General features: G+C 45.8%; 50 protein-coding genes (1 of these 50 running past the window's edge). 19 read left to right on the top strand and 31 right to left on the bottom strand.

The genetic code is table 11. The annotated features are described in order from the left end of the window. The first annotated feature begins 34 nt into the window (after positions 1–34). Entirely contained in the window at positions 35–1,090 is a 1,056-nt protein-coding gene (locus EL210_RS08665; RefSeq protein WP_018919168.1) for an asparaginase, read from the top strand. 47 nt (positions 1,091–1,137) lie between these two features. Beyond that, complete coding sequence (locus EL210_RS08670) at positions 1,138–2,409, top strand: O-acetylhomoserine aminocarboxypropyltransferase/cysteine synthase family protein (RefSeq protein ID WP_018919169.1); 1,272 nt, start codon at positions 1,138–1,140, stop codon at positions 2,407–2,409. A gap of 96 nt (positions 2,410–2,505) precedes the next feature. On the opposite strand, the gene EL210_RS08675 is transcribed toward EL210_RS08670, so the two are convergent. Next, complete coding sequence (locus EL210_RS08675; RefSeq protein ID WP_025879648.1) at positions 2,506–5,433, bottom strand: TonB-dependent receptor; 2,928 nt, start codon at positions 5,431–5,433, stop codon at positions 2,506–2,508. Between the two features lie 1,050 nt (positions 5,434–6,483). Here EL210_RS08675 and EL210_RS08680 point away from each other — a divergent pair. From EL210_RS08680 to EL210_RS08705, 6 genes are all read left to right on the top strand, one after another. Continuing rightward, a complete protein-coding gene (locus tag EL210_RS08680; RefSeq protein WP_018919171.1) occupies positions 6,484–7,008 on the top strand; it encodes a DUF4494 domain-containing protein in 525 nt (174 codons plus the stop codon). Between the two features lie 6 nt (positions 7,009–7,014). After that, positions 7,015–7,689: a YggS family pyridoxal phosphate-dependent enzyme gene (locus EL210_RS08685; protein ID WP_018919172.1), complete on the top strand. Its 675-nt coding sequence runs from the start codon at positions 7,015–7,017 to the stop codon at positions 7,687–7,689. A gap of 95 nt (positions 7,690–7,784) precedes the next feature. After that, complete coding sequence (locus EL210_RS08690) at positions 7,785–8,993, top strand: pyridoxal phosphate-dependent aminotransferase (RefSeq protein WP_025879481.1); 1,209 nt, start codon at positions 7,785–7,787, stop codon at positions 8,991–8,993. Positions 8,994–9,002: 9 nt separating this feature from the next. Next, positions 9,003–10,250 (top strand): ABC transporter permease, encoded by a 1,248-nt coding sequence (locus tag EL210_RS08695; protein WP_018919174.1) that lies wholly within the window; start codon positions 9,003–9,005, stop codon positions 10,248–10,250. A gap of 93 nt (positions 10,251–10,343) precedes the next feature. Beyond that, positions 10,344–12,011: an AMP-binding protein gene (locus tag EL210_RS08700; protein ID WP_018919175.1), complete on the top strand. Its 1,668-nt coding sequence runs from the start codon at positions 10,344–10,346 to the stop codon at positions 12,009–12,011. A gap of 51 nt (positions 12,012–12,062) precedes the next feature. Further along, positions 12,063–13,727: an AMP-binding protein gene (locus EL210_RS08705; protein ID WP_018919176.1), complete on the top strand. Its 1,665-nt coding sequence runs from the start codon at positions 12,063–12,065 to the stop codon at positions 13,725–13,727. A 466-nt stretch (positions 13,728–14,193) separates the two neighbouring features. Here the strand turns inward: EL210_RS08705 and EL210_RS08710 are convergent, their stop codons facing one another. After that, on the bottom strand, positions 14,194–14,601 hold the full coding sequence (locus EL210_RS08710) for a DUF3127 domain-containing protein (protein ID WP_004372634.1): 408 nt from the start codon (positions 14,599–14,601) through the stop codon (positions 14,194–14,196). 201 nt (positions 14,602–14,802) lie between these two features. On the opposite strand from EL210_RS08710, the gene dnaN reads away from it, so the two are divergent. The 6 genes from dnaN to EL210_RS08740 are packed head-to-tail and all read left to right on the top strand — an operon-like array spanning position 14,803 to position 22,245. Then, complete coding sequence (gene dnaN / locus EL210_RS08715; protein WP_004376538.1) at positions 14,803–15,924, top strand: DNA polymerase III subunit beta; 1,122 nt, start codon at positions 14,803–14,805, stop codon at positions 15,922–15,924. A gap of 26 nt (positions 15,925–15,950) precedes the next feature. Further along, positions 15,951–16,811, top strand: a complete 861-nt coding sequence (locus tag EL210_RS08720) for a 3'-5' exonuclease (RefSeq protein WP_018919178.1) — start codon at positions 15,951–15,953, stop codon at positions 16,809–16,811. After that, complete coding sequence (gene coaBC, locus EL210_RS08725) at positions 16,805–17,995, top strand: bifunctional phosphopantothenoylcysteine decarboxylase/phosphopantothenate--cysteine ligase CoaBC (RefSeq protein WP_018919179.1); 1,191 nt, start codon at positions 16,805–16,807, stop codon at positions 17,993–17,995. The genes EL210_RS08720 and coaBC overlap by 7 nt, the downstream gene beginning before the upstream one ends. Then, positions 17,952–18,857, top strand: coding sequence for a type IX secretion system protein PorD (gene porD / locus EL210_RS08730; RefSeq protein WP_018919180.1), 906 nt, complete (start codon positions 17,952–17,954; stop codon positions 18,855–18,857). The genes coaBC and porD overlap by 44 nt, the downstream gene beginning before the upstream one ends. Before the next feature lie 10 nt (positions 18,858–18,867). Then, the gene (gene recN / locus EL210_RS08735) at positions 18,868–20,529 is read left to right on the top strand and encodes a DNA repair protein RecN (RefSeq protein ID WP_018919181.1); all 1,662 of its coding nucleotides are present in this window, start codon (positions 18,868–18,870) and stop codon (positions 20,527–20,529) included. Between the two features lie 60 nt (positions 20,530–20,589). Beyond that, positions 20,590–22,245, top strand: coding sequence for a tetratricopeptide repeat protein (locus EL210_RS08740; protein ID WP_026285853.1), 1,656 nt, complete (start codon positions 20,590–20,592; stop codon positions 22,243–22,245). 78 nt (positions 22,246–22,323) lie between these two features. Here EL210_RS08740 and EL210_RS08745 read toward each other — a convergent pair whose 3' ends face one another. The 8 genes from EL210_RS08745 to EL210_RS13820 all read right to left on the bottom strand — a co-directional run bounded on the left by EL210_RS08745 (position 22,324) and on the right by EL210_RS13820 (position 29,486). After that, entirely contained in the window at positions 22,324–22,755 is a 432-nt protein-coding gene (locus EL210_RS08745) for a DUF5675 family protein (protein WP_018919184.1), read from the bottom strand. Positions 22,756–23,071: 316 nt separating this feature from the next. Beyond that, the gene (locus EL210_RS08750; protein ID WP_018919185.1) at positions 23,072–25,309 is read right to left on the bottom strand and encodes a BT4734/BF3469 family protein; all 2,238 of its coding nucleotides are present in this window, start codon (positions 25,307–25,309) and stop codon (positions 23,072–23,074) included. A gap of 145 nt (positions 25,310–25,454) precedes the next feature. Then, a complete protein-coding gene (locus EL210_RS08755) occupies positions 25,455–25,766 on the bottom strand; it encodes a hypothetical protein (RefSeq protein ID WP_004372625.1) in 312 nt (103 codons plus the stop codon). 15 nt (positions 25,767–25,781) lie between these two features. Beyond that, positions 25,782–26,063 carry a hypothetical protein gene (locus EL210_RS08760; RefSeq protein ID WP_004372624.1) on the bottom strand — a complete coding sequence of 94 codons (282 nt, stop codon included), beginning with the start codon at positions 26,061–26,063 and terminating at the stop codon, positions 25,782–25,784. Between the two features lie 174 nt (positions 26,064–26,237). Next, positions 26,238–26,699, bottom strand: a complete 462-nt coding sequence (locus EL210_RS08765) for a hypothetical protein (protein WP_232000305.1) — start codon at positions 26,697–26,699, stop codon at positions 26,238–26,240. A 10-nt stretch (positions 26,700–26,709) separates the two neighbouring features. Beyond that, positions 26,710–27,447: an RloB family protein gene (locus tag EL210_RS08770; protein ID WP_018919187.1), complete on the bottom strand. Its 738-nt coding sequence runs from the start codon at positions 27,445–27,447 to the stop codon at positions 26,710–26,712. A gap of 14 nt (positions 27,448–27,461) precedes the next feature. Beyond that, positions 27,462–28,709, bottom strand: coding sequence for an AAA family ATPase (locus tag EL210_RS08775; protein ID WP_018919188.1), 1,248 nt, complete (start codon positions 28,707–28,709; stop codon positions 27,462–27,464). A 123-nt stretch (positions 28,710–28,832) separates the two neighbouring features. Next, positions 28,833–29,486 (bottom strand): hypothetical protein, encoded by a 654-nt coding sequence (locus EL210_RS13820; protein ID WP_232000306.1) that lies wholly within the window; start codon positions 29,484–29,486, stop codon positions 28,833–28,835. A gap of 324 nt (positions 29,487–29,810) precedes the next feature. On the opposite strand from EL210_RS13820, the gene EL210_RS13825 reads away from it, so the two are divergent. The 3 genes from EL210_RS13825 to EL210_RS13595 all read left to right on the top strand — a co-directional run bounded on the left by EL210_RS13825 (position 29,811) and on the right by EL210_RS13595 (position 31,455). Continuing rightward, a complete protein-coding gene (locus EL210_RS13825; RefSeq protein ID WP_232000307.1) occupies positions 29,811–30,080 on the top strand; it encodes a hypothetical protein in 270 nt (89 codons plus the stop codon). A gap of 678 nt (positions 30,081–30,758) precedes the next feature. Further along, positions 30,759–31,202 carry an HU family DNA-binding protein gene (locus EL210_RS08785; RefSeq protein WP_018919190.1) on the top strand — a complete coding sequence of 148 codons (444 nt, stop codon included), beginning with the start codon at positions 30,759–30,761 and terminating at the stop codon, positions 31,200–31,202. 160 nt (positions 31,203–31,362) lie between these two features. Then, the gene (locus tag EL210_RS13595) at positions 31,363–31,455 is read left to right on the top strand and encodes a smalltalk protein (RefSeq protein ID WP_154649968.1); all 93 of its coding nucleotides are present in this window, start codon (positions 31,363–31,365) and stop codon (positions 31,453–31,455) included. A gap of 159 nt (positions 31,456–31,614) precedes the next feature. On the opposite strand, the gene EL210_RS08790 is transcribed toward EL210_RS13595, so the two are convergent. From EL210_RS08790 to ileS, 6 genes are all read right to left on the bottom strand, one after another. After that, entirely contained in the window at positions 31,615–33,255 is a 1,641-nt protein-coding gene (locus EL210_RS08790; protein ID WP_018919191.1) for a dipeptidase, read from the bottom strand. A gap of 177 nt (positions 33,256–33,432) precedes the next feature. Continuing rightward, positions 33,433–33,633 (bottom strand): hypothetical protein, encoded by a 201-nt coding sequence (locus EL210_RS08795; RefSeq protein WP_018919192.1) that lies wholly within the window; start codon positions 33,631–33,633, stop codon positions 33,433–33,435. Between the two features lie 3 nt (positions 33,634–33,636). After that, positions 33,637–34,542 carry a DUF4296 domain-containing protein gene (locus EL210_RS08800; protein WP_018919193.1) on the bottom strand — a complete coding sequence of 302 codons (906 nt, stop codon included), beginning with the start codon at positions 34,540–34,542 and terminating at the stop codon, positions 33,637–33,639. 4 nt (positions 34,543–34,546) lie between these two features. Continuing rightward, a complete protein-coding gene (locus EL210_RS08805) occupies positions 34,547–35,194 on the bottom strand; it encodes a lipoprotein signal peptidase (RefSeq protein WP_018919194.1) in 648 nt (215 codons plus the stop codon). Beyond that, the gene (locus EL210_RS08810; RefSeq protein ID WP_004372613.1) at positions 35,191–35,574 is read right to left on the bottom strand and encodes a TraR/DksA family transcriptional regulator; all 384 of its coding nucleotides are present in this window, start codon (positions 35,572–35,574) and stop codon (positions 35,191–35,193) included. The genes EL210_RS08805 and EL210_RS08810 overlap by 4 nt, the downstream gene beginning before the upstream one ends. A gap of 84 nt (positions 35,575–35,658) precedes the next feature. Continuing rightward, a complete protein-coding gene (gene ileS / locus EL210_RS08815; protein WP_018919195.1) occupies positions 35,659–39,294 on the bottom strand; it encodes an isoleucine--tRNA ligase in 3,636 nt (1,211 codons plus the stop codon). Positions 39,295–39,485: 191 nt separating this feature from the next. Between ileS and EL210_RS08820 the strand changes: the two genes are divergently transcribed. After that, positions 39,486–41,180 (top strand): putative transporter, encoded by a 1,695-nt coding sequence (locus EL210_RS08820; protein WP_018919196.1) that lies wholly within the window; start codon positions 39,486–39,488, stop codon positions 41,178–41,180. A 117-nt stretch (positions 41,181–41,297) separates the two neighbouring features. Here EL210_RS08820 and EL210_RS08825 read toward each other — a convergent pair whose 3' ends face one another. The 15 genes from EL210_RS08825 to rbr form a co-directional block, all read right to left on the bottom strand. Beyond that, complete coding sequence (locus EL210_RS08825) at positions 41,298–42,599, bottom strand: alpha-L-fucosidase (protein ID WP_018919197.1); 1,302 nt, start codon at positions 42,597–42,599, stop codon at positions 41,298–41,300. A gap of 501 nt (positions 42,600–43,100) precedes the next feature. Continuing rightward, positions 43,101–43,895 (bottom strand): class I SAM-dependent methyltransferase, encoded by a 795-nt coding sequence (locus EL210_RS08830; RefSeq protein ID WP_025879480.1) that lies wholly within the window; start codon positions 43,893–43,895, stop codon positions 43,101–43,103. Positions 43,896–44,059: 164 nt separating this feature from the next. Continuing rightward, positions 44,060–44,224: a rubredoxin gene (gene rd / locus EL210_RS08835; RefSeq protein ID WP_004372607.1), complete on the bottom strand. Its 165-nt coding sequence runs from the start codon at positions 44,222–44,224 to the stop codon at positions 44,060–44,062. Between the two features lie 28 nt (positions 44,225–44,252). Then, a complete protein-coding gene (locus EL210_RS08840) occupies positions 44,253–45,443 on the bottom strand; it encodes an anaerobic nitric oxide reductase flavorubredoxin (protein ID WP_018919199.1) in 1,191 nt (396 codons plus the stop codon). Positions 45,444–45,668: 225 nt separating this feature from the next. Continuing rightward, the gene (locus tag EL210_RS08845) at positions 45,669–47,165 is read right to left on the bottom strand and encodes an NADH-quinone oxidoreductase subunit N (RefSeq protein ID WP_081620275.1); all 1,497 of its coding nucleotides are present in this window, start codon (positions 47,163–47,165) and stop codon (positions 45,669–45,671) included. Positions 47,166–47,200: 35 nt separating this feature from the next. Further along, on the bottom strand, positions 47,201–48,703 hold the full coding sequence (locus tag EL210_RS08850) for a complex I subunit 4 family protein (RefSeq protein ID WP_025879479.1): 1,503 nt from the start codon (positions 48,701–48,703) through the stop codon (positions 47,201–47,203). A 33-nt stretch (positions 48,704–48,736) separates the two neighbouring features. After that, positions 48,737–50,719 (bottom strand): NADH-quinone oxidoreductase subunit L, encoded by a 1,983-nt coding sequence (gene nuoL, locus EL210_RS08855; RefSeq protein WP_004372603.1) that lies wholly within the window; start codon positions 50,717–50,719, stop codon positions 48,737–48,739. A 5-nt stretch (positions 50,720–50,724) separates the two neighbouring features. After that, positions 50,725–51,036, bottom strand: a complete 312-nt coding sequence (gene nuoK, locus EL210_RS08860; protein ID WP_004372602.1) for an NADH-quinone oxidoreductase subunit NuoK — start codon at positions 51,034–51,036, stop codon at positions 50,725–50,727. Then, positions 51,033–51,554, bottom strand: coding sequence for an NADH-quinone oxidoreductase subunit J family protein (locus EL210_RS08865; protein WP_004372601.1), 522 nt, complete (start codon positions 51,552–51,554; stop codon positions 51,033–51,035). Before EL210_RS08865 ends, nuoK begins: the two co-directional genes overlap by 4 nt. 6 nt (positions 51,555–51,560) lie before the next feature. Continuing rightward, complete coding sequence (locus EL210_RS08870) at positions 51,561–52,094, bottom strand: NuoI/complex I 23 kDa subunit family protein (protein ID WP_018919203.1); 534 nt, start codon at positions 52,092–52,094, stop codon at positions 51,561–51,563. Positions 52,095–52,129: 35 nt separating this feature from the next. Then, positions 52,130–53,200: an NADH-quinone oxidoreductase subunit NuoH gene (nuoH, locus tag EL210_RS08875; RefSeq protein WP_004376589.1), complete on the bottom strand. Its 1,071-nt coding sequence runs from the start codon at positions 53,198–53,200 to the stop codon at positions 52,130–52,132. Positions 53,201–53,202: 2 nt separating this feature from the next. Then, the gene (locus EL210_RS08880; RefSeq protein ID WP_025879478.1) at positions 53,203–54,774 is read right to left on the bottom strand and encodes an NADH-quinone oxidoreductase subunit D-related protein; all 1,572 of its coding nucleotides are present in this window, start codon (positions 54,772–54,774) and stop codon (positions 53,203–53,205) included. 14 nt (positions 54,775–54,788) lie between these two features. Then, positions 54,789–55,511, bottom strand: a complete 723-nt coding sequence (locus tag EL210_RS08885) for an NADH-quinone oxidoreductase subunit B (RefSeq protein WP_018919205.1) — start codon at positions 55,509–55,511, stop codon at positions 54,789–54,791. After that, positions 55,502–55,852 carry an NADH-quinone oxidoreductase subunit A gene (locus EL210_RS08890; protein WP_004376595.1) on the bottom strand — a complete coding sequence of 117 codons (351 nt, stop codon included), beginning with the start codon at positions 55,850–55,852 and terminating at the stop codon, positions 55,502–55,504. Before EL210_RS08890 ends, EL210_RS08885 begins: the two co-directional genes overlap by 10 nt. A gap of 461 nt (positions 55,853–56,313) precedes the next feature. Further along, the gene (gene rbr / locus EL210_RS08895; RefSeq protein ID WP_004372594.1) at positions 56,314–56,967 is read right to left on the bottom strand and encodes a rubrerythrin; all 654 of its coding nucleotides are present in this window, start codon (positions 56,965–56,967) and stop codon (positions 56,314–56,316) included. A gap of 258 nt (positions 56,968–57,225) precedes the next feature. On the opposite strand from rbr, the gene EL210_RS08900 reads away from it, so the two are divergent. Then, positions 57,226–57,671: the beginning of a hydrogen peroxide-inducible genes activator gene (locus EL210_RS08900; RefSeq protein ID WP_018919207.1), read on the top strand. 481 nt of this gene lie beyond the right edge of the window; only the first 446 of its 927 coding nucleotides appear in the window; the start codon lies at positions 57,226–57,228; its stop codon lies off the right edge, out of view.

Raw genomic sequence — 57,671 nt, forward strand, 5'->3', positions numbered from 1 at the left:
GCAATGTTTTTTACGTAAACGATGACGTACACGCATGGATAATCAGAGAACTATAAACCCTACAGGCAGAGTGCTGCTCATCTATACAGGCGGCACCATTGGCATGGGAATCAATCATCAGACCAATGCTCTGGAACCTTTGGATTTCAATCATTTGGTGAGCAACCTGCCCGAAATGAAATATCTTACGACAGGTATTGATGTGTTTCAGTTTGACCATCCCATCGACTCCAGCGACATGGCGCCCGAGCTTTGGGCCAGTCTCGTCAGGATTATTGCCGAAAAATACGAGGCGTATGATGGTTTTGTCATTCTCCATGGCACCGACACCATGGCTTATACGGCATCAGCTCTCTCCTTCATGCTTGAGAATCTTACCAAGCCTGTAATCCTTACAGGAAGCCAATTACCCATCGAACACCTCCGCACTGATGCCAAGGAAAACCTCATTACGAGTATCGAGTTGGCCTCGGCTCAGCATGAAGACGGCACTCCTTTCGTTCCCGAAGTCTGCATCTACTTTAGTGGCAGACTGTTGAGAGGCAATCGTTCAACCAAGCAAAATGCTGACGGTTTCAACGCTTTCGACTCTTTCAACTATCCACACCTGTGTGAAGCAGGAGTCAGATTTCAATTCTCTACGCATCATATTCTGAAACCTGACTATACAAAGCCTATGGTTCCACACTTCGAGTTGAACCCCAACATCATGGTTTTGTCATTATTTCCAGGCATTCAGGCTAGCATTTTCAAGCATGCGCTCGATGCCCCCGAACTGAAAGGGGTGGTCATGAGAAGCTTTGGAAGCGGCAATGCGCCTCAGCAACCATGGTTAATGGAAATTCTAAAGAAAGCCTCACAGCGAGGTGTCACCATTGTCAACATCAGCCAATGTGTGACAGGCTTTGTTGAAATGGGGCGCTATGACACAGGCTATCAGCTAAAAGACACAGGAGTTATCAGCGGACAAGACAGCACGGTGGAGGCCGCCGTCACCAAACTGATGTATCTCTACGGACGCTATGGAGATGACACCAAGACCATACGCCAAATGCTATCCTGCTCTTTAGCCGGCGAACTTCACGTCTAAATGGATTAACTTTGCCAACAGATATCAAACAAATTAACAGACACAATATGAAAAAAAGCCTTGAAACTATCTGCATTCATGGCGGATGGAAACCAACAAAAGGGGAGCCTCAGCAGCTGCCGATTTATCAGAGTACAACATTCAAATATGACACCAGCGAACAAATGGCACGCTTGTTTGACTTGGAGGACAGTGGCTATTTCTACACACGTTTGGCCAATCCCACCAATGATGCAGTAGCCAAGAAGATTGCAGCCCTTGAAGGAGGCATCGGAGCCGTGCTCACCTCTTCAGGCCAGGCAGCCAATTTCTATGCTGTGTTCAACATTTGTGAAGCAGGAGATCACATCGTTACTTCCAACGCCATTTATGGTGGAACGTTCAATCTTTTCGGCGTTACGCTGAAGAAAATGGGCATTGAATGCACGTTCATCGACCCGGAATGGGATGACGAAAAAATAGAGGCCGCGTTCAAACCAAATACAAAATGCTTCTTCGGCGAAACAATATCCAATCCGGGAGGCAACGTGTTTGATATCGAACGTTTTGCTAAAATAGCCCACAAGCATGGAGTTCCACTGATTGTGGATAACACATTTGCCACGCCTATCAACTGCCGTCCTTTTGAATGGGGCTGTGACATTGTTACCCACTCTACGACAAAATATATGGACGGACACGCCACACAGGTGGGAGGCGTAGTCGTAGACTCCGGCAACTTTGATTGGGAAGCCTATGGTGAAAAGTTCCATGGGTTAACTACTCCCGATGAAAGTTATCATGGTCTGACCTACACTAAAACCTTTGGAAAAATGGCATACCTCACCAAACTCATCAGTCAATTGATGAGGGATTTGGGAAGTATTCCAGCACCACAAAACTCATTCCTGCTCAATATAGGACTCGAAACTTTACACCTCCGCATGAAACAACACTGTTCCAATGCACAAAAGGTGGCTGAATGGTTGGAAAAGAACGAGAAAGTGGCTTGGGTAAACTATTGCGGTCTGCCCTCAAATAAATATTACAGGCTGGGGCAAAAATATCTTCCCAAGGGCTCATGTGGTGTCATTGCATTTGGCTTAAAGGGCTCACGAGAGGATGCTATCCAATTTATGGACCGCCTTGATTTCATTTCTATCGTAACCCATGTGGCTGACGCCCGCACCTGTGTGCTACACCCAGCCAGCCACACTCACCGTCAGCTGACCGACGAACAACTCCAAGAAGCAGGTGTTGCCCCTGATTTAATCCGCCTCTCTGTGGGCATTGAGAATGTGGATGACATCATTGCCGACATCGAACAGGCTTTGAAGTAAATCTGCAATAAGAATATAAAAAGGCACTCAATGATTGAGTGCCTTTTTCGTAACTTTATAAAACCACCGCACTAAACCAAACGGAACCATTGATTATTACATCGGCCGTCTGACGAAACCACCTGGGACTCCTCTTCTCCCGGGTCTTTCCATCGGCAGACCAGGCATTCCCTTAGGTGCAGCCTTTCCTCCAAACAGGTTCAGACGATAGACCACATGGAGCATGGCATAGCTGTAAATGCTATTATACTCTGTATCACTACGCATGAGCGCATTGACCACACGACTGAAATTACTTTGCTGATGAAGAATATCATAGAACTGCAAACTTATCGTCAGAGGCTTTCCTTTCATCAATCCTTGAGAAAACTGTGCATTCCATATCAGTTCGTTGGTATTCATAGAGGCATCACTGTAACCTCGACGTGAATTGTTATGCAGGTCTGTTGCCACCGACATTCCCCATGGAAACGTGACATTCAACGAACCTCCATAGGCAAATTGCCATGTGTCAAGATTGCTTCTTTGCTGAAGCTGATTGCGACTGTGTGTATAGTTCAGTGAGCCATCAAGAGCAAATTCAAGCCAACTGTTACGCAGGCTGGCCTCTATCCGTTCACCCAAAGACGTGGAACGGGTTGTATTCTTTACAGAGGACGAACCGGCATTCTGAGCTGCATAGGCCACATAATTATTATAGTTCACATTTGTAAAGGTGTTGATATTGAAATACCCTGTAGAGTCAATAGCCGTGTTGAACATGAAAGCTCCCATCACATTCCAGTTTCCATTGATGTTTTCGGGCTGAATGGTCCGCCCACCCGTCTTCTCATCATAGGTCACCTTGTCACTGATGCTGTTATGTGTGTTGCTATAGTTCACAAAAGTCATGATAGCCCGTTGCCTGTTTTCTATATAATTATTGTAAAACAACCTAAAGTTGTTGGTAAACGAAGGCTTCAGGCCAGGATTACCTTTTGAGACATTCAGAGGGTCACTGTCGTCAGTGATATCCAGAAGCTGTGATATGCCGGGCTGAGCAGTAGTACCGCGATAGCTGATGCGGAAATTGCTCACCTTGCTGAAACGATAACGGAAATCGAGTGTAGGCGAGAAGTTGGTCACCGTGCGCACAGTGTCAACATGAACACCCTGATAATCCTGCCTGTATTCCGATTTCTGTGGCTGAAGCATCACGCCGACATTCAAATTATACTTCTTACGGATAACGCGCAACATCAACTGAAAATCATGAATATAATTACGATACTCCGAAAAACGACTCAAATTACTGTCATAATAACTTTCAAGCGGATTTGTCAGACGCGCGAGATAATGATTCCATGCACCATATTCCAGTGGTAGCCCACTGAAAAATGTTTCTCCCAGATTACTGAAATCATAGGTTGAGCGGTCGCTCTTGCTGTACTTATACTGGAACTCATAAGTGAATTGCAGAAACATCGCCCGCAGGATTGGTTCACTATAAGCAAAGCACAGGCTGTAACCATAGTTCGTTGTTGGCATAAGTTTCCAACGGTTTTTCTGATAGGTAGAGTCAAGCCCCATGGCATTCATCACCTGATAAAGATGAACATTGCTCAACGACAGATTACGGTTGTCGCGCATTCCATAGTTACCACCGACACGCAATGTGACATTACGCCCCCGACTTCCAAACTTACGATTAAACTGGAGCACACCCTTTATGCTCTTATTCTCATTATTACTGATGCCACTGTTCTCACGCTTATTGACCATTAGCCCCTCTGCATCGAGTTTTTCAATAGACTCGGCAGCCAGCGGATTGACCACATAGAGATAAGGGTCGGCATTGAATGAGGCCGAGAGATTACTTGTGAGATTATCACTATTGGTATAACTGAACTGTGGCCGAAACATAATATTCGTCATCGTATCGGGCTTCCATTCCAGACGCAGACGCCCCTCCCACGAATCACTGCGCGACAAAGTGAACTTATTGCTGTTGGAAAAAGCACCAACCTTACTGACAAAATTCTCAACAGAGCCAATTGCATTCACATCTCCGTCAGAATGATTCCAACGCAGGGATGCATCGAGTTGCAGTTTGTCCTTCAATTCAAAGTTATAGTTCACACCAAGCATCTTTGAAGCATTAAGCCCCTGTAATTCACTACCGAAGCCACGAAAGCCTCCGCCAGGAAACCCCTTGTCATTGATGTTATTGGCATTTGCAAACACCATGAAACGATTCTTATCATTGAAATAACTGCCCATGGCTTTCTCCGCATAACGATGATCAGTGCCAATGCCCAAATCAACATTGCCAAACACTCCCTTGTTCATACCTGGTTTCATGCCGAAATCAAGCACAGCTTCTTCTTCGCCATCATCTATGCCGGTGACTTTTGCCATATCACTCTTCTGATCATAGGCCTTGATTTTATTGATAACTGAGACAGGAATGTTCTTCAAAGCAGTCTTCGTGTCACCTGCCATGAATTCTTTTCCTTCAACAAGAATCTTCTTAACCTCCCTGCCATTAATCGTAATCTTTCCGTCATCACTGACCTGTGCACCCGGCAAGCGCTTCACCAACTCTTCTATCGTAGACCCTTCAGGAGTTCTGAATGCCGATGCATTATAGATGAAAGTATCTTCTTTCAGCGACACTTTAGTGGCCTGTCCCGTAATGGTTGCCCCTTTCAGCATCACGGCATCAGCACTGACAAGTATCGTTCCAAAATCCACATCTTTCCCACCTCTGATATCTGCATGCTTGACAACGGTTTTATAACCCACGCTCGTAATCCTAACAAGGAAGTTCCCATCGCCAGGCGCTTTCACTGAAAACCTACCATTATTGTCAGAAATGGCACCCGCCACAAATGAACTGTCCTTAACCCGAAGCAGCTGAACAGTCGTCTGCGCCAATGCTTCCTTGGTGTCTTTATCTGAAAGCGTCCCACTTATCTGGCGACTTTGTGCAAGACAGACCGTCCATGTGATTGTCAAAAACAAGACTGCAATTATCCTTCTCATTTCGTTTATTCTAATATAAAAGTCTGATAGGTTAGACGCCTAAAACCAAAAACCGTTTAATCAGAGTGCATATTTCTTCATAAAACACGTCCAACATCACCACCCCACATTTGCCATTTTCGCTTCATACACTCACCCCCAAAAGCAACCTATATTTCCAAGAGAGAGAGTTAAATTATAACAATATTAATCAACAGATTTACCATGAGTCGCTTTACCTTTTCTTCAATGAATAAGGAGAAACATTTTAACAGGTATCTTTTACAAAGATAAAACATCATATGAAGAAAACCATAAAAAAGAGGTTTCCGCGAGAGTTAACAGAAGTTAAAGAGAATAAGGCGCCTGTTTGCACCCACAAAAGAGACCATTTACAAAGAACATGTGCAAGAAAAAGAACACTATAAACGCACACAAAAACTCATTCTGCTCGGGATAAGACAAAATGAGGTTTCATCACATGGCGTTTCAACTTACATTGAATCACCTCGCAATTCAAGTCATTCTACGGCCTGATTTGATTCAGAAAGCAATGTAATCTATCTCAAATTGCCATGTAAACTGATATGAATTAAACTCACTGATGAAAAAACTTTGCCCAAGATTCTCTAAAATATTACATATTACATATTACATGTAACATTTAGGTCGATACACTGTTTTGAGGATTAGGAGAGAGAGATAGTTTATTATAATATATAAATTATTATATATTATAATAATATAATAATACTAATAATTATTATATATAATCTCTATAAAGCTATCAATCTGTAAGCATCCAGCCTCTCTTATGCATCATGCGCAATTATGCATTATGAATTGTGAATTAACATATGGTGCTAAATGTTACATGTAATATGTAATATGTAATATTTTGAAAGTTCACAACTCTCTCCTACTCTACGCCTAAAAAATTTTATCTCACACTCTCACAACAAGTTAACTAAACATTAACAGCTCGACAGGCATGGGTAAGCTCCAAAAATTTGCATAATTCAGATTCTTTTTATAACTTTGCTCAACAAATAAAACATAATAAAAGAAAAGATGAGAAGCAGAACCGCAGTTTGGTTTGAAACCAAAATACGTTACGAAAAAACAATGGAAGACGGCATGCAGAAAAAAGTGTCTGAAAGCTATGTCGTAGATGCCTTGAGCTTTACCGAGGCCGAGAACACCATTATTGAAGAGATGCGCGTTTATATCAGTGGAGAATTCAAAGTGACCGACTTGAAGCAAGCAGCTTACGGAGAGATATTCTTCAGCGATGCCGATGCTGACGACAAATGGTATAAGAGCAGACTGCAATTCATTACCATTGACGAGAAAACCGAAAAGGAGAAGCGCTCAACAGTGACTTACTTAGTACAGGCAGGAAGCGTTCCGGCGGCCGTGAAGCATATAGAGGAAGTCATGGGAGGAACACTGATTGACTATGTCATCGTGAGCATTCAGGAAACCCAGATCATGGATGTATTCGAGCACAATGGCCCCAAGAAGAACCCAGGCGGAGGCAATGACGTTCCGGAATATGAGGCCCCTGAAAAATCAGAAGAACCGACAGTTGAATAAAGGCGTATGAATGTTGATGTAGCAAAGAATTTGCATGAGGTGCTGGGCAATCTGCCTAAAGACGTCAGATTGGTTGCTATCAGCAAATATCATCCCTACGAATATATCGAGGCGGCATATGCTGAAGGCCAGCGCATCTTTGGGGAAAGCCATGAGCAGGAACTCAAACTGAAGGTTGAGAAACTTCCCAAAGACATCCAATGGCACTTCATCGGACACCTGCAGACCAACAAAGTGAAATATATCGCACCTTATATTTCAATGATTGAGGCTGTGGACAGCATGAAACTGTTGAAAGAAATCAACAAGCATGCCAACAAGCACAACCGCATCATCAAAGTGCTTTTAGAGCTACACATAGCCGAAGAGGAAACAAAATATGGACTGACACCCGACGCCTGTCGGGAACTGTTGGCTGACGGAGAATGGCGCACGCTCGACCACGTGCAGATATGCGGCTTGATGATGATGGCCAGCAACACCGACAATCAAGACCAGATTGCCAGCGAGTTTGAAACGGCCGCACGTTTCTTCGACGAGATAAAAACCCACTACTTCGCCGACGATGATGCCTTCAAGGAACGCTCATGGGGCATGAGCCACGACTACAAGACAGCTATCTGTCATGGTTCGACAATGGTTCGCGTAGGAACAACGATTTTCGGCCCACGTGTTTATTAAACCTGCAAAGAAGATATCGTTTCAAAAAAATTACTACCTTTGCAAACAAAACGAAGAATGATGGTCTGAAAAGCCATTTCAAAAAGAACAATTTTATGCCAGAAATATCAGTACGCGGATTAGAAATGCCAGAGTCGCCCATTAGAAAATTGGCTCCTCTCGCGGCAGCAGCAAAGAAACGTGGCACGAAGGTATATCATCTCAACATCGGTCAGCCCGACCTTCCAACTCCCCAGTGCGGACTCGATGCATTGAAGAAAATCGACCGCAAACTGCTGGAATACTCTCCAAGCCAGGGCAATCTGAGCTATCGGGAAAAGTTGACAGGCTACTACAGAAAATACAACATCAACGTTGAAGCCGACGACATCATCATCACTTCGGGTGGTAGCGAGGCTGTGTTGTTTGCTTTCATGAGCTGTCTGAATCCCGGAGACGAGATTATCATTCCAGAGCCAGCCTATGCCAACTACATGGCATTTGCTATCAGTGCCGGAGCCACTATCCGCACGATAGCAACGACTATCGATGAGGGTTTCTCCCTGCCAAAAGTTGAAAAGTTTGAGGAATTGATCAATGAGCACACTCGTGCCATTATGATTTGCAACCCCAACAACCCTACCGGATACCTCTACACACGACGCGAGATGAACCAAATCCGCGATCTTGTGAAGAAATATGACCTCTATCTGTTCTCTGATGAAGTCTACCGGGAATACATCTATACAGGTTCGCCCTATATCAGCGCCTGCCATTTGGAAGGCATCGAGGAAAATGTCATCTTGATTGACTCTGTTTCAAAACGATATTCTGAATGCGGTATTCGCGTAGGTGCATTGATAACAAAGAATACCGAAGTGAGAAAGGCCGTGATGAAATTCTGCCAGGCCCGACTCTCTCCACCCCTCATCGGACAGATTGTTGCCGAGGCCTCTCTGGATGCGCCCGAGGAATACTATCGTGATGTCTACGATGAATATGTGGAGCGCAGAAAATGCCTTATTGACGGTTTGAACCGCATACCCGGTGTTTATTCGCCAATACCAATGGGAGCTTTCTATACCGTGGCAAAACTTCCGGTTGACAACAGCGAGAAGTTCTGCCGTTGGTGTCTTGAAGAATTCAACTATGAGGGCGAAACCGTAATGATGGCACCAGCCTCTGGTTTCTACACCACACCAGGTGCAGGCATCAATCAAGTGCGCATTGCCTATGTCTTGAAAAAGCCCGATTTGGAGCGTGCCTTGATAGTATTGAAGAAAGCCCTTGAAACCTATCCAGGGCGCGTTGTCGACGAAGAATAACAGCCAACCTTGAACCTACCTCTTTTCATAGCAAGGAAAATCTATGGTGGCAAGACCGAGGGAAAACAAGTATCTCGCCCTGCCATACGAATAGCTACGGCAGGCGTGGCTATCGGTCTTGCCGTGATGTTGATATCGGTGAGTGTCGTGTTGGGCTTCAAACATACTATCCGCGACAAGGTTATCGGATTTGGAAGCCACATTCAGGTGGGTAGCTTCATGACTTTGCAAACAGGTGACTTCTACCCCATTCAAATGGATGACTCGATGCTGACCGTTCTGAAAACGATTCCGGGAGTGAAGCATGTTCAGCGCTATGCTATGAAACAAGGCATTCTCAAAACCGACCACGACTTTTTGGGAGTGATATTCAAAGGAATAGGGGCTGAATATGACACAACTTTCCTGCATCAAAACATGCGCCAAGGCCATATTCCGCGCTTCACGGACAATGCCTCAAGCAACAAGATTCTCATTTCACAAAGCATTGCCGACAAATTGGGGGTGAAGGCCAATGACAAGATTTACAGTTACTTCATCGACAAAAACGGTGTGCGCACCCGACGTTTTACCATAGAAGGAGTCTATCAGACCAATCTCTCACAATATGATGACATCACCTGCTTTACCGACCTCTATACGGCCGTAAGACTCAATGGGTGGGAAGACGACCAGACAACAGGGGCAGAGCTGACCGTCAAGGATTTCAGCCAGTTAGACGATGTAGAAAACCTTGTGGTGAAAAAAGTGAACCGCACACTCGACCACTATGGTGAAACCTATTCTTCGAAAACCATTCGCGAACTGTGTCCCCAAATCTTCTCGTGGCTCGACCTGCTCGACCTCAATGTATGGATTATTTTGGCATTGATGATTGCCGTGGCTGGCGTAACGATGATTTCCGGTTTGCTCATTATCATTCTTGAACGAACCGTGATGATAGGTATTCTGAAAGCATTGGGCGCCCGAAATAAAACCATTCGCCATACCTTCATGTGGTTTGCCGCCTTCATCATTGGCAAAGGAATGCTGATCGGCAATATTGTCGGACTTGGACTGATTTCCCTTCAACAGTTTACAGGCCTTGTCAAGCTCAATCCACAGACCTATTATGTCAACACAGTCCCTGTGGAATACAACATTCCATTGTTCATCATTCTGAACGTAGCCACCCTACTGATTTGTCTTTTTGTGCTCATAGCCCCAAGCTATCTGATTTCTCATATACATCCCGCTAAATCCATGCGGTACGAGTAATCAAAAACAACTGCTGACAATAAATAATGCACATAAAGTTTTGAGATGTGCAGATAATACCTTATCTTTGCACAAAATTTTTGATATTGTGCAATGAATTCATTACCAAATTTCAATAGCTACATAGAACAAAGCATCATCAACAATTGGGAGAAGGATGCCCTGACCGATTATAAAGGAGCCACCCTCCAATTCCATGATGTAGCAAGGAAGATAGAAAAGCTACACATTCTTTTTGAAAACAGCGGTCTTCAGAAAGGCGATAAGATTGCACTATGTGGCAGAAACAGTTCGCATTGGGCCGTGGCCTTTCTCGCCACACTGACCTATGGTGCCGTTGCCGTACCCGTACAAAACGAATTCAAAGCCGAACAAATACACAACATTGTCAATCATAGCGAGTCAAAACTGCTATTCGTAGGTGATGTCGTGGCTACCGAGATTAACGCTGATGAAATGCCTTCGTTGGAAGGTGTAATTTATATTCCCGACTTTTCAGTCATGCTTTCACGTTCTGAAAAGCTGACATACGCTCGCGAACATCTGAACGAAATCTTCGGACATAAATACCCCAAATATTTCCGAAAAGAGCATATCCACTATCATGTGGACCAGTCTGAGGAACTGGCATTAATCAATTACACCAGTGGAACAACGGGCTTTTCCAAGGGGGTGATGCTTCCCTACCGTGCACTCACAAGCAACTATGATTTCCTTGCAGAAGCCATTGGAACCAAACTTCCCAAGCACTGCGATGTGCTGGCAATCCTTCCGATGGGCCACATGTATGGTATGGTGTGTGAGTTCATTTTGGAATTCTGTTTAGGCAATCATACTTATTTCCTCACAAGACTACCGAGTCCGACGATTATCCAACAGGCATTTACTGAAATTCGTCCGGCTATCATCGTTGCCGTGCCTTTGGTTGTCGAAAAGATTATCCGGAAAAACGTATTCCCAAAGATACAGACCAACGTGTATAAACTGCTGATGAACATGCCTGTCATCAGCAAGAAGGTCAAGGAACGCATTCTCGATATTGTCCGCACAGAGTTTGGTGGCAATATGTATGAGGTCATTGTGGGTGGTGCCGGACTGAACAAGGAAATTGAAGACTTCCTCGTAAACATCGGTTTCCCTATCACTATGGGCTATGGAACCACGGAGACGGCTCCTCTGATTACCTATACAGACTGGCATGATTTCCAAGCAAGAAGCTGTGGCACTCCCGTCAAGAACATGGAAGTGAAGATTGCAAGTAACGACCCGGAAAACATTCCAGGAGAGATTATCACGCGTGGACTAAACGTGATGTTGGGCTATTATAAAAACGAAGAGGCCACAAAAGCCGTTATGGATAACGAGGGCTGGTATCACACGGGAGACCTCGCTACCATGTCGGCTGACGGACATGTGTTTATCCGCGGACGCATCAAGAATATGCTTCTCGGTGCAAACGGACAGAATGTCTATCCCGAAGAAATTGAAAACAAGCTGAACTCAATGACCTTGGTAAGTGAATGCCTTGTCCTGCAAAAGGAGGAAAAACTCATAGCATTGGTTCACCCCGACTATGAAGAGGCCGAAGCCATGGGCTTCAGCGGAGAAGACTTGCAGAGCATTATGGAGCAAAATCGTGGAAATCTTAACGATATGTTGCCAAGCTTTTCAAAGATTTCCGCTATCCAACTCCATGAAGAAGAATTTGCAAAAACTCCAAAAAAGAGCATCAAACGCTATCTGTATCAGGATGCAATCTAAAAAATGAAAACTATATCTAAAGCAAAACAGTAAACCAGAAAAAATAACATTATGGAACAAACACCAAGTTTCAATAGTCTGATACAACAGTCTATCATCGACAATTGGGATAAGGATGCACTCACAGACTTTAAGGGTGCAACGCTGCAGTATCATGATGTAGCACGTAAGATTGAGAAACTTCACATCATGTTTGAAAGTAGTGGTGTGGTTAAAGGCAACAAGATTGCACTGGCCGGACGCAACAGTGCCAACTGGGCTGTGGCTTTTCTGGCTACGCTCACCTATGGTTGTGTGGCCGTTCCTATCCTTCATGAATTCACACCCGACCAGATGCACAACATCGTTAACCACAGTGAGGCCCGCCTTCTCTTTGTTGGAGATGTTGTAGCCACACAGATTGACGCAACGAAAATGCCCGGACTTGAAGGCATCATCTATATCCCCGACTACTCGCTTGTGCTCTCACGCACAGACAAACTGACCTATGCGCGCGAGCATCTGAACGAGATGTTTGGCAAGAAGTATCCTAAATACTTCAGAAAAGAACATGTCAATTACTATATTGACACTGATCCCGAAGAGTTGGCACTCATCAACTACACCAGTGGAACGACAGGATTTTCCAAGGGCGTGATGATTCCTTATCGTGCATTATGGAGCAACACCTACTTTGCCAACCAAGTATTGGGCAAACAGATTAAATGTGGAGACAATATCATCAGTATTCTTCCCATGGCTCATATGTATGGCATGTCGTTTGAATTCATCTTCGAGTTCATCAAAGGTTGTCATATCTTCTACCTTACCCGGGTGCCAAGTCCGGCCATTATCGCCCAGGCTTTCAGTGAAGTAAAGCCCAAGGTTATCATCAGCGTGCCATTGGTCATCGAGAAGATTATCCGCAAGAAAGTGTTCCCGAAAATACAGAACAACCGCATGCGCATGCTCCTTCACATGCCTGTTGTGGCTAAGAAAGTGCGCGAAAAGATATGCGAACAGGTTACCAATGCCTTCGGTGGTGAATTCTATGAAGTCATTATCGGTGGTGCCGCCTTTAATCAAGAGATTGAACGCTTCGTACATCGTATTGGTTTTAAATACACAGTAGGATATGGTGCCACGGAATGTGCCCCTATCATTTGTTATTCAGATTATAAAGACTTTGTGCCGGGAAGCTGTGGCCGGGCTGTTGTCAACATGAAAGTGAAGATTGACAGTCCAGACCCAGAGAATGTACCAGGAGAAATTCTTGCAAAGGGACTCAACGTAATGTTGGGCTATTATAAGAACGAAGAAGCCACGCGTCAGACCATTGATGCCGACGGCTGGTATCACACGGGCGACCTCGGAACAATGGATGCCGACGGGAATGTCTTCATCAAAGGACGTTCCAAAAACATGCTCTTGGGTGCAAGTGGACAGAATATCTACCCTGAAGAGATTGAAGACCGCCTGAACTCAATGCCTATGGTCAATGAGAGTGTAGTGATTCAGGAAGGTGACAAACTCATTGGATTGGTTTATCCTGATTATGAAGAGGCCAAGAACATGGGCTTCTCCAACCAAGACTTGGAAACCATCATGGAGCAGAACCGCAACGAACTTAACCAGACGCAACCCGCCTACTGCAAACTCACGGCTATCCGTATCCATGAAGAAGAGTTCGAGAAAACACCGAAAAAGAGCATCAAGAGATACCTCTATCAAAAGTAAAAAAGCAAAAAAACAAGAAAACAGAAAAGAGGACAGAGAGGGTAAAAAAGTAAATGAGACTATTGAATGGAACGATAAGGAAATCATTCCCGACCAAACAATTTCCAAATCTTTTTACTCTTTTGTCCTCTTACTTCATGTTTCCTTTACTTTTTACTTTCTAAAAGCATTGTAATCTGCATCAAATCATAAGCTAATCTGCATCAAGTTACATCGTAATCTGCATCAAGTTATACGATAACTTGCATCAAGTTACAACGCATTCTGCATCAAGTTACAAGCAAAGATCAGCGAAGAAAAACTATCATACCGCTTTTATCATCATTTCACCGATAAATACCACTTTGCAGAAAGATAAATAAAAGGAAAACGGTATGCAGAGGAAGAACAAAAGAAGAATTATGAAGAAAGGTGCATTGTCAACGGGCAATGCACCTTTCTTCTGCTTTAGTAAAATCTGTTTTCCTTAGAATGGCAGATCATCTGCACTTTCACCTTCAGCATTCTGCTGTGGAGGGAATGGAGCCTGAGCACCTGCAACAGGAGCCTGTCCAGCCGGAGCAGCACCAAAAGCCTCTGGAGGAACAGCTGCGCCAATCGTTGCCGGATCAATCTGACGGACATCAAATGCACGGATACTGTTGAACCAACGACCGTTATACTCATGGGCATCAATATCGAAAGAAACGTTCACTTCCTGGCCAATCTGAATATTGAAACGCTGCAGACGCTCTTCACCGAAAACGCTGAAAACCATCTTATGAGGATAATTCTCATGAGTCTCGATAACAAAATCCTGCGCTTTCCATTCGCCACGTGCAGAGGTACCCGAACGTGCGGGAAGTGCTGCAATAACCTTACCTTGTAAATCCATAATCGTATTTTATATTATTTTTTCAAGTTTCAAAATGCAAAAAAGAAGTTTTTGTTTTTACACTTTATTCTGCGAAATTACTAAAATAGTTCTAATAAATGAAACATTTTGTACCTTTTTTTTGTTTTACACAGGGGTTTTTACTATTTTTGTATGTACAAAAAACATAAATGGAATAATAACTAATAAACAACGATACTAATGAGATTTACATTATCCAGCAGCGCACTGAATGCACGCCTGCAATCACTTGCCAAGGTTATCAACAGTAAGAACTCACTGCCTATCCTCGACAGTTTCCTTTTTGAAGTCAGCAACAGCGGACTCAAGATTACGGCATCAGACAGTGAGAACGTTATGACTTCGCTCGTGGCGCTTAGCGAATGTGATGGTGAAGGAAGCTTCGCTGTGCCCAACCGAACAATCCTTGACGCTGTCAAAGAACTGCCCGAGCAACCACTTTCGTTCGATGTTGACATTGAAGCGCTCACTATCAAAATTCTCTATCAGAACGGTATGTACAATTTCACGGCACAGAATGCCGATGAATATCCTCATACACAGGCAGTGCCCGACGGTGCAAACGTTATCACCATGACTTCAGCTTCATTGGTGAGCAACATCACCCGCTCGCTCTTTGCAACGGCTACCGATGAACTTCGCCCTGTAATGAACGGCATCTACTTCGACTTGACAACCGACTATTTAGCCATTGTTGCCACAGACGGTCATAAGTTGGTGCGCAACCAAGACTATACGGTCAAGAGCGAAAACGCGGCATCATTTATTCTTCCCAAGAAGCCTGCTACGCTCTTGAAGAATGTTCTGAGCAAAGACGACAATGAAGTAGTCATCAGATTTGATGACCGCAGCACTGAAATCCGCTTTGCCGAGGGTCAACTCACCTGTCGCCTTATCGAAGGAAACTATCCTAACTACAATAGCGTTATCCCACAGAACCCCCACAACATGAACATCGACCGCAAGAGCCTTATCGGTGCACTGCGTCGTGTGCTGCCGTTTGCAAGCGAGAGCAGTCAGCTTGTTCGGTTCCGCATTGAGGCTGGCAAGTTGGAGGTTTCGTCAGAAGACATTGACTTCGCTACCAGTGCCAAGGAGCAGATTATCTGTGACTACAACGGTCCGCAAATGAGTATTGGCTTCAAGGGAAGTTCATTGCAGGATATCCTTAACAATCTTGACGGTGATGAAGTCATCTTCCAATTGGCAGATCCAAGCCGTGCAGGGGTCATTGTTCCTGCTCAACAGCCTGAGAATGCCAACATTCTGATGTTGATTATGCCCATGCTTCTCAACGATTAACCGCTTGCTCACGCTTAATATTGACAATGAAATTAAATCTGAAAAAGCCCCTCGTAGTCTTTGACCTTGAGACTACGGGGCTTGATATTGTAAACGACCGCATCATTCAGCTGTCGTTTATCAAGGTTTGTCCGGATGGAACTGAAGAGCGCGGAGATCATCTTATCAATCCGGGAAAGCATATTCCCGACATGGTGTCAGCCCTTACGGGTATTGACGATGAAAAAGTGAAGGATGCTCCAAGCTTCAAACAACTGTCTGCAACACTGGCCGAGAAGTTCAAAGGCTGTGACTTTGCAGGATTCAATTCCAACCGCTTTGATGTTCCAATGCTGGCCGAGGAATTCCTTCGGGCAGGTATAGATTTTGACTTTTCAAAGTGCAGGCTCATTGATGCGCAGACCATTTTCCACAAAATGGAAAAGCGAAATCTGGCTGCTGCCTACGAATTCTATTGTGGACGAAAAATGGATGAAGACTTCGAAGCACACCGTGCCGACCAAGATACCGAGGCCACCTATCGCGTGCTGTTGGGACAGCTCGACATGTATTCGGCAGACAAGCAGAGTGAAGCCGAGCGCATATTGCCCAACGACATGGATTATCTGGCTGATTTCTCCAAGCAGAATGACAATGTTGACTTTGCAGGACGCATTGTCTGGGGGCCTGTAAAGGATAAAGACGGCAATCCTTTGCTGGATAAAGACGGTCAACCACAGGTGCAAGAGGTGTTCAACTTCGGCAAATACAAGGACATGCCAGTGGCAGAAGTCTTGAAGAAAGACCCTGGATATTATTCCTGGATGTTGGCGGCAGAGTTCTCAAACAACACCAAACAGGTGCTCACACGCATCAGACTACGAGAATTCAACAAGCGCTCATGCTGAAAGGAAAGAAGATTGTACTTGGAATTACAGGCTCTATAGCAGCCTATAAATCGTGCCTCATCATTCGTGCTCTTATCAAACACGGTGCTGAGGTACAAGTTGTTATTACCCCATCGGGCAAAGAGTTCATTACGCCGATAACGCTTTCTGCACTCACCCATAAGCCTGTAATCAGCGAGTTTTTCTCTCAACGTGACGGCACATGGCACTCCCATATAGACCTTGGATTGTGGGCCGATGCCATGCTCATAGCCCCTTGCACGGCAAGCACACTCGGAAAAATGGCACATGGTGTGGCTGACAACATGCTTATCACCACCTATCTCAGCATGAAAGCCCCTGTGTTTATTGCTCCGGCAATGGACCTCGACATGTTTCAACATCCTTCTACGCAGGCCAATCTCCAGCAACTGAAATCCTATGGCAACCATATCATAGAACCCGCAAGCGGCTTTCTGGCCAGTGGACTTGAGGGAAAAGGGCGAATGGAAGAACCGGAAAGAATTGTTGAACAACTCGACAAATTCTTCAACTCGACTGCTGACCTGCAGGGAAAGAATATCATGATTACGGCTGGTCCTACATACGAGAAGATTGATCCCGTGCGTTTCATCGGCAATTATTCAAGCGGAAAAATGGGATATGCACTGGCCGAAGAATGCTATCGCCGTGGAGCTGAGGTCACATTGATAAGTGGCCCCGTGAGTCTTAGTTGCTCGGAGGGCATCAGAAGGATAGACGTGGAGAGTTGCGAAGAGATGTATGAGCAGGCAACAAAGGCCTTTCCACAACAACATGCAGCCATTCTGTGTGCGGCAGTGGCCGATTTCAAACCCGAAAACGTGGCAGAAACGAAGATTAAACGTGAGAAAGACGACTTGCTTCTCCGTCTCAAACCCACGCAGGATATTGCTTCTACGCTCGGAAAGATGAAGACCTCAGATCAGCGTATCATCGCTTTCGCACTCGAAACCAATGACGAAGAGCAGAATGCCAAGCAAAAATTAGAGAAGAAGAATGCCGATTTCATCGTGATGAACTCTACCCGAAATCCAGGAACGACATTCCAGAGCGATGAGAACCAGATAACGATTATCCATAAAGAAGGAAAGAAAGAATATGCCAAGAAGCCGAAAACAGATGTTGCCAAAGATATTGTTGACGAGCTGGCTACTCTTTTGTAGTGGCTCACTGCTGGCACAGGAACTGCAGGCTACCGTCAATATCAATCATGCACAGATACAAGGCACTGACAATTCGATATTCGATAATCTGCAAACTACCCTCATGCAATTTCTGAACGACCGCAAATGGACGGCTTTACAGTTTCAGAAAAATGAGCGTATACCCTGTAGTTTCAATATCACGGTGAACAAATACGACCGCAAGACCAACACTTTCAGCTGTAAGGCAATCGTTCAGGCTAACCGCCCGGTATTCAATTCTTCATACACCACCACCTTATATAATAATATTGATAACAACTTCGACTTTGAGTTTGCTGAATTCAGCCAGCTCGATTTCAACGAGGAACATATTGACAACCAACTGACGGCTCTCTGTGCCTACTATGCCTATCTCATCATCGGCATGAACCTTGACAGTTTCTCGCCCATGGGAGGAACTGACATTCTACAACAATGCCTCAACGTGGCCAATAATGCTCAAGGCTTGAACTTCACGGGTTGGAAGAGTTTTGACGATGACCGAAACCGATATGCCTTTATCAATGGCTATATGGACGAGGCTTTGAAACCTTTCAGAATGCTTCAGTATGATTACTATCGGACAGGACTTGACGAGATGGCCAATAATGTAGAAAAGGCACGTGTGAACATCACTACGGCACTCGAGAACGACCTCCAGAAAGCCCATGAGAACCGTCCTTTGAGTATGTTGCCACAGATATGGACCGACTATAAAAAGGATGAGCTTGCCAATATCTATCAAGGCAAAGGCACGCAGAAGGAGAAAGAAAGCGTCTACGAAATTCTTTTCAGACTCAATGCCAGCCTGAATGAGGCATGGGATAAAATCAAACGATAAAACATAGACAATGCTGAAACAATTATATATCAAGAACTTCACGCTGATCGACGAACTGAACATAGCATTCAACAGCGGTTTCTCTGTGATTACCGGAGAAACAGGTGCAGGAAAAAGCATCATTCTCGGTGCTATCAACCTGCTTCTGGGTCAGCGTGCCGACACGAAAGTCATAAAGGCAGACAGGGATAAATGCGTGATTGAGGCTCACTTCAATCTCTCGAAATATGGCATGGACCAGTTCTTCGCCGATAATGACATCGACTATGATTCAGAAGACTGCATCATCCGTCGGGAAATCAACAAGAATGGCAAGAGCCGTGCATTTGTCAACGACATGCCCGTACAGCTTACACTCATGCGAGAGTTAGGCGAGATGCTTGTAGATATTCACAGCCAGCATCAGAACCTCCTTCTGCAAAAAGAAAACTTCCAACTCAATGTGGTTGACATCATTGCCCACGACGAACAAGAACGCAAGAACTATCAGGAGAGTTTCAAAGCCTATCGGAAAGCTCATGCCGACCTGAAACAATTGGAGGAAAATATAGCACAAGGCAAAGAGAATGAGGAGTTTATGCGCTTCCAGTTCAATGAAATTGAAAAGGCAAACTTGAAAGCCGATGAACAGGAAAACATAGAACAGGAAACCGAACAACTCTCGCATTCAGAAGAAATCAAGGAGGCGCTTTTCGAGGGTGACGGCCTGCTTATAGGCGAAGAGCGGGGAGCCGTGGAACAAGTGAAACGAGCTGCCAACCGACTGCATGCCATCGAGCAGGTGTACCCCAATGCCAAGGAATTGGCCGAACGACTCGACAACTGCCACATCGAACTTAAAGATATAGCCCAGGAAATCAGTCGTGATACTGACCATATAGAATTCGACCCAGCCCGACTTGACCAACTCAATGAGCGCCTCGATACCATCTATTCCCTTCAACAGAAATTCCATGTGTCGACCATTGCCGAACTCCTGCAAATCAAGGAAGAACTCGGGAAGCAGTTGGGCAACATCGACAACTCGGAAGAACTGCTTGAAGAAACCCGCCAACGCGTGAACCAACTCGAACAACTCTGCCATGAGAAGGCCGAGATGCTCACACGGAAACGTGAGAAAGCGGCCTTGTTGGTAGAGAAAGAAATGGCCAACCGACTTGTACCTTTAGGGATTCCCAATGTGAGATTTCAAATTCAACTCACTGTCAAAGAACTCTCTGAAGACGGTCGCGACAAGATAGCTTTCCTCTTCAGTGCCAACCGAAGTACGCCGCTCCAGCCTGTCAGTCAGGTGGCTTCGGGCGGTGAGATAGCCCGTGTCATGCTCTCTCTGAAAGCCATGATCAGCGGTGCTGTTCAGCTTCCGACAATCATCTTCGACGAGATAGACACCGGGGTCAGCGGACGAGTGGCCGAGATGATGGCACAAATCATGCAGGAAATGGGCCAGCACGACCGACAGGTAATCAGCATCACCCACCTTCCACAGATTGCTGCACTCGGCACCACCCATTATAAAGTGTCGAAAGAAGAAACCAATGAGGGCACGGTCAGCCACATGCGACTACTCACCGACGATGAACGCATACAAGAGATTGCCCAGATGCTCAGCGGAAGTAATATCTCGGCCGAAGCTATCAGCAATGCCAAGGCCCTGCTCAAGAAAGCATGAGACACCGTCTGGAAATATCCACCATATCACATTACGAAACAAGATAACCCTATATCAACAATGAAAAAATCAATCATCATCATCTTAACCTTCGCATTCTCCCTGGGGATGTTCGCCCAATCGGCCTCCATGCAGAAGACTGCCAAATCCGTATTCACACTCACAACTTTCAATAAAGACGGCAGCCTGCGTGCCTCAAGCCATGGCGTCTTCGTGTCTTCCGACGGACAGGCTATCAGCACATGGGCACCCTTTGCCGGCGCTGATCATGCTATTGTCATTGATGCCAACGGCAAGCAACACAACGTAGAGACCATCATTGGCGCCAACGAGCTCTATGACGTCTGCAAGTTCACCGTCAGCGGAACCACTCTCCCCGCTCCCATTGCCAGTTCTCAAGCCAATGGAAAGGCTTATCTCATAGGCTATTCAGTGGCTAAAGCCGACGTGAAGCCCTTCAAGATAGGCAGTGTGGAAAAGTTCATGAACAAATATAACTACTATATTTTCACCCAAGATACCGCCGAAAACATGGCCAGCTGTCCGTTTGTCAACGACCGTGCACAGGTTATCGGACTCCTCCAGCATGGCAAGAATGGCGAAGTATATGCCACCGATGCCCAATTGGCCAACGACATCAAGGCAAATGCTTTCTCTGTCAACGACCCCGTATTGCGCACCTGCGCTATCCGCACGGCACTGCCCGAGAAACAGGAAGAAGCCTTGCTCACCATGATGATGACAGGCGAGACGGTAGACTCTCTGAAACGACAAGCCTACATCGACGACTTCATCAAACGTTTCCCCACAGCCACTGAAGGCTACACCAACAAAGCCATAAGCTATGTGGATGCAGGCAAATATGCAGAAGCCGACAAGATGATGCAGACTGCCATTGAACGTGCCACCAAGAAAGACGAGGCACACTCTGAATACGCCAAGGTCATCCTGCAAAAGCAAATCTATCATGCCGACAGTCCCTATCCTGCATGGACACTCGACAAAGCCCTTGAAGAGGCACGAAAAGCCGAGGCCCTCAATCCGCTCGACGTCTATCGGCATCAACAGGCACAGATTATCTATTCACAAGGACAATATCAGCAAGCCTACGACCGTTTTATGGCACTCACCAAAAGCCCTATCCGCAATGGCGAGTTCTTCTATGAGGCCGCCCAATGCAAGACCATGCTCAAGGCTCCGCAAACCGAAATCATGGCCCTGCTCGACAGTGCGGTAGCTGCCTGTCCCCAACCGCTCACATCCGTGGCTGCCCCCTATGTGCTGGCACGCGGCATGGCCCTTGATGCCCAGGAAAACTACCGACTTGCCCTGAAAGACTACAATCTCTACGACTCACTCATGCAGGGACGCCCACTTGCCTCCAACTTCTATTACATGCGCTATAAGTGCGAGACCAAGACCCGCCAGTATCTTCAAGCTCTCAACGACATCGCCCGCGCTATCATCATGACCCCCGACGAGCCAACCTACTATGCAGAAATGGCATCGCTCAGTCTTCGGGTAAAGCGCCTTGAAGATGCCGAGAAAGCCGCACAACGCTGTACAGAGCTTGCCCCCGAATATGCCGACGGCCACCTGCTTCTCGGCATTTCCCAACTCGAACTTGGCAAGAAAGAAACAGCCCGTTTATCATTGCTGAAGGCCAAAGAATTGGGTGACAAACGGGCCGATGAGTATCTTAAACGAATCAAATAGAGGGCCTCAAACAAAGAGCATAAAACAGGAAAGTATCAAATAGCATGCAAGCCCGCCTCCTTCCATGGAGGTGGTTTTTCATTCTATCTCCACCTCCACACGCTCCCCTCTTCCCAAAGCCTCCGTCATCTTTTGCATCAGCAAATGCAGGGCAGTTCGAGAGTTCATCAATTCTCCCACCCTGCGGTTCCACCCCACAAGAATGCAACCTGAGGTGTCAGCGGGCCTATTTCCTGCATGAATGCGGATACCCTTAAATCCACGCACACCATAGACCAGTGGAAGCCAGCAACCAAAACGCGGGCTCTTGGTGATCAGCACCCGATAGCATCCCATGGGGATAGCCACCCTGCCACGTGCTTTTGCCAACTGAATATCACGGAGCGGTGTTTCCTTGGTCAATCCGCAATCAGCAGGTTCCAGCGTGTCACAAAAATATTGTCCGCCGACATAGAGATGTCCGATAGTATAATCCGTTTTTCGCGCTATACGTTTAATATTGATTTTCATAAGTACTTTTTTTAATGAATAATGCACAATTCATAATGCATAATTCATGAATCATGATTCCTCGTGCCACATTGCGCATTACGCATTATAAATTATGAATCATGAATTATGAATTATGAATTAACATATCGGGCCTAATGTTACATGTAATAATGTAATATGTAATATTTTACCTTACCCCCGCCCCCTCTCCCAAAGAGAGAGGAGAGGTCTAATTTGAGTGGACTTACTCACCTTCCTCAAACAATATTCTCCAGCTCGCACTCCCCTCTCCTTGGGAGAGGGGTCGGGGGGAGGTGTCTGGGGAGAAGTTATCTTATATCTTCTTCCACATTCCTTTTCCAACACGTTCAATCCAGCCACTCGCTTTCCAACGATGAATGACAACCCGAAGCGTACTCGCATGCTGATGTTTCAACACCTCAAGGTCGTGGAGGGTGAAAGTCGTTGGAAGTTCATCGAAAATCGTTGTATCTCTCCTCTTCCGACCGACAGAGGAAACTGACTCCGCCTGTTCCAACAGCACCTCACCAAATAGCCTGCTCTGCTCGCGAAGTACATAATCTGCCATCATTACGGCAAATTTCAAACATTCATTCGACTCTTTCCCATAGAGCAACCGATAGACCACACCACAACGAAAACCAATGACAGCAGCCCGCTTGCGATAGGTGTCCATCACTGTGTCGGCGCTCTTCATGGCCTCCAACCGCCGTGCCTCAACCCAGTTGGCCATAGCCCTGCGCAACCGAGGGGTATCCACAAATCCCTTAGCCTCTCTCAATCGGGTGACACACTCACTGATAGCCTGCCGGTGCGCATCATTCATGCCCTTGAAGTGAGGCATCGGGGCAAACGAATTATCAGGCATCTCGGCAAGCATCAGACGGGAGGAAAGTCCGTTTTCCACATTATCCGTCTTAAAACACTTGCGCAATGCTCCATACGTGCCAAGAATTGTCCAATTATAAGCCACCTCAACAACTCCACTCTCTGCCTGGTCGGAATTATAATCCTGGCCCCAACGTCCGTTGTCGAAAGCCAATCGGTAGATGTCATATTTCGTAGACCACGAGCCAGCTCCATTGGTCTTATACAACGTATCGAGTTCTTCGCCGAAAGAATAAAGCGTGTGTCCATGTGCATTCTTCATTCGCTTTAGAAGCGTGGAACAGGAAATCGTGACAGGCACATTCCTAATCATCACTTCTGGGTCTCGAGGGGCTTTCTCATTGGCTTTCCTGCACTTTCGGGCCTGCTTCCATTCGTCCTCCTTATGTCGGGCAAGGGCATCCTCCTCGTCCATCTGCTTGAGCCACACGTCAATAGCTTCCTTACACGCACTCTTTCCCGAGGCCTGCGGACCAACGATGACGCTCATCAGTCCCAACCTCATGCGCTTGCCATCACAATACTCCACCTCAACTCCGTCGGCATAACTTGCCGCCAAGGGCAACACGGCACAGAGCACAGCCATTTGCATAGGCTCAGGCACACCGAAGATTGACTCTCTCAATCCACGACACAACACCGAACTGAGCGCCTTTTCTTCTGTTTCCTGTAAAGGTTCAGACATTTCATCGCCCTTTGCCTCGCGTTCCAGATCGGCAATAATAGTCTTCAGCAGCCTTGAAATTCCCTTGGGCTGCTCCTTGCAAGCCGACTCAAGCACACTTTTCATTTCCTGCTCCGGCAACCCCATGCGAGGCATCACGCGCATGAGCTTCCCTACATTATTGTCACAGATTGCTCTGAGATTGACTGCCAACTGATGAAGTTTCACATTGCGCTCTCCTTCCTGAGGCTCACCGCCCATCTTCTCCCACCAGCGAGAAATAATCGTGTCATAAGGAATCCCACGAAAGGTAGCAGCAACCTCACCCTGTGCTTTCTCCTGACCAGCGGCAGGGGCAGGCAGAGGTTGTCGTGAGGCTTCCTGATTTCCAGACTCCTTCAACGCCGACAAGCATGCAGGCGTTTCAGAAATTGTTGGAGGTTCCGGCACGGCAAACAGCTTCTCGCTCTCATACAAGATATACGGCTCGGGAACAGCAAACGAACAGCGCGCATAATCCTTGACACTCTCATCATAGACGCTCATGCCCAACTGACTTGCCATCCACTTCTGCCCCTCAGCCAAAGCCATGCCTTGAGGAAGCACGAAAACCAGACGCAACCCCTCCAACGATGGCGAAACATGGGCAAGCACTATGCCCAACGTTTCTGCCCGCGGGGCAATCTCTCTCCATGTTTCGCGCGGAGCAGGAATATGGTCGATATCAAAAATACTCAATCCTGTTGGAACGGCTTCGGCATTCGCCCTGCGCCCCTTGGGAAACGTGGCATGAAAAAGAAACACTGGCAGACGGCGTTTACATTCCGACTTGCGATGTTCGAAATCTTCCTGGCTCATCTCACCCCGAAGTTTCATCTCGCGGGCATCGGCTATCTCTGCACACAACCTACCGACTTTCTCTGACCGCACCACCTGGCGGAACAATTCGGGGGTACAATCTACTACCCCCCTGCTTATACTTGAACTATAACCAAACATATGTTTTCAATGTTTAATGTGAAATGTGAAATGTTTAATGTGGAATGTGGAATGAGGAATTAGAAATGAGGAATGTTTAATTATGAATTATGCATTATAAATTATGAATTAAATCAACTCCACATTACACACTCCTCACTCCTCACTATAAATTATGAATTGCAAAATACATGAAGTCTGATGCTTCCTGACTTTCACGGTCAATCACCTCATAAGGACTTTCAATCTCTGTCCGTTCAACAGAGAGTGTCAGTCGGGCACGCTCCTTGCTGACGGTTGCTTTTCCATGTGCCAGCCGAATGGTCTTCGTTCCCGGCTCACTCTCCTGCACTGGCTGTTTCCATGCATTGAAATTTCCCTCCTTGGGGTTCACCAATCCGATAGACCCTCTGACTCTGTTTCCACTTGCAATGAGCGACTGATACACCTTGTCGGCAATCTGAAGTTTGATTTCCATGATGCTATCCTTTCTTTAGATGAGTTTTGTGATATAGATTTGATTCTCATGACGCTCCATGCCGTTCTTGTCGGTGAAAGGGCGCTGCTTGATATAGCCCTGCATGCGGTGCATCATGGTGCGGTCGTAAGGTTGGCAGTCGCGTGCCATGTCGCCCGTCATTTCAGCATAGAATTCATCGATGCCGTCACTCAGAATAAATCCCATCGTGTGGAAAGTCTTCTGCGTTCCGTCCTGGGCTGTATACTGGCGCGAAGTGTGCGCCCCTTGGTTGATGATTGTTACAAACTTTTCCATTTTTACTTTTCGTTTTTTTATTGAACAAAAGCAGCCTGCCGTTCTTCTTCCCGGGCATAAGAACAAAAGCCTGCCGACTCCATGTTTTGGAATCCACAGGCAAAGATAGGGCAAAAAGAAACGCTGTGAACCGAATGGAAACACAGCGTAAAAAACAAAGTAAAAAAGTAAATTCTATCGTAAGAAAGTCAGCAGGCGGTCGGCAATAAGCTTCTGCCGGGAGAAACAGGTGTTCACCTTATCCGTGAGCGAAAAGCTTTCCCAATGCTTATAATGCTTGTCAAGAATTCCATTCTTGGCCTTCTGCACGGCCTGATAATCACAAGGATAGTCAAGGGCATGGCTGAAAGGCAATTGCTCTGCACGCTGACAGAAAGCCGTCAGCTCACCGGGCCAGCCATAGAAATCTACCAGCACCCTGTAAATGGCCACCCACTGCGATTTAACCGTGAACAAAGGCATCAGCTCCTCTATTCCTCGGGCAATCTCTTCCTCGCTCTTGCCCACCGAAGCCTCTTTCCCAGCAGGCACAACCGCTCGGTCAACGTTCACCTCGGCGCCACTCACACTCAAATTCACCGTCTCATTATCGTGGATGTCGATATACGACCCCTGCACATTGATTGTATTTCCCATATCATCCTTGTTATTCTTCACGCGCTTTCCTGGTCTTCTCTATCTCATCAAGAACTATCTTGGGATTTCTAAGCTCCTTAACCAGCAAATCAACCTCAGTGCGTGGATTGTGAGCGGCATAATCGACTTCCCCTTCATGAGAACCACGCAACCTTTGAGCCCTACTCATAGCTTGGGCTTCATGGCCATGTTCTTGTAAAATCTGATAAAAGTCCTTGTCATTCTTCGCGTAGCTGAAATCCTCCTTTTTCAACTCCTTTTTCAATATGCTCTCAATCCTGTTGACATAGTCCTTACACTTACCTTCAACTCCTCCCTGGAAATGAAGAAGAAACCACAATTCGAAAGCCCCATTACTCCATGCGCATTTCATTCCTTCTTCCTCAGCCTTTACGATAGCTTCGTTGAAATCTTTGTATTCGTCTTTATCAAACACAACCCAAACGCGATCGAAAGGAACCTGATGCTTACACTTGTATTCCTTCTCCAACTTCTTTGCCTTCTCCACCAGCTTGCAGGTACCACAAGCACCTCCGCCGATTACAGCTGCAGGGACCACTTGTGTTCTTTGCTTATCTATCTTTGCACCATTATTTTGTGATTTGCAATCATCGATAAGCGCCTTAAAATAATTAGGCTCGGTTTTCTTTCCCTCACACACAATGAGAAATCTTACAATCTTGGCTCTCGTGCCTTGTTTTCGCTCACTATTAACTAAGGGGCCACGCATCTTTGTTGTTTTCTTCATGGTTATGCCTGTGATTATCGGATGAATGGAATGGCACCATAACGGCCTTCAATATAATTTTTCTCGAAATTGCGGTCATTGCGCTCCTTGAATTCAAGAAGCGAATAGAGGTCGCTGGCTTCGGTGGCATCTTTCTCGGTGAACCACACCTGATCACGGCGAAGGTAATCCTTATCAAGCAGATGCGTGTCGTGGGTGGTGAATACGACCTGTGCCCCCTTAGGGTTGGTTTCCTTGTCCATGAACAGGCGCACAATGGCACGCGTCAGCATGGGGTGAAGCTTGGCATCAAGTTCGTCGACGAAGAGCACCTTGCCCTTTAGAAGTGTATCGAAAAGCGGCCCCGAGAACGAGATTATTTTATTCGTTCCATTCGACTCAAAAATCTCTGCATTAAATCTCGTCTGTCCCACTACTTTCCCCTCTTTGTCATAAACATGATGTGTCGTATATATATCATATTCCCTCGATTCCAAAGTTTTCTTAAGATTTACATCCTGCAAAGTAGCTATTTTTTCTTTTGTTTCATCAGAAATTTTGAATTCTTCGACCTCTAACTCGGTAAATCCCAAGTCAAGCTTTTTGAATAGATTTATGGCTTGGGCATAACCATCGAGTTTATTTGCAAGCATTTTAAGTGAAAACTGCTTATATCCTTCTCCTTCTAAGCCTGAAATCGTATTGCAACACCTAAAATACGAGATGAGTTTTTGAGAAACTTCTCCATTGAGTTGAGCCACAAGTGAGAGAAAAAGGCGATTCTTGGTTGTAAGTTCCTTTTTATTTTTGCCTTCAGGAAAATATTTTGTTGAGACAGTAAATTCTTCTCCTTGTCGTTCGAACAAAACATGCTCTTTACTATTCGGCTCAACCTTCTTTTCGTAAAGCCATTCCCTGACAATCTCTCTCGGTAGATATTCAAAACCATATTTATAAACCGCATTATCAAGCAAGAATTGAATTTCGAACGCTGTAGGAGCATCTTTCGTTTGCGTATCAAGCATAAAAGGATTATGTGGAATAAAATTATCGGGATTAAGCTTAGTATTGTTTCTTACAATATATCTAAACCATCCCAACGCTTTGATAACATTCGTCTTTCCACTCGAGTTAGCCCCATAGATTGCAGCCACAGGGAGCAGGCGGAAACCATCTTTTTCGATAACAGACTCGGACAAGTCTTCAACTCTCCCCGCTTCCATGCGCAATGACTTGATGTCACGGAACGAGCGGAAATTACCAAAACTAAAATTAATCAGCATAATTGTATATGATAAATATTTAATGCAAAGATAACAAACAAAAACGCTCTTCATGGCGTTTTGCGAGATTTTTTCTCATAAAAGTGCGGTTATTTATATAAAATTACATCTAAAAGGGCTTTTTTACGATATTTTTTCGCGTTCATTAACGCTTTCTTTCTCGCCAACCACCAATTGCCCATTATCGTGCGCCTCAATATAATTGCCGTGCACGGTCAACGAGCGAGGTATCTGTGCTTGCCGACGCTCTATCTCTTCATCCACCCGGGCAAGGAGCGCATCGGCCTGCGGGTAGCCATGCCGACGAACATACTCGAAGGTGCGGCGAAAGGCATGGAGCGTTTCATCATCAATACATTCAGTGTGGGCAGTCCATTGCCAGGGGAGTTCAGCCGAGGGTTTGCTCCGCTTCGCCACTTCTACGAACACGACGCCCGAGAGAAACTGCCACAATTGGCGCTTCGGCACCGAGGCATAATAGAGTCGGGAAAGGAAATTCTGACGGTCGTTCTGCCACACACGATAAAGTCCTGCGGGGAAAGCCTCCAAAGAAGCAATCACCTTACCGACTTCATCGTCAGAGACCTGCAAGAACAGGCGCTTCGTGGTTTCTTCATCGGCCACCATTGAGAGCCAGCGCTCCATGGTCATCGCTTCACTGCCCAATTGGCGCCCCATTACGCTTCCAAGCCGTTCGAGCGAATGAATCACTTCGGCATCCACATCCACACCGATCGCTTCCATGCGCCCCACGAGTGCCTGCCGACGCTGAGTCATTTCACGGCTGATATCGAGCAGCGAAAGCGAGCTGAAGCGTACCAGCAGGCAGGCGAACTCCTCACGTTCAGAGGTGCTCCATTCGGGCCAGGCTTCAAGCAGGTCGTCGATGCCGTCGGCCACCGCCTCAAGGCGCTTCAGTTCGCGCGAACGCTCGAGCAGAGGGCCGGCATAGTGCCAGGCAGAGAAATCCAGAAGCGGAAGCGAAGCTGATGTCCCACTGCAATTTTTCACAAACTGCTCCACAAGCAATGAGTTATGCTCCTTGTCGACTTCGACTACTCTCGTGCGCAGGCGTTCCCTCTCCACGCAGGCAAAAGCCTCATGCGCCAGCCCACGCTGCCTCCTGCACACATAGCCTATCAGTCGCCCCTGCCAGTCGTAGGCCACAACAGCCTGCGGGTCGGCATGATTGTCGTGCTCAGCACGCAGGGTGACGGCTTTTCCAAGGGCCTCCCCCATGAAGTCCTCCATACAGCCGGCTATCTCATGATAGGGCAGTCCGACGATGCGCAGTTGAATTATGCTCACTATGGTTTTTCTTTTGAAAGATTATTATTTCCTGAAAACTCATTTTGTTATCAGTGGTTTTGAAGAAAAGTCCAACTGACACTCCCCCTTAGTTTTTCAATCGGCATTTCTTTCGCATCCGATGACAAAGATAAGAAAAAAAATTGGAAAAACAAACGATTGAATATGTAATGAAAAAGAAAAAATAAAAATATTACATATTACAATATTACATGTAACGTTTACTCAATTCATCATGCATGATGCACAGGAATATAAGGGATACTTACGGATTGATAGTTTTATGGAGATTATATATAATAATTATTAGTAGTATTATGTTATTATAATATATAATATATTATATATTATAATAAGCTATCTTATATTCAGACCTATTCACCATGCATAATGCATGGTTAAGAGATGTCAAGCGCTTTGTTTTCTCATGCAAATGCGCAATTATGCATGATGAATTAAAAAACAGTGAATTGAGTAAACGTTACATGTAATATTGTAATATGTAATATTTTTGATTCTGCATGACGAATCATGCATCATGAATTGTGCATTATGAATTACGAATTAATCTTTAACACCCATTAACACGCTCAAAATCCCTTTTTCCATGGTCTTCGGACGATTGTACTGTATCTTTGTAGGAAAGAAACAAAACCATGTAAACACACCCACATCAAAGTCCTTCTTCGCAGGTAAAAGTGGGGCCGCTCACCCGGGAGAGTAGAAGGAGGCGTAATTACCATGTTAAACTACAAGATTTACAAGAACAAAAACAAGAAATCGGCAGGCTATGGCAGATTCTATGCCCGATCAGTGATCAACGAGACCAAGAACATCGAACAGTTGGCTGAACACATGTCGTTTCACAACACTCCTTTCTCGAAAGGCGTCATCAAAGGCATCATCACCGACATGGTGGAGTGTATCAGGGAACTGGCATTGGCGGGCACGGCCGTGAAGCTCGACAATCTGGCCATTTTCTCCGTAGGCATCACCTCCAAGGGTGCAGAATCGGGTGCAGCCTTCTCGCCTGCCAAACACATCAAGGCCTATCGCCTGCGTGCACGCCCGACTGGGAAATTCAATGCCCACAGCCTCAAGACCGCTACCCATGTGCAGGAACAGACTGAATATCAGATTCAGAAAAAGAAAAAGAAAACTGAGACTGGAACACCTCAGGGATAGCGTATAACACCTCTCCCCCAACCCCTCTCCCAAGGAGAGGGGAAAAGATTTGGGAAGACTAATTGAGAAGAATCTCTTCCCGGTCCTCTACCGTAGTTCCCCTCTCCCTGGAGAGGGGTTGGGGGTGAGGCTTCATTATTAATCTTAAAAAAATATCATCATGAAAAACAACACTTGGAAAGTCATCCTTCAGACTGTCATCACCATTCTTACGGCCATTGCCACAACCCTCGGGGTTAGCTCGTGCATGTGACACCTCTCCCCTGCCCTCTCTCCCAAGGAGAGGGGGAGTGTGCGCAGAGTCTTATGGAGAGTTTTTTTCAATTCGCCTTCTCAATTCGCCTTCTCAATTCGCCTTCTCAATTCGCACTCCCCTCTCCTTGGAGAGGGGTTGGGGGTGAGGCTTCCTTTTTCAGGGCATCGGTGTGAGTTCTTTCGCCAACTTTCGGGCATAGGGTGCGGGGTATCCAGAGCGCCAGACAGGGGCAGGAGTTCCACGCTTGGTGCGCAGGAAGTTACCGTTTTCATCGGTGGGTCTGACAACCATATCGTTGTATTTCACGATGAGGTGGAAAGCCAACTGCGTCCAACGCGCAAGCATGCGCTGTGCCTGCAGGTTGCTATAGTCGTTGAGCTGGCGCAGGGCTGCCGCCTTATCGGTGGCATAGCGCCGGCAGGCTTCTTTTTCAATTTCTGCCTGCTGGGCAAAATAGCTCTGTTCGAGACTGTCGCGCACGGCTTTCAGACTTGGGAACATCTGGCTATAACGCGGATAGACCATGTTGCTGACCCAATTGCACACCCAGAAGGCATTCTTCATCGAGAAGGTAAGGGCATCAGCCCCAGGCGTGTTATAGCATTCGGGACGCACGGTGTTGCCACAATAGACAGGGGTGTAGGCTATCATGTTTCCGTCGTCATTGCCAAACCACAACACGCCACCAATCTCACGGGGAAGCCATGAACGCATTTCGCTGACATAGGAGAAAGTGGTTTGCTGGGTGCTCACGGGGCGCTCGTTGAAATAAGCTTTTCCATTGACTTTATAGACCAAGGGCGAGGGGCGGTAGGGCATTTGCCAGATGCCGCCTCCGATGTCGAGGGTGTCGGTGGCGAGAGGTGTGCCTTCATAATGGTCGCGCATGGCAGTCTGCACATCTTGCACACTGAGTTTATGCTTGGGCACTATCCAGAGCGGCATGTCTTCAGCGTTGGGATCAAGTCCCTCGGCCCAAGGCAAATAGCGGGAGAAGCCATCGGCAAAGCGATTGAAGAATGCCCACACGCGGGCATCACAGAAACGACGTCCTCCGAAGTCGGGGCGCGCATAGGTCATCTTCCAGTTGAACTCGTCATCACGCCCCTTGAACCACCCTTTGCTTCGGGCAAAGGAAATGACGTTCTTGCTATAGAGCACATTCTTCTTGTCTTTCATGTTGAAGTTTCCGATACGGCTTTGGTTGGCATGTGCACAGATAGCGTCATCGGGGATGCGCTGGGCCACCCACACGACTTTCTTGCTTCCCGCGCCACAGCCCATCATCTCCATGATCCAGGCTTCATTGGGGTCGCAGATGGTGAAGGTTTCGCCCTCGCTGTTGTAGCCATAAGCCTCTACCAAGGTTGTCATCACGCGAATGGCTTCGCGGGCTGTGCGTGAGCGTTGCAGGGCAATGTAAATGAGACTTCCATAGTCGAGAATGCCTGTGGAGTCGACCATTTCGGCACGCCCGCCATAGGTGGTTTCGCCAATGGTCACTTGATATTCGTTGATGTTGCCAATGATATTATAGGTCACGGGAGCCTCGGGGATGAAACCATGACACACGCTTGTTTCCCAATCATTGACGGCACGCATTTCACCTTTCTCATGCGTGGCTGCCGGATAATGGGTCAACCCGAGAAACGAACCATAGCTGTCGGCATTGTAGGTGCAGATGACGCTTCCGTTGACACTGGCTTTCTTGCCTACAATGAAATTCGTGCAAGCCTCTGAAGGGACTGCATAAAGCATGAGGCCCAAAAGCAGAAAAAGAGTTTTATTGATGTTCATACTGATATATTAATGGTTAACATTCAAAAAAATTACATATTACATATTACATATTACGTTAAGCCCGATATGTTAATGAGAAATGAGGAATGTTTAGTGTGTAATGTATTTTAATGTATAATTATGAATTATGAATTATGAATTTTCCATTAAACATTAAACACTCAACAATCAACATTAAACATTAAGCATCCTTATTTTTCCTTTTTCGATAAAAGCCTTTCCTCCTATCCATTCGGTCATAGCAGGCTCGCCATTGAACGTATAACTGTTCAACACCTCTTTGCCACAGACTTCGACAACGGCATGATGCAACGTGTGACCATCGTCGAAGACGACTTCATGAAAAGCCAATCGGCGGAGTGCATTTTCCTTCATAGTCTATCGGGTCATGGGCTTATCCAATTCACCCTCAGGTATCATGGGAGTTGAGGGAGGAGTAAGGGGTTGCCTCTGACGGGAAGAATCGCGCGACAGGCTGTCGGCCTGGGCTTTCATTTCAAGCTTCTCTTGACTGGCATGCATGCGAAGGAGTCTGATTCCGCTGACTATCATCAGCTTGAGTGTCGTGGTGTTCTCTCCAGGACTCTGACTTCGGCTGAGCATGAAGAAGCCTCTGACTTCCTTGATGCCTAACCGATGATCATCGCTCACCCTAAGACTGCTATGACCTCCTGTCGAAAGATGAACCGTCTGTGAAGCTATGCTGTCATTGCTGAACCTCACGGAAAGCATCACAACACCATCGCGCATACCGTCCTGATAAATGAAATCACTATTGAAATCAAGCATCAAGACATCACCCTTATGGAAAGCCGAGTCGGCTTTCAATGAGAAGCTATGCTGATTGAAAGGCTTCTGCGGTGCAAGCACCAATGAGGTTTCCTCACGCCACACATTGGCCGTGTCTCCTGTAAGACCAACATTGGCGAAAGCATCTCCTGCCGAACCACCAAGTGCCACAGATTCATCTCTGAAACGCTTGGCAAGGTTTTCATAGATTGTTTTCAGCTGCTCGGTGTGGCGCAGATAATACACCAATGAAGAATCGAAGTCAGCCTCAGTGTAACCATGTTTCTGAAGCACAGCCGTATGATATTTCACCATATTGACAGAGTCGTTGCCCGAGACCAAAGCCATGGCGTCAGCCAGATGATAATCATAAAGAATATCTTCCAGCTCTCCAGGCTGGATATAGCGGGAAGGCACAGTGGGCTTACAGCCTGCAATAAGCATCAGGAAGCCCACACACATCACGGTTTTCAATATTGCTTGCTTCATCAGCATCTTTTTATTTCTTTCTAAACGCTCCCTTCACAGTTTCTGAAAGGTGTTCAATCTCATTTCGATAGAACAGGAAAAGTGCAACAATACCTACAGAAATGCAGGCATCGGCAAAGTTGAACACTGGCGAGAAGAAGATAAATTCATCTCCTCCCTTGAACGGAACCCATGACGGATAAGTGGTTACAATCATCGGGAAATAGAACATGTCGACCACCTTGCCTTGCAGGAAAGGAGCATAACCTGTTCCAAAGGGCACGAAGCCTGCCACACTGAACGGAGTAGAGGATTCGAAGATGAGTCCATAGAACATGGAGTCGAGAATGTTTCCCACCGCACCGGCAAGAATCATCGACAGCACGACAATATATCCCGTCGTGTGCTTCTGCTTGAGCACCTGCCGAAGATACCAGCCTATTGCCGTGATTGCCACGAGGCGGAAAAGGCTGAGCACCAGTTTGTTGAAAAAGGTCATGCCGTAGGCCATGCCATTGTTTTCAACAAAACTGATATAGAACCAATCGGTGATATGGATAGACTCACCAAGACAAAAATGTGTCTTGACCTCAATCTTGATGAACTGATCTATAAGAAGAATGACAGCTATCAGGATAAAGGCCAGGACACCATCGGATAGAATTTTGTTCTTTTTCATTTCTTTCTTGCGTTCTTCGATGCCACGCTCAATGTGGCATGAGGCACAATGCGGAGGCGTTCCTTTGGAATCAATTCGCCTGTCATGCGGTCAATCCCATAGGTTTTGTTCTCAATTCTGAGCAATGCGCCCTCTAAAGCTCTGATGAATTTCTGCTGGCGCTGTGACATCTGAATCATTTCTTCCTTGCTCTGGTTGGCATTCCCTTCATCAAGCACCTTGTTATAGGTTGGTGAAGTGTCGTCAACCCCATTGCCGTCTTTATTCATCAACTGATCCATCAGCGCTGTGTATTCCGTACGAGCTACTTTCAATTTGTCATTGATGATAGAACGGAACTCTTCCAATTCCTCATCTGAATAACGTGCTTTCTTGTTCATAGGATATTAAATTTTTGAATTTATATATAAAAGGAAAGAGCCGGTGGCAGAGGGATGTTCCAACTGCCACACGGTAGTCTCTTTTTAATCTTTCTCTACAAGGATATTGAGCTTGAAGTCATCAAATTCAACCTCTGCCCCCTGATTGTCGGCTATCTTGATGTCGTTGGCAAGCACCTGACTCTTGATCATCTCGCCAAAGGATTCAATGGCGGCATCGGTCTGTACATTCGGAGCCACGGTAACAAGGATGCGGTCGGTAATCTCAAGTCCCGTTTCCTTACGCAGATTCTGAATACGGTTAATCAGTTCGCGTGCCATACCCTCACGTTTCAAATCTTCGGTCAACTCTACCTCGAGTGCCACGGTCAGATTGCCCTCATTGCTCACCAACCAGCCTGGAATATCCTCGCTGATGATGTCGACATCACATGCCTCGACAGTCACTGCCTGGCCTTCAACCTCGAAGCTGATGCTTCCCGAAGTTTCGAGTAAGGCAATTTCGTCTTGGGTGAGCGCATCCATGTGGGCTGCCACCGACTTCATCAGTTTGCCAAACTTCTTGCCCATAACTCGGAAATTGCACTTTATCTTCTTCACTAGCATGCCCTGGCCCTCGACAAACAGAAGTTCCTTCACGTTGACTTCATTCTTGATGAGGTCGGCCACGGCTTCAATGTGCTGTCTCTGTTCGGCATCAATGGCAGGAATCATAATCTGAGCCAATGGCTGACGCACCTTGATGTTTATCTTACGACGCAAGGCAAGGGTCATTGAAGTTATCTTCTGTGCCATACCCATTCGGATTTCGAGGTCGGCATCAATAGCCTGCTCGTCGGCAATGGGGAACAGGTCGAGATGCACGCTTTCCAGTTTGCCTCCCAAGTCATGATAGAGTTCGTCGGCATAGAATGGGGCAAACGGAGCCAGCAATTTCGCCACTGTCATCAGGCAGGTATAAAGCGTCTGATAAGCCGAAAGCTTGTCTTCACTCATCTCTGTGCCCCAGAAACGTTTACGGTTCAGACGCACATACCAATTACTCAAATCGTCGTTGACAAAGGCATCTATCAATCGGCCGGCACGCGTGGGGTCAAAGTTTTCCAATTCGTGCTCAACACCCTTTATCAGAGAGTTGGCTTTGGAAATTATCCAACGGTCAATCTCCGGACGGTTTTCAAGTGCCACCTGCTCTGCCTCGGGGTTAAAGCCGTCGACATTAGCATAGAGTGCAAAGAAACTATACGTATTATATAATGTTCCGAACAACTTACGGCGTGTCTCGTCTACTCCGTTCGGGTCGAACTTCAAGTTGTCCCAAGGCTCGGAGTTTGTCATCATATAGAAGCGTACAGGGTCGGCCCCATACTTATCAATCATTTCAAACGGATTGGTCACATTGCCCACATGCTTGCTCATCTTGTTTCCCTTGGCATCAAGCACAAGGCCTGTAGAGATGACATTCTTGAAGGCCACATGATCAAACACCATTGTGGAAATGGCATGCAAGGTAAAGAACCAGCCACGCGTCTGGTCTACTCCCTCATTAATGAAGTCGGCAGGATAGTAAGCCGGAGGCACAGGGATGCCCTCATAGGTAGAAGTGACAAGCTCTCGACGATATTCGTCTTCGCTCTTGCCTGTAGCTTTCAGTCCTTCGGGTACAATCTCACCCTCAAACGGATAGTGCTGTTGAGCATAAGGCATGGAGCCCGAGTCAAACCAAACGTCAATCAAATCGCTCTCGCGCTTCATGGGTTCGCCTGCCTCGTTGACCAGAACGATATCATCTACGTATGGACGGTGCAGGTCGACCTTATCATAATTTTCTTTTGAATAGTCTCCAGGAACAAAGCCTTTGTCCTTCAGCGGATTGCTCTTCATCACACCGGCGGCCACACTCTTCTCGACTTCTGCATAGAGTTCTTCCAGGCTTCCGATACACTTTTCATTACGCTTATCATCCCGCCAGATAGGAAGAGGGGTTCCCCAGAAGCGTGAACGTGAGAGGTTCCAGTCGTTCAGGTTCTCCAACCAATTGCCGAAACGCCCCGTACCCGTACTTTCTGGTTGCCAACGAATAGTGTTGTTGAGTTCCACCATACGCTCTTTCTTTGCCGTGTCCTTAATAAACCAGCTATCAAGCGGATAATAAAGCACAGGCTTATCTGTACGCCAGCAATGCGGATAGTTGTGCACATGCTTTTCAATCTTGAAAGCTGTGCCCTCCTGCTTCATCTCCATACAGAGCACGATGTTCAGGTCTTCATCCTTTTCACTGGCTTTCTTGTCCCAAACTCCGTCAGGATTATATTTCGGGTCGTATGAATTCTTCACATAGTCACCGGCATGATGCCCATAGGCTTCCTTGTCTATGCAAGCCTTTATGAAGTTATTATCGAGGTCTTCCAAACCATAATATTTACCCTGTAAATCAACCATTGGTCGAGTCTCACCCTGCTGGTTAATCAAATAAAGGGCTGGAATATTTGCGTCTTTAGCCACTTTAGCATCATCAGCACCAAAGGTGGGCGCAATGTGCACGATACCTGTACCGTCTTCAGTGGTCACATAGTCACCCAAGATAACACGGAAAGCTTCGCTGTCCATTTCAACAAACGTGTCACGACCGTCTTCGCTTGCAAACACCTTGTCGGCATGTGACTCGGCATAGGCTTTCACAAACGCTGGTGAAAAGTCATCCACCTTCTCGCAAGGCTTTACCCAGGGCATGAGCTGGCCATAATGAAGTCCTTCTAAATCAGAGCCTTTCATTCGGTCTACAATACGCCAAGGACATTTTTTATTCTCCTTGTCAAAAGCGCCAAGTTCGCCCTCCTTCACTTCCTGCTCTGGGTTGAGATAGGCACTGACACGACTCTCTGCCATGATTAAGGTAACAGGCTGACCATCATAGAGATTATAAGTCTCCACAGCCACATAGTCAATCTTTGGACCAACACAGAGTGCCACGTTTGAAGGAAGTGTCCAAGGCGTAGTGGTCCACGCAATGAAATAAGGCTTACCATGCTTTGTCCATTCGGCCTTGGGGTCTTTGATGAGGAACTGAGCCGTAACCGTAGTGTCTTTCACATCACGATAACATCCTGGCTGATTCAGCTCATGGCTCGACAATCCCGTACCGGCAGCCGGAGAGTAAGGTTGAATGGTATAACCTTTATAGAGCAGACCCTTGTTGTAGAGTTGTTTCAAAAGCCACCAAAGGGTCTCTATATATTTATTGTCATAGGTGATATAAGGATGATCGAGGTCAACGAAATATCCCATTTTCTCCGTAAGTTCACGCCATTCAGCAGTGAACATCATCACGTTTTCACGACATTTCTTATTATAGTCTTCCGTTGAGATATACTTCTGCGAAGCCTTATTGTCAATATCTTTCTTCGTAATACCGAGTTCTTTCTCTACGCCCAACTCAACAGGAAGTCCATGGGTATCCCAGCCCGCCTTACGGTGAACCTGATAACCTTTCATTGTCTTATAACGGTTGAATGTATCCTTGATAGCGCGGGCCAGCACATGATGAATACCCGGATGACCATTAGCCGAAGGAGGACCCTCGAAGAAAATAAACTGTGGACAACCTTCGCGCTCAGCGATTGACTTGTGGAAAATATCGTTCTTCTCCCACTCGGCCAACACCTCTTGATTTGTCTTGACCAGATTAAGACCGTCATGTTCGGCAAATTTCTTAGCCATATCCTATAAAAATCTATATATTTTGTTACGTAACTTTTTAATGCCCGCAAAGATAATAAAAATTATTAGCAATCCCAAAAAGAGCCCACTCTTTTTAATAATATGAAAGCAGAGCCTTAAAATTACATAACATATATTTTGCTAATCCCTAAAAACTCACTACATTTGCAAGTGAATTTACACTATTAATTATGAACTGGTTAATCAATCTTTTTACCACTACCGACTCTGTGGCCCATATAGCCATGCTCTATGCAATCGTGATTTCCGTAGGCGTACTGTTAGGCAAAGTGAAAGTAGGAGGTATCTCTCTCGGCGTGACCTTTGTGCTCTTTGCAGGCATTGTTGCAGGACATATCGGCTTTACAGCCCCCACAAACATTCTTAGTTTCATCCAGGATTTCGGCCTGATTCTTTTCGTGTTCTGCATTGGTCTTCAGGTAGGCCCAGGCTTTTTCGAAAGTTTCAGAAAAGGAGGTGTCACACTCAACCTGCTTGCCACCGCAATGATATTGCTCAACATCGGAGTAATGTTTGTCTGCTATTGGGTTTTCTTTGATACCCATAATGTTGACAATCTCCCGATGATGGTCGGCACACTCTATGGTGCCGTAACCAACACCCCGGGACTTGGTGCCGCCAATGAAGCCTTGACCAGTGTCTTCCCCCAAGGACACATGCCACAGATAGCCTCGGGATATGCCTGCGCCTATCCACTCGGCGTACTGGGAATTATCGGAGCAACAATTGCCATACGCTATATCACACGCGTGAGATTGGAAAAAGAAGAGCAGAACCTTGCTGAACAGGAAGACGAGAATCCACATGCAAAACCTCATCAGATGCACCTGAAAGTGAGCAATGCCTACATTGCAGGTCGCTCACTGCTTGAGATTTCTCAGTTCCTCAACCGTGATGTCATCTGCTCACGCCTGCTTCATGATGGCGAAGTAACTATTCCTAACCGCGATACGATATTCAGTCTTGGAGATGAACTTCTAGTTGTATGTACAGAGGGAGATGCCGAAGCTATCAAAGCTTTCATCGGCCCAGAGATTGACACTCCCTGGCACACCGAAGCTGAAACACAGCCACTCATCAGTCGACGGATTGTTGTCACCAATCCAGCCATGAATGGCAAAACATTGGGAAAGATGCACTTCTCAAGTGTCTATGGCGTCAATGTAACGCGCGTTACCCGCCAAGGCATGGACCTCTTTGCCAGCCGTAATCACCATTTCCAGATTGGCGACCGTATCATGGTAGTAGGCCCTGAGGATAATGTGAACCGCGTGGCCGAAATGATGGGCAACAGTACCAAGCGCCTTGATGCACCCAATATCGGCACGATTTTCATTGGCATTATCATCGGTATTCTTTTCGGAAGCATTCCAATCGCAATCCCAGGCATGCCTGTTCCTTTGAAACTCGGTATCGCCGGTGGCCCTCTGATTATTGCAATCCTGATTGGCAGGTTCGGTTATCGGTTCAAACTTGTCACCTACACCACAACCTCTGCCAACATGATGCTTCGTGAAATCGGGCTTGTGCTTTTTCTTGCCTCTGTAGGTATTAAGGCGGGAGCAGGTTTCTGGGAAACCGTTGTACAGGGAGACGGCTTGAAATATGTGTACACGGGCTTCTTCATCACCATCATTCCAATCCTCATTGTGGGAACCATTGCCCGCCTGCGCTATAAGTTCAACTACTTTACTATCATGGGAATGATTTCGGGTTCCTACACCGACCCACCCGCATTGGCCTATGCCAACAGCATTTGTACGCGTGAAGCTCCGGCCATAGGCTATTCCACGGTCTATCCATTGAGCATGTTCCTGCGCATCTTTACGGCGCAAATCGTTGTGCTGTTCTGTTGCGGAGCATAACCACTCAACTTGACATTCCCGCATTTAAGGGGAAAATAAAAACGCAACAGTTTTCTTGAACTGTTGCGTTTTACTTTATATTTGTTCAGATGAACCATTGATTTATCACACCATTTATCAAAGCGTCAAGGCTATGATATAATCAATATCAGTGGGAATTGCTCCAAGATTCAGGGTTATTCCATTGCCCGTTTTCGTGTAATTGACGGACTTACCCGTGGCATAAACCAAAGCCGACTTCACCTTGTGATTGCCAAGAGGAACGAATAAACTTGAGTCCATACAATTCAAAATATGGATATAGAGTTTGTTTCCGCGCTGAGTACTTACGCCCCAATCATGCGGAGCTACAATTCCTCCACGCGTGCCATAAATGGTTTCTCCGTATTTATTCATCCATTTTCCAATGGCTTTCAGGCGATCGAGGGCAAGCGAAGGGAGTGCTCCTCCTGGTTCCGGACCTACATTAAGCAACAGGTTTGCATTCTTCCCCGCTGCCCGAACCAACATCTGTATTAGTTCTTTGGGCGTTTTATAGTTGCTGTCGGTAATCGAATAGCCCCAGTGGTCATTGATCGTCTGGCATGATTCAAGAGGTAATCTGCTGATGCCCTGTCCCGAAAGTCCTGCTTTATTCTCGCCGGGAAGATCACGTTCGAATATCTGAATGTCCTCACCGGGATTGGGAGTCTGATGATGATTGTTACCAATGAGACACTGTGGCTGTAGCTTATGTATCATTGCATACTGCGCTTCCAACTGCCAATCAAAGGGCTTTGCATCGCTGTCATGGTCCCACCAGCCATCAAACCATATGGCTCCAATCGGCCCATAGTGGGTAAGCAGCTCTGTAAGTTGCGTGTTCATGAAGTTGTAATAGCTTGTCCAGTCGGCTTTCTCTTTCTGTCTGCCTGTCCCAAGTCCTGTCCTTCCCTGCGGATAATCTTCTCTTCCCCAGTCCAAATGCGAATAATAGAGGTGCAATTTAATGCCGTGTCGCTGGCAGGCATCGGCCATTTCCTTGATGACATCCCGCTTGAACGGTGTTGCATCTACCGTGTTGTAAGTGCTGGCAGAGGTTTTGAAAAGCGAGAAACCATCGTGGTGGCGCGTTGTTATCGTGATATATTTTGCCCCGGCAGCCTTGATTGCCCTCACCCAGGCATCTGCATCAAACTCTGACGGATAGAAAGTCTTTGCCAACTTCGGGTACTCCTGATAGTTGATATTCCTGTTGTTCATCACCCACTCGCCTGCACCCATCATCGAGTAGAGGCCCCAATGCAGGAATACACCAAACTTCTCATCCTGGAACTGCTCACGCGCCTTGAGGTTTTCAGACGTTGGCCGATAAGTCTCCTGCGCCATGCCGACATAATTCATCAGCAGAGTTGCAATTAAAAATAAAGTCTTTTTCATGTATGTTTCTATTGTTTAGATTTCTGTTTACAAAGATAATGAAAGTTCTGAAGAATTGTATCGAAAATCATCCGTTAAAGTTTCATCGGCAAAAAAATAAGAGAAACATCCAGCTCTAACAGTATAGGACAGCACTGCAAAAGCAGGGATAAAGCGCATTGTGGGTTGTAGAAACTAAAGAAGACATAAGCAGAGACAGGCAACATGCGTCAAACTGTGCTGTAACTTGACGCAGAACACACTGCAATCAGCATCAAGTTACGCGGTAATCTGCGTCAAATCACACGCTGAAATGACGCAGATTGCGAGGCTTTCAGCAATCGTGCATTTCATAAAGTTCAATGTTCAACATTCAATACGAAAAGAAAAGGCTTTCCTCTTTCACCGATATTATCTTACTACATGACTACAAGCAGGGATTACTGTGACAGAAAAGGTTAAGCATATGGTCTGAAAGTAGCACCTGATATTACTACAGTCAGGTTACATACTACAGTGCCTTTACGGATTCTTCACGGCAACAACAGAAAACAGCATCGGTATCTCGCCCTTCTTTCCCACTATTTTGAACGTTCCATTCTTTTCGGCAATCATATTTCCAAACAGGTTGAAAGGCGAGTAATCATACTCTCCGAAAGACTTTATCCGTAAGCCATTATGGAGCAAACCATTCAGAACTACAGCCAACCCATGGTTCCACGTAACAGTCTTTTGCCGAGTGTCAATTTCAGAGTCTGTATAGGTGGGTTCTTCTACAACGTAAGGTTCTTTGCGTGAATAGGCATATCGGACTTGAGAAAAATCTTCATTGAACATCCACAATATGGGATGAAATTCCACGATAACGAACTTTCCACCATCTTTCAGCATCTGTGAAATCACCTGCCCCCATTGGATTAAATCGGGTAACCAATTAACTACACCGTAAGATGTATATACAATGTCAAACTGTTGTCCTTGCAGCATAGTAGGCATATCGTAGACATTACAGCAGCAGAATTGCGCATTCAGTCCTAATTCTTCATTTAAAGACTTTGCCGTTTGTATAGCCTCTTCCGAAAAATCTATCCCCATTACGTTGGCTCCCAACTTTGACAAGGAAAGCGTATCCATACCGAAATGACATTGAAGATGCAGAATGGACTTTCCCCGAACGTCTCCTAACAATGACAAATCTAAGTCGGGTACAGACTTTATCTCTTTCTTGAATTTATCTAAATCATAAAATGAGGAACACAAATGAATTTTTGTTCTTGCATTCCACGCTTCTCTGTTTGTCTTATAATAATTTTCCATTGGTTACTTCTTATTTATGATAGATGTGCTGTTCTTATGCCGAATTCATATGTTTTCATAAAGCCAAATGTTCAAACTTCAATATTCAAAGAAAAAAGTCCCAAGGAGTTCTCTTATCATCAGAACTTCTCGGGACTGTCATATAAAATTCTATGATGCTGATATTACTCCTCAACCTCACTGAAATCTTCCTTGGTTACACCGCAAGTTGGGCAAACCCAGTCTTCCGGTATATCTTCAAATGCAGTTCCGGGTGCAATACCATTATCAGGATCTCCTACAGCTGGGTCATAGATATACCCACAAACGTCACATACATACTTTTTCATAATTGTTTTTGTTTTAATGAATAATGATTTATTTTGTTGCCTTGGCAAATGCCTCTCCATAGTCACGACAGGTGGCAAGTGCGTCTTCATCGGGAACCCACAAAGCCTTAATTCCATCGTCAACAAGTTCGAAACCCGCCTCCTGCAAATGTGCACTAATAAGCTTAGGTGCATCACCGCTCCAGCCATAAGAACCGAAAGCAGCAGCCTTCTTCCCCTTAAGCTTCAAGCCGCGGGCCATTTCAAGAATACCGGCAATGGCATAAGAATACCCATAGTTGATTGTCGGTGAACCTACAAGTACGGCTTTCGACTGGAAGATTTCCGTCAGGATGTCGTTCTTGTCTTCCTTGGCTGCATTGTAAATCTTCACGGTAACGCTATTGTCTTCAACCAATATGCCCTCGGCAATGGCTTCTGCCATCTTGCGGGTAGACTGCCACATGGTGTCATAGACAATGGTTATCTGATTTTCCTTATAAGCATCGGCCCATGCTTGATACTTCTCAATGATCTGCATAGGATTGTTTTTCCACATCACCCCATGGCTCGGGCAAATCATTTTGATAGAGAGATTCATGCCAAGAAGCTCTTTCACCTTACGGCTTGCCATTGCACTATAAGGACAAATGATGTTGGCATAATACTTTTCTGCCTCCCAAAGCAGGTCGTCCTGCTTTACGAGATCATTATAAAGTGATTCGGTTGCGAAGTGCTGGCCAAACACATCATTGGAGAAGAGAATATCTTCACCGGAAAGATAAGACATCATCGTGTCGGGCCAATGCAACATTGTAGCCTCAATGAAAGTAAGAGTCGACTCGCCTAAGTCAAGCGTATCGCCCGTTTTGACATTCACAAAGTTCCAGTCCTGATGATAATGTCCGCGGAGAATAGCCTCCCCTTTCTTTGTACAATAAATAGGAGTGCCGGGGATTTCGCGTAAAAGTTCGGGGAGAGCACCGCTATGATCAATCTCATTATGGTTCATGACAATGTAGTCTATCGCCTTCAAATCAATCTCACGCTTCAGTCTTGCCACGAATTCTTTATCGTAGGGCTGCCACACAGTATCCATCAATACAGTCTTCTTATCCCGAATAAGGAATGCATTATAGCTTGAGCCATGGTCGGTGGAGAGTTCATCACCATGAAAACGCACTAATTCCCAATCAATCTTTCCTACCCAAGTTACCTTATCTGTTATCTTCTTCGCCATAATAATTAACAATAAATGAATTAATAAGCAAAATTAACAATAATTCTTCAAAGCGCCATAATAGCTCGCACTTTTTTTCATTTTTCATGAAATTAAGCTCATGAAAAAGGGAAAATGTGCTGAAAATGATGTCATTCCATGACCAATAAGGAACAACAAAACAGAAAAAGAGGCGTGACGAAATGAGTCGTCACGCCTCTGATGATTATCTGATCAATAGTGTAGTTAGAGCGAAGCCACAGATGCACTGTCAATCCATCCATACACCATACTGCATACACCAAAGAGGAGGATGCCCGTGGTGCAGATAGCCAAAGCCAACTTAGTGCTTGAAGCACTCTTGAAAGTTGGCAGTGGATTTTCGTTGTGTTTGATATACATTGCCTTGACTATCAGCAGATAATAGTAGAGACTCACTACCGTGTTGACCAACGCAATGAATACGACTGCATAGGCAAGTGAGCCGGCTGTCGTGCTGATTGATGCTCCTTTCACAGCGGCCATGAATACGAAGAACTTGCTGAACATACCTGCAAATGGGGGAATGCCACCTAAGGAGAACAGTGCAAGCGTCATCAGGAAAGCCAAACGGGGATTGGTTTTGTAAAGACCATTGTAGCCTTCCATGTCAACCACGCCGTTATTATGTTCTTCAACGCTGCTGATAACCGAGAAAACGGCCATGTTAGCTGCAACATAAATAAGCACATAGAAACTCAAAGCCGTGAAGCTCATAGCAGAATTGCCGATAAGTGCCAACACGATATAACCCGCCTGAGAAATAGAACTGAAGGCCATGAAGCGCTTCAAGTCACGCTGGCGAATGGCAAAGAGGTTGGCAATCGTGATAGAAAGCACGATGACTATGAACAGAAGATACTGCCAATATTCAACCATCGGGGCAAACACTTTCATCAGAATGGCGCACAACGCAAAGGCTGCTGCACCCTTACTGACAACAGAAAGATAGCCGGTGACAGTTGTAGGAGCACCCTGGTAGGTGTCGGCTGTCCAGAAATGGAAAGGAACCAAAGACAACTTAAAACCCAATCCACTGAAGAAGAACACCATACCTGTGATAGTAAGCGGTGTTGCCTGCATCTTCATGGCAAGGTCGTCGAAATAGAGAGTTCCCATAGCGCCATAGAGGAATGAAATACCAAAGAGCATCACACCGCTTGAGAAGGTTGCTGTCAAGATGAACTTAGCAGCTGCTTCTGCCGAATTGTGACGGTATTTGTCAAGTCCTACGAGGCATGCCATTGGCACAGAAGCCATTTCAAGACCGAGGAAGAATAACAGAAAGTGATTGGCACTGACCATCATGTTCATACCTAACAAGGTTGAAATCAGCAGCATGTAGAACTCGCCCTCCTTGAACTGTGTATCGGGACGAGACAGCCACTCACGACTCTGAATGAGCACAATGAGTGCGCCCAAGGCAAGAATAGTCTTGATAACCCCGATAGCAGGCGTTGTATAATACATGTTGCCAAAAGCAGCAGCAGCGGTTACAGGGAAAATATTGATGACAATATGCACAGCCATCAACAAGCAGACTAAGGGATTGAACCACGCACGTGGTGATACGGCTTTACTTTCGGCATTGGGTAAAACAACACGCTGAGCGGTCGCAAAGTCTGCAATGAAGATGATAATCAGAAGCGCCACGAGGGTCACTTCAGGTATCATGCTTAGAAATTGACTATAATCTATATTCATCATAAATCTTTATTCTTTATCATTTATAATCTACATTACAGCGCAGCAACCGTTGTACCAAGGATATGATTGATGATAGAACCAACCGAATCGCTGATGACATTGTTTGCCCAGAGAGGGAACAGACCAAGACCTGCAACACAGAAAATCAGACCTCCAATAGCAAAACGCTCGTCCCATGTAGCATCATGAAGTTCGAAGAACTTGGGATTGGCAACCTTCTGGAAAAGGATTTTACCAACAACACGCAGGATGTAGACTGCCGTTATCACAATTGAAGAACATGCAATGATGGTGCAGACACGATGGAACATATCGCCATTCTGGAATGAACCAACGAAAATGGTCATCTCTGCAACGAAGCCGGAGAAGCCTGGCAGACCGAGATTGGCAAGACCTGCCACAACATAAGCTACGGAGAGGAAAGGCAAAACTTTCATCAATCCGCCGAGATAGCGGACGTCACGTGTGCCGGCACGGTGATAAATCATACCGATGCAGGCAAAGAACAATGCCGTCATCAAACCATGAGAAAGCATCTGCAGAACAGCTCCCGTGATAGCAGTCTGGGTCATCATGCAAAGTGCAAAGAGCACCATACCACAGTGGGAAACTGACGAATAGGCATTGATATACTTCAAGTCGGTCTGTACACAAGCAGAAAGTGCACCATAAACCACAGAACAGGTGGTAAGGATAAGGAATATCCAAGAAAGCTCCTGTGCTGCTTCAGGAAGCAGATACATGGCTATACGGAAACAACCATAACCGCCAAGTTTCATCAATACACCGGCATGAAGCATAGAAACTGCCGTCGGTGCCGATGCATGACCGTCAGGTGACCATGTATGGAACGGGAACAAAGCACCCAACACACCGAAACCAATGAAGATGAATGGGAAGAAAACTTTCTGAACAGATACAGGAATATTGTGCAGAGCAGCAATCTCATTGATATTCATTGTGGTGGCACCACTGAAGTAGTAGATGCCAAGAATACCGATAACCAACAACGCACTACCACCCATGAGCATCAACGTAAGCTTCATGGCGGCATACTCCTTAGGCCCTGTTCCCCATACACCGATAAGGAGATACATTGGTATCAAGGCTACCTCATAGAACATAAACATGGTGAAAAGGTCGGTCGAAATAAAGAAACCGAACACACCAATGCTCAAGAGAACAAACCAAAGGAAGTATCCCTTCTTCATCGGTTCAAGTTGCCATGAAGCAAAAGTTCCTGTGAAAACGATGACTGCAGACAGAAGTATCATCACTACAGAGATACCGTCTACACCCACACTGTAGGCTATATTCAATGGAGCAAACCAAGGAACGCTATAGGTAAACAACATCAAATCAGTGTTGCCGGCATTGCGCATCTGAATAAATGTGACAGTGAGCCAGATTGAAAGGCCAAGCAATGCGGTAGCACCGACAACCATCACGCCACGTACCTGATTATCGTTCTTTGAAAGCCAAAGACCAACAAGCATCAGGACTGGAATTACTACAAATAATGTTAATATACTCATTTTTTACTTGTCTTTATTCATGTTCATGATTCATTAGCTGAAAATACAAAGCAAGATCAGTGTCAATGCAATGGTACCTGTAAGGAACCATGAAGCGTATGAACGGACATCACCACTCTGCCAAGGACGGATAGTCTCACCAGCTTCCTGAGCACCCCATGCCATGAAGTTGAACGTACCGTCAATAACATGACGATCGAACCATGCAATTGGTTTAGAGAAACAATTGAACACAATCTTGTGCGTGAAGAACTGCCATGCATCATCAATATAGAAGCGGTTGAGCGCTGCCTTGTGAAGACGTGGCATCTTCTTCTGCAACATGTCTGGAACAGGATTGTGCTTGGGGAGATACATCCATGTAGCCAATCCAATGCCAATGGCTGCTGCCAAGAGACTGAACCATGCTACACTTGAGAATTCAAAATGTTGCAAACCGATTTCCATGGATTGGCCTGTTGCTGAAACGAAGTGTCCGAATGGAATCCAACCTGCAAAGATTGAGATGACAGCAAGGAACACCAATGGACCCCACATAACGAAAGGTACCTCTGCAGGACGCTTGCGGTTCTCAGGATCAAGCTCATAATAGCTCTGTCCCCAGAAAATAACATAGTAGAGACGGAACATATAGAATGCTGTCATTCCTGAAACAAGGGTCATAAACCAGCCAAGGAATGGAGAGAACTCAAAGCAAGCAGATACAATTTCGTCCTTTGAGAAAAAACCTGCGAACGGCCATACACCACTGATTGCTATACAACCAATGAGGAAACAGGCATTCGTGATAGGCATATACTTGTGGAGTCCACCCATATATTCCTTGAAGTTGCTTCCGATAATCACAATGATAGCGCCGGAGCAAAGGAACAAGAGAGCCTTGAACATGGCATGTGTGAACAAGTGGAACATACTTGCCATATAGCCGAGACCACCTTCATGGTTGTCAAGAGCATAACAAACGCCCAAAGCTACAAGCATATAGGCAATCTGAGAAATCGTTGAGAAAGCCAAACCACGCTTGATATCGCGCTGTGCACAAGCAACAGCTGCGGCATAGAAAGCGGTGAAAGCGGCTATATAAGCTACCCAGTGAAGTTGTTCGGGGGCATATTCTACCCAGATTGGGAAGAGACTTGCAACCTGATAAACACCGGCAACAACCATGGTTGCAGCATGAATAAGCGCAGAAACAGGTGTTGGGCCTTCCATAGCATCCGGCAACCAGATATGAAGCGGGAACATAGCACTCTTACCTGCACCACCAATGAACATCAAGAACAAGGCTGTTGGAAGCACCCAAGCATATTCTTTAGCCACACTTGCAAGCTTACCAATCAGTTCAGGATTTGCATTCAGGTCGTAGTTGAACGTGCCAACATAGAAACTGAAGAACAGAATACCAATAAGAAAGAACAAATCGGCAAAGCGAGTAACAATGAAAGCCTTCTTAGAGGCATGCACAGCCGCATGCTTTGGATAATAGAAACCAATCAACAGATAAGAACAAACGCCCACAAGTTCCCAGAACATATACATCTGGAAGATATTTGTAGCAACGACCAAGCCCAGCATACTCATTGTGAAGAGCGACAGATAAGCATAGAAACGCTGAAAACCATGTTCGTATTCCTCAAACTTATAATGCTCGTCACGCTCGGCCATGTAACCGAAAGAATAGATGTGAACCATGAAACTTACCGTTGTAATCACAATCAACATCATCACACTGATAGGTGTCAGGCGAAATCCGATATTGAAAGTAAGCAGTTCAGTAAACTTCAACCAGGTAAAATTGAAAACAGTAACTGTCGGGTACATACCTGTGGCAGCATCCCGTCCGATGACAAAGAAATACTCATAGGCTGTATAGACAGACATTGCAAAAAGGCTGCCCAACATGATTGTACCGATAAGACCAGCTACCTGCTTCTTCATCTTCATGCCCAAGAGTCCCAGAACCAAGAAGCTCAGGAAAGGCAGAAGAAGTATTAAAAATGCATAACTGTATTCCATCTCTTTTAGAATTTCATGTTTTCAATACTGTTCACCTGATCACTATGGTAGTTACGGTAAACATTAATAATAATAGCAAGTGCCACTGCCGTCTCTGCCGCACTGACTCCTATAGAGAACAAGGTGAAGAAGAAACCTTCAAGCTGTCCGGGGAAAAGGAGACGGTTGAAAACTGCAAAGTTCAAGTCTACAGAGTTCAACACAAGCTCAACAGAAATAAGCATGGCAACCAAGTTGCGACGCGTAACAAAGCCAAAGACACCAATGAAGAACAAAAGTGTGCTGAGCACGAGATAACATTCTACAGGGATATTCATTTGTTATCCTCCTTTCTTGCAATCATAATACCACCAATGATACACGCCAACAGGAACAGTGAAATGAATTCGAAAGGCAACACATATTGATACTTGTCGCTTCCGAGAAGCGCTGTACCTATCTGTTCCATCGGCACTTCTGTGTCGGTAGCCTGCATCGCTGCATTATAAAAATTGTTTTTAATAAGAACTAAACCTACCGTCACAAGACCAACAATACTCAAGAGAATTCCATTGACAACTCGGCTGCCCTTGAAACGCTCAACAAGACCTTGCAACGTGCGCTTAGATACAAGCTGAATGGCGAAGATATACATCATCGTAATGCCACCGGCATAGACAGAAATCTGTGCTGCACCTAAGAACGTATAGTCAAGAAGGAAATAAATTCCTGCAACACCAAACAACACGAACAGCAGGAATGTTGCTGAACGCATGATGCGTTTGGTCAGAACACACATGATAGCTGAACCAAGAATGACTACAGCTAAAATGCAAAACATAACTAAATTTGCCATAATCTATTACTTGGTTTTAGTGTTAAACTTACCGATTGTCAATGGTGCACCACCTTCAATCAGATTAGGGAGGCTACCACCTTTATATACTTCCTTATCGAGATGATAAACCAACTTGTCACGATTGAAGACAGAGTTCTCGAAATCATTCACAAACTCTATGGCCCCGAAGTTACAAGCATTGACACAAAGCTGACAGAACATGCAGTCGCCAAGGTCATACTGGTAGTCATCAAGTTGTTTCTTCTTGCGACCCGTTTCAGGGTTCTCCTCCAAATGGGCTACAATCTTGATTGTATCATTAGGGCAAGCTTTCTCACACATGGTACACGCCGTGCATTTATAGTTCTCATCTTCATCACGCAAGAAGACAAGACGGCCACGATGACGCTTTGCAACATGCAGGGTAGTCTTGCGGTTTTCAGGATACTGCTCCGTAGTCTTCGGCGTGAAGTATTCCTTCATCGTCACCTTCAGACCTGTTCCAAGTGTCTTCAGTGCAGCACCTATTTCACCGAAATATGATTTGTTATTTTCCATTTTAATTAAATTCCTTAATCAATTTCATGAAAGAATTAAACCAAGGCAACCCAAACGGTTGTCAAAGTCAGAATGACAAGCATCAATGGCATGAGATACTTCCACTCCAATTTCAATATCTGGTCAATACGAAGACGAGGGAATGTCCAGCGAATCCACATCAGGATCCACACAATTGCAAACGTCTTTACAAAGAACCAGATGATGCCCGGAATGAAATCCATCACGGCATTGAAACCGTCAAGACCAGCTACATGCAAAGGCATCCAGCCTCCCAAGAACACTGTAGCAGCAATACCCGAGATAACAAACAGGTTCAAGTATTCAGCCAGATAATAGAAACCGAAGCCCATACCGGAATACTCTGTATGATAACCGGCTGTCAACTCACTCTCAGCCTCTGCCAAGTCAAATGGGCCACGGTTAGCCTCAGCATTGCCTGCAACGAGGAACACCAAGAAAGCAAGCCATGTAACTGGGGTCTGGAATATAAGCCATGCTCCGTGCTGTGCTTCCACAATACCACCAATCTGCATGGTACCTGTCAAGACAACTGCACTGATAAGGCACAGGCATAATGACATTTCATAGGATATCATCTGAACTGCACCACGCATGGCACTGACTACAGAATACTTGTTGTTACTACCCCAACCTGCCAAGAAGACACCCAGAATGCCAATACTCGAAATTGCTGTCAGCAGGAAAACGCCAACATTGAAGTCGAGCACTGCAGCACCTTTGTTCCAAGGAAGGAAAGAGAATGTGCCGACAGATGCAATGATAACCAAGAAAGGAGCAATGTAATAAAGCATCTTGTCTGCCTTATCAACAGCAAAGATTTCCTTAATCAACATCTTCAACACGTCAGCAAACACCTGGAAGATCCCCCAAGGACCAACACGCATCGGGCCAAGACGACACTGGAAATAGGCGCAAACCTTACGTTCCATGAAGATTAGCACGATAGCAATCAGTGCATAGGCTGTGAGAATGCAGATGCCTACCAGTACACACTCTATCAAAATCGACCAGAAATCTCCAAGATTCAACGTGTGACGGAGAAGACTGTCAATCCATCTTGTTACTATACTAAAATCATACATAATTATCTATCAATATCTGGTATAACGAAATCAATTGCTGCACCTGTAGCCACAAGGTCGGCTAACTTCTGTCCCTTCAGCATCTTGTCGAATGCACCTGTAAGGGTCAGACCCATTGGACGCATCTTCAGACGGTAAGGACTCTTGTCGCCACGTGAGTCAAGATATACGCCAAACTCACCAGCTCCACCCTCAACAGAGAAGAACCACTGGCCTTCGGGCACCTTGATAATAGGTTTCTGCTTGATATAGAATTCACCCTCAGGAATGTTGTCTATCAACTGTTCAATGATATTCAGACTCTGATAAATCTCCTTGATATGAACCATATAGCGTGCCATAGAGTCGGCACCCGTCAGTGTCACCTCCTCAAAGTCAACCTTACTATACATGGCATAAGGGTGATTTTTGCGCACATCGTTATGCCAACCGGCAGCACGTCCGGCCGGACCTGTCACGGCATAATTGATACAATCTTCAAGATTCATCGGCCCGACACCTTCAAGACGCTGATGTGTGATGACGTTATCCCCAAAGACATCGAGGTATTCCTGAACCATCGGACGCAGATATTTGCAGAGTGTCTTCACGTTCTGAACAAAGTTCGGGTCGATATCATCCTGCAAACCACCAATGCGATAGTAGTTCTGAATGAGACGTCCACCCGTAGTTTCCTCCATGACATTCAGCACATGCTCACGGTCGCGCATACAATAAAGGAATGCGGTCAGCGCGCTCAAGTCCTGTGCACAGGTGCCAAGGAACAGCAAGTGGTTGTCAATACGCTGAAGTTCATCCATGATGGTACGGATATACTGAATGCGGTCTGAAAGCTCTATGCCCATACCTTCCTCAATAACGCCCACCAAGGCATGACGGTGCATCATGGCACAAAGATAGTTCAGACGGTCGGTGAAAGCCAGTGTCTGTGGATAAGTCATGCTTTCACACATCTTCTCCATACCACGATGAATATATCCCAAATGAGGATAGATGTGTTTCACGGTTTCACCATCGAGCACCGTCTGCAAGCGAAGCACACCGTGCATGCTCGGGTGGTTAGGGCCCAAGTTCACGATGAAGTCATCTTCATCAAACATGCGATGCTGGGTTGCAACCAAGTTTCCCTGCTTGTCGAGGTTCCATTCCGTAGTGAAATCACTCTCTGGTTCATCGGTTGTCGGGAACATGTTGGCTTCAGGACTCGCATCAAAATCCTTGCGGAGCGGATAGCCTTTAAAGTCATTACGCATGAACAGACGGCGCATGTCTGGATGACCAAGGAACTTGATGCCCAAGAAATCAAACACTTCACGCTCAAGCAAGTTGGCAGCATTCCACAGATGAATCGTGGTTGGAATGACATATTCCTTACCTATCTGCTTTGCAATCGTTCTGACCGAGCAGCGTTCATGGCTTTCTGTGTTCTCAAGAATATAGATACAGCCCAAGCCTTCCTCACCAAAGTCTTCACCAATAATGGTAACAAGATAGTCGAAATGCTTTTCGTTCTTCAACTTCGCCATCTCTGCGGCAAAGTCATCGAATTGAAGTTCTATGTTATTTAATTTCATCTTCTTTTACCTTATTAATCTGTTAGACCTTTTTCGGGATCGAAATCAGCGGGCACATCCGTTACGATGATAGGCGATTTCTTTCCAAGTTTCTCGGCAGCAGTAATCGTTTCATTGCTCAATCCGCGCAAACCACCCTTCGACATAGACAGCTCACGCTCTTCTTTCGTCATCTTATGGTTGGCTCCGCCGAAGAACTTCTCCACCTTCACCTTGCGCTGCAACTGCATCATACCATAAAGGATAGCCTCCGGACGCGGAGGACAACCGGGGATATAGACATCAACAGGCACCAGCTCGTCAATGCCACGAACAACGTTGTAGCTCTTCTTGAATGGGCCTCCACTGATCGTACAGCCACCAACAGCCACAACATACTTCGGCTCAGCTATCTCATCATAGAGGCGTTTGAACACAGGAGCCATCTTATTGGTTATCGTTCCGGCACACATAATAAGGTCGGCCTGACGTGGGGAGTTACGGGTAACCTCGAAACCGAAACGTGAAAAGTCATAACGGGCACAGCCCACAGCCATGAACTCTATGCCACAGCATGACGTTCCGAAAGTCAAAGACCACAGTGAGTTGCTGCGTCCCCAGTTGATTGCCTGGTCAAGCGAACCGACAATAACGTTGACACCGCCTTCATTCAGTTCTTGGGTAATCTTCTCAAGAGAGTCATTATCCTTGAATTCATCATAGGGAATACTCTTGATGTGCGGTTTTCTTACTTCCATTCCAACGCTCCTTTCCGCCATGCATAAGCAAGGCCTAAAACTAAAACAACCAAGAAGAAGCCAATGCTTATCAAGGCCAATGAACCAAATTGCTTAACGACTACAGCCCATGGATAGAGAAACACGGTCTCTATGTCAAACATCAGGAAGAGGATGGCAAACAGATAATATCCCACATGCATAGGAAGCCAGGAGCTGCCATGCGTCGGAATACCACATTCAAAAGGCTCACCCTTTACCGGATTGTATGAACGTGGGCCGATGAGTTTAGCAATGACATAAGCTGCCACCACCAAAACCACAGCCGTTATCAAAACGGTAATGAATAAAGTAAAATACATAAATTTTATAACGTTATTAATTATTTGCCTCATGTACGGTGGAGAGCTAATCCACCCAAAGCGCTGCAAAGTTAACAATAATATTAGACTTATCACTCTCTTTTTATAAAAAATGTAATATGGAGGTGACAATTTTAACCATTTAATGAGTGAAGACTGTCCATAATTCAAAATCATTCATTCAGCCTCACGGCCAAACAACCACTTCCCTCTCTGTTGACCCAGCTCCTGACTTGATGCAGAATACCACGCAATCTGACGCAGATCACACGATAACATGACGCAGATCACACTGCAATCCGGCACAGATTGCAAGGCTTCTCCACATGCTGTCAGCACGGCTTAAAAAGCTGACAACATCCATATCCCGAGGCTTTACACGGACAACATGCTTCTATGCAGACACAAAAAAGCCGAGCATCACTGCTCGGCTTTCCATTATCCAAATTATGAACAAACATTTAGAAATTTTCAGCTGCAACCTGGAAGAAACTCTTCGGGTGGTTGCAAACCGGACAAACTTCAGGAGCCGTCTTGCCAATATGAATGTGGCCGCAGTTACGACACTGCCATACACGGTCTCCATCTTTAGAGAAAACAATACCTTCTTCAATATTATTCAACAGCTTGCGATAGCGCTCTTCATGACGCTTTTCGATAGCACCTACAGAGCGGAACTTCACTGCCAATTCAGGGAAACCGTCTGCAATAGCCTGCTTTGCCATTTGCTCATACATGTCGGTCCACTCGTAGTTCTCGCCTGCAGCTGCGTCTGCAAGATTCGTAGTTGTTGTGGGAATATCACCCTCATGCAGGAACTTGAACCACAATTTTGCATGCTCTTTCTCATTGAGCGCAGTCTCTGTGAAGAGTTCTGCAATCTGCTCATAACCATCTTTCTTGGCCTTTGAAGCATAGTAAAGATACTTGGTGTGAGCCTGACTCTCGCCGGCAAAGGCATCTTTCAGATTCTGCTCGGTCTTCGTTCCCTTCAGAGCCTGTGGGTTGAATTCCTTAAACTTGTCAGCTTTCACGTGACATACCGGGCACTCTGCAGGTGCCTCTGCTCCTTCATAAATGTAACCACAAACGGTACAGATAAACTTCTTTTTCATAATGCTTTTGTATAAATATCGTTTATTATTCTGGTGCAAAGATAGAACTTACATTTTATAAAAGCAAATGATAGACTCTATAAATTGATAGAATAAAATCTATAACTTCCTGATGATGCCTTTATTCACCGCCTTTAAGAAGATACCCGAGAAGATAAATACATTTTGTTTTTTTTAATAGACACAGGAAACTAAACTTTGATAATCACGAAAAAAAGACTATCTTTGCAGGAACGAAGCATACAAAAACCAAGAAATATGACACTGCAACAATTGGAATATATCATGGCAGTCTACCGCCACAAGCACTTTGCAAAGGCAGCAGAGGCCTGCAATGTGACCCAACCGACACTAAGCTCCATGATACAGAAGCTCGAAGAAGAGTTGGGAGTGAAGATCTTCGACCGCAAGCGGCAGCCTATCCTCCCTACCCCCATCGGTCAGCACATCATTGACCAGGGGTGGGAAATCCTGCAGCATGCCAAGCAACTCAAGTCTTCGGTAGATGAAGAAAAGCATTCGTTGAGTGGCACTTTCCGTGTAGGAATTCTTCCGACTATTGCGCCCTACCTCATTCCCCGCTTCTTTCCACAGCTCATGCAGCACTATCCTGAATTGGATATCCGCATCCGTGAGATGCAGACCCACGAAATCAAGAAAGCGCTCGAGCAGGGAGATATTGACGTGGGCATATTGGCTGAGCT

The organism is Segatella oris, from assembly GCF_900637655.1.
In the GTDB taxonomy this organism is placed as follows: domain Bacteria; phylum Bacteroidota; class Bacteroidia; order Bacteroidales; family Bacteroidaceae; genus Prevotella; species Prevotella oris.

Coding starts and splice junctions, on each gene's coding strand:
- EL210_RS08665 (WP_018919168.1), top strand. CDS start 35: ATGGATAATCAGAGAACTATAAACCCTACAGGCAGAGTGCTGCTCATC.
- EL210_RS08670 (WP_018919169.1), top strand. CDS start 1,138: ATGAAAAAAAGCCTTGAAACTATCTGCATTCATGGCGGATGGAAACCA.
- EL210_RS08675 (WP_025879648.1), bottom strand. CDS start 5,433: ATGAGAAGGATAATTGCAGTCTTGTTTTTGACAATCACATGGACGGTC.
- EL210_RS08680 (WP_018919171.1), top strand. CDS start 6,484: ATGAGAAGCAGAACCGCAGTTTGGTTTGAAACCAAAATACGTTACGAA.
- EL210_RS08685 (WP_018919172.1), top strand. CDS start 7,015: ATGAATGTTGATGTAGCAAAGAATTTGCATGAGGTGCTGGGCAATCTG.
- EL210_RS08690 (WP_025879481.1), top strand. CDS start 7,785: ATGCCAGAAATATCAGTACGCGGATTAGAAATGCCAGAGTCGCCCATT.
- EL210_RS08700 (WP_018919175.1), top strand. CDS start 10,344: ATGAATTCATTACCAAATTTCAATAGCTACATAGAACAAAGCATCATC.
- EL210_RS08705 (WP_018919176.1), top strand. CDS start 12,063: ATGGAACAAACACCAAGTTTCAATAGTCTGATACAACAGTCTATCATC.
- EL210_RS08710 (WP_004372634.1), bottom strand. CDS start 14,601: ATGGATTTACAAGGTAAGGTTATTGCAGCACTTCCCGCACGTTCGGGT.
- dnaN (WP_004376538.1), top strand. CDS start 14,803: ATGAGATTTACATTATCCAGCAGCGCACTGAATGCACGCCTGCAATCA.
- EL210_RS08720 (WP_018919178.1), top strand. CDS start 15,951: ATGAAATTAAATCTGAAAAAGCCCCTCGTAGTCTTTGACCTTGAGACT.
- coaBC (WP_018919179.1), top strand. CDS start 16,805: ATGCTGAAAGGAAAGAAGATTGTACTTGGAATTACAGGCTCTATAGCA.
- porD (WP_018919180.1), top strand. CDS start 17,952: ATGTTGCCAAAGATATTGTTGACGAGCTGGCTACTCTTTTGTAGTGGC.
- recN (WP_018919181.1), top strand. CDS start 18,868: ATGCTGAAACAATTATATATCAAGAACTTCACGCTGATCGACGAACTG.
- EL210_RS08740 (WP_026285853.1), top strand. CDS start 20,590: ATGAAAAAATCAATCATCATCATCTTAACCTTCGCATTCTCCCTGGGG.
- EL210_RS08745 (WP_018919184.1), bottom strand. CDS start 22,755: ATGAAAATCAATATTAAACGTATAGCGCGAAAAACGGATTATACTATC.
- EL210_RS08750 (WP_018919185.1), bottom strand. CDS start 25,309: ATGTTTGGTTATAGTTCAAGTATAAGCAGGGGGGTAGTAGATTGTACC.
- EL210_RS08755 (WP_004372625.1), bottom strand. CDS start 25,766: ATGGAAATCAAACTTCAGATTGCCGACAAGGTGTATCAGTCGCTCATT.
- EL210_RS08760 (WP_004372624.1), bottom strand. CDS start 26,063: ATGGAAAAGTTTGTAACAATCATCAACCAAGGGGCGCACACTTCGCGC.
- EL210_RS08765 (WP_232000305.1), bottom strand. CDS start 26,699: ATGGGAAATACAATCAATGTGCAGGGGTCGTATATCGACATCCACGAT.
- EL210_RS08770 (WP_018919187.1), bottom strand. CDS start 27,447: ATGAAGAAAACAACAAAGATGCGTGGCCCCTTAGTTAATAGTGAGCGA.
- EL210_RS08775 (WP_018919188.1), bottom strand. CDS start 28,709: ATGCTGATTAATTTTAGTTTTGGTAATTTCCGCTCGTTCCGTGACATC.
- EL210_RS13820 (WP_232000306.1), bottom strand. CDS start 29,486: ATGACTCAGCGTCGGCAGGCACTCGTGGGGCGCATGGAAGCGATCGGT.
- EL210_RS13825 (WP_232000307.1), top strand. CDS start 29,811: ATGCGCCAGCCCACGCTGCCTCCTGCACACATAGCCTATCAGTCGCCC.
- EL210_RS08785 (WP_018919190.1), top strand. CDS start 30,759: ATGTTAAACTACAAGATTTACAAGAACAAAAACAAGAAATCGGCAGGC.
- EL210_RS13595 (WP_154649968.1), top strand. CDS start 31,363: ATGAAAAACAACACTTGGAAAGTCATCCTTCAGACTGTCATCACCATT.
- EL210_RS08790 (WP_018919191.1), bottom strand. CDS start 33,255: ATGAACATCAATAAAACTCTTTTTCTGCTTTTGGGCCTCATGCTTTAT.
- EL210_RS08795 (WP_018919192.1), bottom strand. CDS start 33,633: ATGAAGGAAAATGCACTCCGCCGATTGGCTTTTCATGAAGTCGTCTTC.
- EL210_RS08800 (WP_018919193.1), bottom strand. CDS start 34,542: ATGCTGATGAAGCAAGCAATATTGAAAACCGTGATGTGTGTGGGCTTC.
- EL210_RS08805 (WP_018919194.1), bottom strand. CDS start 35,194: ATGAAAAAGAACAAAATTCTATCCGATGGTGTCCTGGCCTTTATCCTG.
- EL210_RS08810 (WP_004372613.1), bottom strand. CDS start 35,574: ATGAACAAGAAAGCACGTTATTCAGATGAGGAATTGGAAGAGTTCCGT.
- ileS (WP_018919195.1), bottom strand. CDS start 39,294: ATGGCTAAGAAATTTGCCGAACATGACGGTCTTAATCTGGTCAAGACA.
- EL210_RS08820 (WP_018919196.1), top strand. CDS start 39,486: ATGAACTGGTTAATCAATCTTTTTACCACTACCGACTCTGTGGCCCAT.
- EL210_RS08825 (WP_018919197.1), bottom strand. CDS start 42,599: ATGAAAAAGACTTTATTTTTAATTGCAACTCTGCTGATGAATTATGTC.
- EL210_RS08830 (WP_025879480.1), bottom strand. CDS start 43,895: ATGGAAAATTATTATAAGACAAACAGAGAAGCGTGGAATGCAAGAACA.
- rd (WP_004372607.1), bottom strand. CDS start 44,224: ATGAAAAAGTATGTATGTGACGTTTGTGGGTATATCTATGACCCAGCT.
- EL210_RS08840 (WP_018919199.1), bottom strand. CDS start 45,443: ATGGCGAAGAAGATAACAGATAAGGTAACTTGGGTAGGAAAGATTGAT.
- EL210_RS08845 (WP_081620275.1), bottom strand. CDS start 47,165: ATGAATATAGATTATAGTCAATTTCTAAGCATGATACCTGAAGTGACC.
- EL210_RS08850 (WP_025879479.1), bottom strand. CDS start 48,703: ATGAGTATATTAACATTATTTGTAGTAATTCCAGTCCTGATGCTTGTT.
- nuoL (WP_004372603.1), bottom strand. CDS start 50,719: ATGGAATACAGTTATGCATTTTTAATACTTCTTCTGCCTTTCCTGAGC.
- nuoK (WP_004372602.1), bottom strand. CDS start 51,036: ATGAATATCCCTGTAGAATGTTATCTCGTGCTCAGCACACTTTTGTTC.
- EL210_RS08865 (WP_004372601.1), bottom strand. CDS start 51,554: ATGGCAAATTTAGTTATGTTTTGCATTTTAGCTGTAGTCATTCTTGGT.
- EL210_RS08870 (WP_018919203.1), bottom strand. CDS start 52,094: ATGGAAAATAACAAATCATATTTCGGTGAAATAGGTGCTGCACTGAAG.
- nuoH (WP_004376589.1), bottom strand. CDS start 53,200: ATGTATGATTTTAGTATAGTAACAAGATGGATTGACAGTCTTCTCCGT.
- EL210_RS08880 (WP_025879478.1), bottom strand. CDS start 54,774: ATGAAATTAAATAACATAGAACTTCAATTCGATGACTTTGCCGCAGAG.
- EL210_RS08885 (WP_018919205.1), bottom strand. CDS start 55,511: ATGGAAGTAAGAAAACCGCACATCAAGAGTATTCCCTATGATGAATTC.
- EL210_RS08890 (WP_004376595.1), bottom strand. CDS start 55,852: ATGTATTTTACTTTATTCATTACCGTTTTGATAACGGCTGTGGTTTTG.
- rbr (WP_004372594.1), bottom strand. CDS start 56,967: ATGAAAAAGAAGTTTATCTGTACCGTTTGTGGTTACATTTATGAAGGA.